This is a genomic window from Pantoea sp. YR525, assembly GCF_900116775.1.
Lineage (GTDB): Bacteria > Pseudomonadota > Gammaproteobacteria > Enterobacterales > Enterobacteriaceae > Pantoea > Pantoea symbiotica.
Window position 1 is genome coordinate 57,672 of sequence record NZ_FPBU01000012.1, and the last position, 57,671, is coordinate 115,342.

General features: G+C 53.3%; 54 protein-coding genes (1 of these 54 only partly in view). 35 read left to right on the forward strand and 19 right to left on the reverse strand.

Features of this window, described 5'->3' with window-relative positions; genetic code table 11:
• Positions 1-258, forward strand: partial view of an ADP-heptose--LPS heptosyltransferase RfaF gene (rfaF, locus tag BM323_RS21370; RefSeq protein WP_008109719.1) — the 3' portion only. The gene continues 786 nt to the left of window position 1, outside the view; 258 of the gene's 1,044 nt are visible here — the last part of the coding sequence; its start codon lies beyond the left edge, outside the window; its stop codon occupies positions 256-258.
• Positions 259-260: 2 nt separating this feature from the next.
• Entirely contained in the window at positions 261-1,229 is a 969-nt protein-coding gene (rfaC, locus tag BM323_RS21375) for a lipopolysaccharide heptosyltransferase RfaC (RefSeq protein WP_008109720.1), read from the forward strand.
• Between the two features lie 15 nt (positions 1,230-1,244).
• Here the strand turns inward: rfaC and BM323_RS21380 are convergent, their stop codons facing one another.
• A complete protein-coding gene (locus BM323_RS21380; protein WP_008109721.1) occupies positions 1,245-2,213 on the reverse strand; it encodes a polysaccharide deacetylase family protein in 969 nt (322 codons plus the stop codon).
• Between the two features lie 319 nt (positions 2,214-2,532).
• Here BM323_RS21380 and BM323_RS21385 point away from each other — a divergent pair, with 319 nt between their 5' ends.
• The 8 genes from BM323_RS21385 to coaD all read left to right on the forward strand — a co-directional run bounded on the left by BM323_RS21385 (position 2,533) and on the right by coaD (position 10,705).
• Complete coding sequence (locus BM323_RS21385) at positions 2,533-3,657, forward strand: glycosyltransferase (RefSeq protein WP_052026021.1); 1,125 nt, start codon at positions 2,533-2,535, stop codon at positions 3,655-3,657.
• Positions 3,658-3,699: 42 nt separating this feature from the next.
• The gene (locus BM323_RS21390; protein WP_036649935.1) at positions 3,700-4,809 is read left to right on the forward strand and encodes a glycosyltransferase family 9 protein; all 1,110 of its coding nucleotides are present in this window, start codon (positions 3,700-3,702) and stop codon (positions 4,807-4,809) included.
• Positions 4,806-5,807 (forward strand): glycosyltransferase, encoded by a 1,002-nt coding sequence (locus BM323_RS21395; protein ID WP_008109728.1) that lies wholly within the window; start codon positions 4,806-4,808, stop codon positions 5,805-5,807. The genes BM323_RS21390 and BM323_RS21395 overlap by 4 nt, the downstream gene beginning before the upstream one ends.
• Before the next feature lie 73 nt (positions 5,808-5,880).
• Positions 5,881-6,957 (forward strand): putative lipopolysaccharide heptosyltransferase III, encoded by a 1,077-nt coding sequence (rfaQ, locus tag BM323_RS21400; RefSeq protein ID WP_008109730.1) that lies wholly within the window; start codon positions 5,881-5,883, stop codon positions 6,955-6,957.
• Positions 6,950-8,083, forward strand: coding sequence for a glycosyltransferase family 4 protein (locus tag BM323_RS21405; protein ID WP_008109732.1), 1,134 nt, complete (start codon positions 6,950-6,952; stop codon positions 8,081-8,083). Before rfaQ ends, BM323_RS21405 begins: the two co-directional genes overlap by 8 nt.
• Before the next feature lie 85 nt (positions 8,084-8,168).
• A complete protein-coding gene (gene waaA, locus BM323_RS21410; RefSeq protein WP_008109734.1) occupies positions 8,169-9,443 on the forward strand; it encodes a lipid IV(A) 3-deoxy-D-manno-octulosonic acid transferase in 1,275 nt (424 codons plus the stop codon).
• 3 nt (positions 9,444-9,446) lie between these two features.
• Positions 9,447-10,223 (forward strand): glycosyltransferase family 2 protein, encoded by a 777-nt coding sequence (locus BM323_RS21415; RefSeq protein ID WP_008109736.1) that lies wholly within the window; start codon positions 9,447-9,449, stop codon positions 10,221-10,223.
• Positions 10,220-10,705, forward strand: coding sequence for a pantetheine-phosphate adenylyltransferase (gene coaD / locus BM323_RS21420; RefSeq protein ID WP_008109737.1), 486 nt, complete (start codon positions 10,220-10,222; stop codon positions 10,703-10,705). Before BM323_RS21415 ends, coaD begins: the two co-directional genes overlap by 4 nt.
• Before the next feature lies 1 nt (position 10,706).
• On the opposite strand, the gene mutM is transcribed toward coaD, so the two are convergent.
• The 4 genes from mutM to radC form a co-directional block, all read right to left on the reverse strand.
• Entirely contained in the window at positions 10,707-11,516 is an 810-nt protein-coding gene (gene mutM / locus BM323_RS21425) for a bifunctional DNA-formamidopyrimidine glycosylase/DNA-(apurinic or apyrimidinic site) lyase (RefSeq protein ID WP_008109739.1), read from the reverse strand.
• Positions 11,517-11,585: 69 nt separating this feature from the next.
• On the reverse strand, positions 11,586-11,753 hold the full coding sequence (gene rpmG, locus BM323_RS21430) for a 50S ribosomal protein L33 (RefSeq protein WP_001051798.1): 168 nt from the start codon (positions 11,751-11,753) through the stop codon (positions 11,586-11,588).
• 11 nt (positions 11,754-11,764) lie between these two features.
• Complete coding sequence (gene rpmB / locus BM323_RS21435; protein ID WP_007885297.1) at positions 11,765-12,001, reverse strand: 50S ribosomal protein L28; 237 nt, start codon at positions 11,999-12,001, stop codon at positions 11,765-11,767.
• Positions 12,002-12,244: 243 nt separating this feature from the next.
• Complete coding sequence (radC, locus tag BM323_RS21440; protein WP_091004304.1) at positions 12,245-12,901, reverse strand: RadC family protein; 657 nt, start codon at positions 12,899-12,901, stop codon at positions 12,245-12,247.
• A gap of 185 nt (positions 12,902-13,086) precedes the next feature.
• Here radC and coaBC point away from each other — a divergent pair, with 185 nt between their 5' ends.
• The 3 genes from coaBC (at position 13,087) to slmA (ending at position 15,456) form a co-directional block, all read left to right on the forward strand.
• Positions 13,087-14,307, forward strand: a complete 1,221-nt coding sequence (gene coaBC / locus BM323_RS21445) for a bifunctional phosphopantothenoylcysteine decarboxylase/phosphopantothenate--cysteine ligase CoaBC (protein ID WP_008109743.1) — start codon at positions 13,087-13,089, stop codon at positions 14,305-14,307.
• The gene (gene dut / locus BM323_RS21450) at positions 14,285-14,743 is read left to right on the forward strand and encodes a dUTP diphosphatase (RefSeq protein ID WP_008109745.1); all 459 of its coding nucleotides are present in this window, start codon (positions 14,285-14,287) and stop codon (positions 14,741-14,743) included. The genes coaBC and dut overlap by 23 nt, the downstream gene beginning before the upstream one ends.
• A gap of 116 nt (positions 14,744-14,859) precedes the next feature.
• Complete coding sequence (gene slmA / locus BM323_RS21455) at positions 14,860-15,456, forward strand: nucleoid occlusion factor SlmA (RefSeq protein WP_008109747.1); 597 nt, start codon at positions 14,860-14,862, stop codon at positions 15,454-15,456.
• 41 nt (positions 15,457-15,497) lie between these two features.
• Here slmA and pyrE read toward each other — a convergent pair whose 3' ends face one another.
• Together pyrE and rph are read right to left on the reverse strand one after the other, a co-directional pair.
• Positions 15,498-16,139 carry an orotate phosphoribosyltransferase gene (pyrE, locus tag BM323_RS21460; RefSeq protein ID WP_008109749.1) on the reverse strand — a complete coding sequence of 214 codons (642 nt, stop codon included), beginning with the start codon at positions 16,137-16,139 and terminating at the stop codon, positions 15,498-15,500.
• 49 nt (positions 16,140-16,188) lie between these two features.
• The gene (rph, locus tag BM323_RS21465; protein ID WP_008109750.1) at positions 16,189-16,905 is read right to left on the reverse strand and encodes a ribonuclease PH; all 717 of its coding nucleotides are present in this window, start codon (positions 16,903-16,905) and stop codon (positions 16,189-16,191) included.
• A 144-nt stretch (positions 16,906-17,049) separates the two neighbouring features.
• Between rph and BM323_RS21470 the strand changes: the two genes are divergently transcribed.
• Positions 17,050-18,234 (forward strand): NupC/NupG family nucleoside CNT transporter, encoded by a 1,185-nt coding sequence (locus tag BM323_RS21470; RefSeq protein ID WP_036649939.1) that lies wholly within the window; start codon positions 17,050-17,052, stop codon positions 18,232-18,234.
• 31 nt (positions 18,235-18,265) lie between these two features.
• On the opposite strand, the gene BM323_RS21475 is transcribed toward BM323_RS21470, so the two are convergent.
• Positions 18,266-18,709 carry a DUF3574 domain-containing protein gene (locus BM323_RS21475; RefSeq protein WP_008109754.1) on the reverse strand — a complete coding sequence of 148 codons (444 nt, stop codon included), beginning with the start codon at positions 18,707-18,709 and terminating at the stop codon, positions 18,266-18,268.
• A gap of 156 nt (positions 18,710-18,865) precedes the next feature.
• Here BM323_RS21475 and BM323_RS21480 point away from each other — a divergent pair, with 156 nt between their 5' ends.
• From BM323_RS21480 to BM323_RS21515, 8 genes are all read left to right on the forward strand, one after another.
• Positions 18,866-19,729, forward strand: a complete 864-nt coding sequence (locus tag BM323_RS21480; protein WP_008109755.1) for a YicC/YloC family endoribonuclease — start codon at positions 18,866-18,868, stop codon at positions 19,727-19,729.
• Between the two features lie 236 nt (positions 19,730-19,965).
• Positions 19,966-20,496 carry a hypothetical protein gene (locus BM323_RS21485; protein ID WP_008109756.1) on the forward strand — a complete coding sequence of 177 codons (531 nt, stop codon included), beginning with the start codon at positions 19,966-19,968 and terminating at the stop codon, positions 20,494-20,496.
• A 988-nt stretch (positions 20,497-21,484) separates the two neighbouring features.
• Positions 21,485-22,408 carry a kdo(2)-lipid IV(A) palmitoleoyltransferase gene (gene lpxP / locus BM323_RS21490; RefSeq protein ID WP_008109757.1) on the forward strand — a complete coding sequence of 308 codons (924 nt, stop codon included), beginning with the start codon at positions 21,485-21,487 and terminating at the stop codon, positions 22,406-22,408.
• Between the two features lie 138 nt (positions 22,409-22,546).
• Positions 22,547-23,986, forward strand: coding sequence for an efflux transporter outer membrane subunit (locus BM323_RS21495; protein WP_008109758.1), 1,440 nt, complete (start codon positions 22,547-22,549; stop codon positions 23,984-23,986).
• 145 nt (positions 23,987-24,131) lie between these two features.
• Entirely contained in the window at positions 24,132-25,274 is a 1,143-nt protein-coding gene (locus tag BM323_RS21500) for an alanine racemase (RefSeq protein ID WP_175501733.1), read from the forward strand.
• Positions 25,275-25,385: 111 nt separating this feature from the next.
• A complete protein-coding gene (locus BM323_RS21505) occupies positions 25,386-25,781 on the forward strand; it encodes a hypothetical protein (protein WP_008109760.1) in 396 nt (131 codons plus the stop codon).
• Between the two features lie 435 nt (positions 25,782-26,216).
• A complete protein-coding gene (locus BM323_RS21510; protein ID WP_091004307.1) occupies positions 26,217-26,483 on the forward strand; it encodes a hypothetical protein in 267 nt (88 codons plus the stop codon).
• A gap of 74 nt (positions 26,484-26,557) precedes the next feature.
• The gene (locus tag BM323_RS21515) at positions 26,558-27,202 is read left to right on the forward strand and encodes an oligosaccharide flippase family protein (RefSeq protein WP_008109762.1); all 645 of its coding nucleotides are present in this window, start codon (positions 26,558-26,560) and stop codon (positions 27,200-27,202) included.
• Between the two features lie 80 nt (positions 27,203-27,282).
• Here BM323_RS21515 and BM323_RS21520 read toward each other — a convergent pair whose 3' ends face one another.
• Entirely contained in the window at positions 27,283-27,975 is a 693-nt protein-coding gene (locus tag BM323_RS21520) for a helix-turn-helix transcriptional regulator (protein WP_008109763.1), read from the reverse strand.
• Positions 27,976-28,265: 290 nt separating this feature from the next.
• On the opposite strand from BM323_RS21520, the gene BM323_RS21525 reads away from it, so the two are divergent.
• Entirely contained in the window at positions 28,266-28,883 is a 618-nt protein-coding gene (locus BM323_RS21525) for a trimeric intracellular cation channel family protein (RefSeq protein ID WP_008109765.1), read from the forward strand.
• On the opposite strand, the gene ligB is transcribed toward BM323_RS21525, so the two are convergent.
• On the reverse strand, positions 28,821-30,566 hold the full coding sequence (ligB, locus tag BM323_RS21530) for an NAD-dependent DNA ligase LigB (RefSeq protein WP_008109767.1): 1,746 nt from the start codon (positions 30,564-30,566) through the stop codon (positions 28,821-28,823). The two genes, BM323_RS21525 and ligB, sit on opposite strands and share 63 nt — an antisense overlap.
• A gap of 240 nt (positions 30,567-30,806) precedes the next feature.
• On the opposite strand from ligB, the gene gmk reads away from it, so the two are divergent.
• Genes gmk through recG form a run of 5 tightly spaced genes read left to right on the forward strand, consistent with a single transcriptional unit; the run spans position 30,807 to position 36,669 of the window.
• Entirely contained in the window at positions 30,807-31,430 is a 624-nt protein-coding gene (gene gmk, locus BM323_RS21535; RefSeq protein ID WP_008109768.1) for a guanylate kinase, read from the forward strand.
• Positions 31,431-31,487: 57 nt separating this feature from the next.
• Entirely contained in the window at positions 31,488-31,763 is a 276-nt protein-coding gene (gene rpoZ, locus BM323_RS21540; RefSeq protein WP_007885265.1) for a DNA-directed RNA polymerase subunit omega, read from the forward strand.
• 20 nt (positions 31,764-31,783) lie between these two features.
• Positions 31,784-33,895, forward strand: coding sequence for a bifunctional GTP diphosphokinase/guanosine-3',5'-bis pyrophosphate 3'-pyrophosphohydrolase (gene spoT / locus BM323_RS21545; RefSeq protein WP_008109771.1), 2,112 nt, complete (start codon positions 31,784-31,786; stop codon positions 33,893-33,895).
• A gap of 3 nt (positions 33,896-33,898) precedes the next feature.
• Complete coding sequence (gene trmH / locus BM323_RS21550) at positions 33,899-34,594, forward strand: tRNA (guanosine(18)-2'-O)-methyltransferase TrmH (protein WP_008109772.1); 696 nt, start codon at positions 33,899-33,901, stop codon at positions 34,592-34,594.
• Positions 34,591-36,669 carry an ATP-dependent DNA helicase RecG gene (gene recG / locus BM323_RS21555; RefSeq protein WP_008109774.1) on the forward strand — a complete coding sequence of 693 codons (2,079 nt, stop codon included), beginning with the start codon at positions 34,591-34,593 and terminating at the stop codon, positions 36,667-36,669. The genes trmH and recG overlap by 4 nt, the downstream gene beginning before the upstream one ends.
• Here the strand turns inward: recG and BM323_RS21560 are convergent.
• Complete coding sequence (locus tag BM323_RS21560; RefSeq protein WP_008109777.1) at positions 36,666-37,151, reverse strand: MarR family winged helix-turn-helix transcriptional regulator; 486 nt, start codon at positions 37,149-37,151, stop codon at positions 36,666-36,668. The two genes, recG and BM323_RS21560, sit on opposite strands and share 4 nt — an antisense overlap.
• Positions 37,152-37,221: 70 nt before the next feature.
• Between BM323_RS21560 and BM323_RS21565 the strand changes: the two genes are divergently transcribed.
• From BM323_RS21565 to BM323_RS21575, 3 genes are all read left to right on the forward strand, one after another.
• On the forward strand, positions 37,222-38,157 hold the full coding sequence (locus BM323_RS21565) for a quinone oxidoreductase family protein (RefSeq protein ID WP_008109778.1): 936 nt from the start codon (positions 37,222-37,224) through the stop codon (positions 38,155-38,157).
• Positions 38,158-38,249: 92 nt separating this feature from the next.
• Positions 38,250-39,635 (forward strand): nucleobase:cation symporter-2 family protein, encoded by a 1,386-nt coding sequence (locus tag BM323_RS21570; RefSeq protein ID WP_008109781.1) that lies wholly within the window; start codon positions 38,250-38,252, stop codon positions 39,633-39,635.
• A gap of 122 nt (positions 39,636-39,757) precedes the next feature.
• Positions 39,758-41,437 carry an AsmA family protein gene (locus tag BM323_RS21575; protein WP_008109785.1) on the forward strand — a complete coding sequence of 560 codons (1,680 nt, stop codon included), beginning with the start codon at positions 39,758-39,760 and terminating at the stop codon, positions 41,435-41,437.
• Between the two features lie 51 nt (positions 41,438-41,488).
• Here BM323_RS21575 and fabY read toward each other — a convergent pair whose 3' ends face one another.
• The 5 genes from fabY to typA all read right to left on the reverse strand — a co-directional run bounded on the left by fabY (position 41,489) and on the right by typA (position 46,404).
• On the reverse strand, positions 41,489-42,436 hold the full coding sequence (fabY, locus tag BM323_RS21580) for a fatty acid biosynthesis protein FabY (RefSeq protein WP_008109787.1): 948 nt from the start codon (positions 42,434-42,436) through the stop codon (positions 41,489-41,491).
• 59 nt (positions 42,437-42,495) lie between these two features.
• Positions 42,496-42,933 (reverse strand): D-aminoacyl-tRNA deacylase, encoded by a 438-nt coding sequence (dtd, locus tag BM323_RS21585; RefSeq protein ID WP_008109788.1) that lies wholly within the window; start codon positions 42,931-42,933, stop codon positions 42,496-42,498.
• Positions 42,930-43,799 carry a virulence factor BrkB family protein gene (locus BM323_RS21590; RefSeq protein WP_154183215.1) on the reverse strand — a complete coding sequence of 290 codons (870 nt, stop codon included), beginning with the start codon at positions 43,797-43,799 and terminating at the stop codon, positions 42,930-42,932. Before BM323_RS21590 ends, dtd begins: the two co-directional genes overlap by 4 nt.
• 3 nt (positions 43,800-43,802) lie before the next feature.
• Complete coding sequence (gene yihX / locus BM323_RS21595; protein WP_008109792.1) at positions 43,803-44,399, reverse strand: glucose-1-phosphatase; 597 nt, start codon at positions 44,397-44,399, stop codon at positions 43,803-43,805.
• Between the two features lie 184 nt (positions 44,400-44,583).
• On the reverse strand, positions 44,584-46,404 hold the full coding sequence (gene typA, locus BM323_RS21600) for a ribosome-dependent GTPase TypA (RefSeq protein WP_008109794.1): 1,821 nt from the start codon (positions 46,402-46,404) through the stop codon (positions 44,584-44,586).
• Between the two features lie 439 nt (positions 46,405-46,843).
• Between typA and glnA the strand changes: the two genes are divergently transcribed.
• From glnA to glnG, 3 genes are all read left to right on the forward strand, one after another.
• Complete coding sequence (gene glnA, locus BM323_RS21605) at positions 46,844-48,253, forward strand: glutamate--ammonia ligase (protein WP_008109796.1); 1,410 nt, start codon at positions 46,844-46,846, stop codon at positions 48,251-48,253.
• 187 nt (positions 48,254-48,440) lie between these two features.
• On the forward strand, positions 48,441-49,490 hold the full coding sequence (gene glnL / locus BM323_RS21610) for a nitrogen regulation protein NR(II) (protein ID WP_008109798.1): 1,050 nt from the start codon (positions 48,441-48,443) through the stop codon (positions 49,488-49,490).
• A gap of 7 nt (positions 49,491-49,497) precedes the next feature.
• Positions 49,498-50,907, forward strand: coding sequence for a nitrogen regulation protein NR(I) (gene glnG, locus BM323_RS21615; protein WP_008109800.1), 1,410 nt, complete (start codon positions 49,498-49,500; stop codon positions 50,905-50,907).
• Positions 50,908-50,956: 49 nt separating this feature from the next.
• On the opposite strand, the gene hemN is transcribed toward glnG, so the two are convergent.
• Complete coding sequence (hemN, locus tag BM323_RS21620) at positions 50,957-52,330, reverse strand: oxygen-independent coproporphyrinogen III oxidase (RefSeq protein ID WP_008109802.1); 1,374 nt, start codon at positions 52,328-52,330, stop codon at positions 50,957-50,959.
• Positions 52,331-52,566: 236 nt separating this feature from the next.
• Positions 52,567-53,088 (reverse strand): Der GTPase-activating protein YihI, encoded by a 522-nt coding sequence (gene yihI / locus BM323_RS21625; protein ID WP_008109804.1) that lies wholly within the window; start codon positions 53,086-53,088, stop codon positions 52,567-52,569.
• A gap of 555 nt (positions 53,089-53,643) precedes the next feature.
• Here yihI and yihA point away from each other — a divergent pair.
• Positions 53,644-54,285, forward strand: a complete 642-nt coding sequence (gene yihA, locus BM323_RS21630; protein ID WP_008109805.1) for a ribosome biogenesis GTP-binding protein YihA/YsxC — start codon at positions 53,644-53,646, stop codon at positions 54,283-54,285.
• Positions 54,286-54,680: 395 nt separating this feature from the next.
• Here yihA and polA read toward each other — a convergent pair whose 3' ends face one another.
• Entirely contained in the window at positions 54,681-57,473 is a 2,793-nt protein-coding gene (polA, locus tag BM323_RS21635; RefSeq protein WP_008109806.1) for a DNA polymerase I, read from the reverse strand.
• Positions 57,474-57,671: the final 198 nt, after the last annotated feature.

Sequence of the window (57,671 nt, forward strand, 5' to 3'; positions counted from 1 at the left end):
GCGGTTGTCAGTAACGATTCCGGCCTGATGCATATCGCCGCAGCATTGAATCGTCCGTTGGTGGCGCTGTATGGCCCAAGTAGCCCGGACTTCACGCCGCCATTGTCCCAGCAAGCGCGCATTATTCGTTTGATCAGCGGCTATCACAAAGTCCGCAAAGGCGATGCCGAGCAAGGTTATCACCAGAGCCTGATTGATATTCAGCCAGCGCGCGTTCATCAGGAACTGAGCGCGCTGTTGCATCCGGTGCAGGAGTAAAGATGCACGTTTTGATTGTTAAAACTTCCTCAATGGGAGACGTGCTGCACACCTTACCGGCGCTGACAGATGCGATGCAGGCGATTCCTGGCATCAGGTTTGATTGGGTAGTTGAAGAGAACTTCGCTCAAATCCCAGCCTGGCATCCGGCGGTCGATAAAGTGCTGCCAGTGGCGATTCGCCGCTGGCGCAAGCATTGGTTCGGCAGTCAGCAGCGTGAAGAGCGTGTGCAATTTAAGCGTGAGCTGCAATCACGTCAGTATGATGTGGTGCTGGATGCGCAAGGCCTAATCAAAAGCGCCGCGCTGGTTACGCGCCTGGCAAAAGGCGAGAAGCACGGACAAGACAGCCGCAGCGCACGCGAACCTTTCGCCAGCTGGTGGTATGACAAACGCCATGAAATCAACAAGCAGCAGCATGCGGTGGAACGTACGCGCGAGCTGTTTGCCAAAAGCCTCGGCTATGAAAAGCCTGCATCGCAGGGCGACTACGCGATTGCTGGCCATTTCCAGTCAACGCAGACTGATGATGCTCAGCCTTATCTGGTGTTTCTGCACGCCACCACGCGTGATAACAAACACTGGCCCGAATCACACTGGCGTGAGCTGATTGAGTTAGTGCAGCCAACAGGTTTGCGCGTGAAGTTGCCGTGGGGCGCTGAGCATGAACATCAACGCGCACAACGTTTGGCGGAAGGCTTTGACCATGTTGAGGTGCTGCCAAAGCTAACGCTGGAGCAGGTAGCGCAGCAGTTAGCCGGCGCGCGCGCGGTGGTGTCGGTGGATACCGGTTTGAGTCATCTTACTGCAGCGCTGGACCGTCCGAATATCACACTTTACGGTCCAACCGATCCGGGGCTGATTGGCGGTTATGGTAAGAATCAGTATGTGCTGCGTCCTGCTCAAGGACACAGCATGGCGGATATTCAAGCCACAGATGTTGCAACGATGATGAAAGAAATTGCGGTATAAATTTATACCGCTTCGCTAGATAGCGCTGTTTCTCTTCCGCAGCGCATATTCCGTCAGCGTCATACCTTGAGTACGTGATTGTAGCCAACTGAAAAGCTGCTCTAAATCATCATAAAGGCGCTCAATGTCAGCTTCATTTTTAAATGTGGGGCTGCCATCTGGCATGAATTCTGATGAATGCAGCATGAACTCGACATAATCATTTCCCTGGCTAAGTGTTTGCTCAGCCACCTGCTTCATCTGCTCCACATTGCCCCCAACCGGACGTAGCCAATTAACAGAGGGACCACGTTTCTTGCCGCGCACGTCATTCCACACTTTTTTCAGCTGATTAGTGAAAGCGCCATAGCGATATTGAATGCTCATCGGCAACTCTAACAACGGGCTGTCACCCGCGCGGGAGATGTCGTTAATATCAAGGTAATAAGCATGATCGGGGAAAAGGCTGTAATCGGTGCCGCCTTTGCCTTGCGGCGCGCCAGATGAATTACGCCAATCCACGCGCGGTGTGACGGAGCAATCTACCAAATAACCGTTGTCGATCAATGCTCGGGCGTAAACTTCATCAAAAGCCCAGCGTCCGGCACGATGACTGGTCATCTTCTGCTGAAAAGCGCTTTCCAGCAAATCGGTCATGTATGCGACCTTGTCGCGCAAAATATTTTCCGGAAATTCAATCAAATAGGGCTGATAACGCCAGTCATCATCGGTCAACGCGTATTCCGGCGGGCTATACCATGCATGAAGATGCATACCGATTTCACCTTGCCCGCGCGCCAGCAGATCGCGACCAAATTCAACATAGGCAGGATCGCTCGCCATTTCGTAATTGGTTAGCCAGGTGGGTTTAAAATTGTATTTCTCACACAGAGACTGAAAACGCGGCAGAAACTGAACATTTCGCGTGGTAACCTTGCCGCTGCGATTGCGCCACAGGTTATCGCCTTCAGTATCGAGAGTGATTAAAAACGCAGGCTTATCCATAACTTATCCGATAAAATGAGCAATTCCTCGTCGTTATGGTACGCAAGCCAATGAATGAGGGCAAACATTTCATCTGCCGTGTTCGCGCAGATGTTGTTAGCAGTATAAGTGTGGTTAAACTAGAGTAAATTAGACTACACAACGGCACGAATACGCAGAATGTTCATCTTAAGATCAATGCGTAATGTCTGAAGCCAAACATACCTAATAAATTGATTTATCTTATATTCAGCTCTGTTTTATCAGGGGATGATAGCTGCATTGTCATACAAAACAGGCTGGCGATTAGGAGCAAAAGAATTTGTCGAAGCGCATTCTGATGGTGATTGATGGCCTGCCGGGCGGCGGTGCCGAAAAAGTCGTCCTGACACTGGCTGAAGGTTTTATCAGTCAGGGACATCGGGTGTCGCTTTTCTCCTTACGCAAAGTATGTGAATACCCTATTCCTGCGGGTGTGGATTATCAGACCGTGATTGATAAAAGTTCACGTCCGTGGCGCAAGCTGACTGAAACCCATCGTCGTGCACATTTGCTAGATGAAGCCGTGCTTCAAAGCGAAGCGCTGCACGGAAAATTCGATTTGGTTTTGTCTAATCTGCACAAAACCGATCGCATTGTCCGCCATGCGCGTACTCTGGATGCGAGTAAAACCTGGTATTGTTTGCACGGCGTGTTTTCAGCTTCCTATCTTGCTCGCAAATCAGGTTTCTCTTTATGGCTTAAGCGGCTGAAAATTCGTGATACTTACCACGGCAAGCAGCTTATTGGCGTCTCACAATATGTGATTGATGATGTTATCCAAAATATCGGCGTGAAGCCTGCCAAAGCGCAGGTGATCTTTAACCCGTTTGATTTCGATCTTATTTCCCGCCTGGCAGCAGAACCTTGTCCGTTAGCAGGGAGTAATTTTGTGCTTCATGTTGGCCGTTTTCATGAAACCAAGCGTCACGATCGCTTGCTGGCCGCCTATGCTCAAAGTGGCATCACGGCTCCGCTAGTGTTATTAGGTCAGGGAAGCGAAAAAATCACGGAAAGATTACGCCAGCAAGCCACTGATTTAGGCATCGCGGAGCGCGTGCGCTTTGAAGGTTTTCATAAAAATCCTTACCCGTGGATTCGCCATGCTCGCCTGTTAGTGGTCAGTTCAGACAGCGAAGGATTTGGCAATGTGCTGGTCGAAGCCTTAAGCTGTGGCACCTCGGTGGTCAGTACACGCTGCCCCGGCGCGCCATCTTCAATTATGCGCGGCGATCTGGCGCGTGGACTTGCAGAGTTGAATGTTGAGTCACTGGCGCAAAAAATGCATGAAATCTATGTTAATCCACCTGAGTTGCAACATCTGGACTTAAGCATTTATAGTCTCAACGTTATTTGTCAGCAGTATTTGCAACTGGCAGAAGTGGAAGAACCTCTATTTTCAGGCACTCAGCACGTTTCAGGTTAATAGGTCCCCATGTCGGTGTGGCCGTATCATGGGGATAGATCGTTGACGTATGTAATACTCTTTATACTTTTTTTACCGGTCAAATGGGTGATGAAAATCTTCCACGGCCGAACCGGTAAAAATCTGGTCATTCAAACAGCCAAGATCGGTGATTTCATTAATATCACCCCGCTATTAAACCATCTGGGAAAAAGCGATGCGCTATTGAGCAATAGCGTTGCCGCTCTTGCCACGCGCGATAACACGCTGGAAAACATCTGGTATATCGAAGAGCATCGTTCAGGCTTAGTAAAAAAAATGAAGTTGGTGTGGCAGATCCTCAACCGCTACGACAACATCTATCTATTACATCCAACCAATCTTAATCTGTTTATTGCCGCTTGCTGTAATGCCAGCAACAAACAGTTTCTTTCCAGCTATCGCCGCAAAGGTTATCAGGGACTGTTTTATCTCACCGCAAGCGGCGTGGTCGAGCATGAGAAAAATACCCTGACTCTGGAAAATTACTTAAAACTCGCCGATCGCTCATTTACTAAAGAGAGCTATCCGAAGCATGCCACACAACCACTTTGGCAACCCAAATCGTTGCCGGATGAAATATTCCAGCATGATGGCATTCGTATTGGCATCAGCATCACCGCAGGTAACCAGGCAAAGACTATCCCGCCGATGATTTGGCAGCGACTTTTTGACCACTTGAGCGATCTGCCCTGTCATTTTTACGCCTTTGGCGCACCGAATGAACAATCACGCTTGCAGGAGCTGTATAAAGTTGTCGGCGCGCGCGAGAACCTCATCAGCCTGGTTGGCAAGGTGCCATTAGAAGACGTGCCAGCGGCTATCGGTGAAATGGATTTCTATATCGCGTCAGATTCCGGCAATGTCTATATCGCCGATGCGCAGCAGGTGCCGATCATTTTGATTTATGGCCCATGTTGCGTCGAAGAGCAGCGCCCTCTGGGCGAAGTATTATTGATTGGCCCAAATCATATTGCGCCTTCATCCTTTGTGTTCGCGGCGCAGTACAAATTTATGCATCCCACTGAACAGCTTTTTGAACTGGATCAGCGGAAGTTAGACGACATTCACGATTTTATCAGCGCGCGTCAGCAGCAACGTTTGGCGCGACGGAAGAACATGAAAACAGCATGACCATGCAGCCTGAAAGATCATCCCCGTTACTCAGCCTCATTATTCCCATGTTCAATGCGGGCAGTGATTTTGCCGCCTGCATGCAGTCGTTGCTGGCGCAAACTCTTACCTCACTGGAAATCATCATTGTCGATGATGGCTCCACGGACGGTTCCGGCGAACGTGCCGACGCCTACGCGCAGCAGCACCCACATGTGCAAGTGATCCACCAGGCCAACGGCGGCGTATCGCGCGCGCGCAATGCCGGCTTAGCGGTAGCGCGCGGTAAGTACGTTTCGTTTCCAGATGCCGACGACACCATGGATCCGGCGATGTATCAAACGCTGGTTGAGATGGCAGAACGCGACAATCTCGATGCTGCGCAGTGCAACGCAGAATGGTTTTTCAAAGCCAGTCAGCAAGTTAAACCGCTGATTCCTCTCGATCGCCTCACCAGCACCGAAGTACTCGGCGGCCCTGAGTGGCTTAACAAGGCGCTGCAAACGCATCGCTATATGCATGTGGTTTGGCTGGGTATTTACCGCCGTGAATTGATCGAACGGCTCAAACTCTACTTTGAACCTGGCCTGCATCATCAGGACATTCCGTGGACCACCGAGTTCATGCTGAATGCCCAACGCGTGCGCTACACCGATCGAGTGCTTTACCGTTATTACATGCATGATGCCTCAATCAGTAACCGTAAACGTACTGGCCAGCGCAACGTCGAGTATCAGCGTCATTACCTGAAAATTGCGCAGTTACTGGAAGAACTCAACGCACGCTATCGCCATCAAGTGAAAATCTACCCGGCGTTTCATTATCAGATTACGCATGAGGCGCTCAGCGTCTGTCACTGTATCCGACGCGAGCCCGAAGAAAGCGCGCGCCAGGCGATGATTGCCGATCTATTCGCCACGCAAACCCATAAGCGCATGCTGCGTAATGCGCGCGGCGTACGCCAATGGTATCAACTGCTGTTGTGGCTGAGCCGGATTTATCGCTGGCGCAAGAAATAAGCGCCGAGTCTGGCTTTCACGCCTTTGGGGTTTGCCCTACAATCAGCTGACTGAATTCTGAGATCATTTGAGTATGGCAAGCCCGATTCCAGACCAATTTGCACCGAAAAATATTCTACTGATCAAGCTGCGTCATCACGGCGATATGCTGCTGACCACGCCCGCGATTAACGCGCTGCGCCAACGCTATCCTCAGGCGAATATCGACGTTCTGCTGTACAAAGAAACCCGTCCAATGCTGGAAGCGCATCCGGCTATTCGCCAGTTACACATCATCGATCGTAACTGGAAGAAGGAAGGCGGCTGGCAGAAATTCCGGCATGAAATGGCCCTGCTTTCAGCGGTGCGCGCTTGCCATTATGACCTTGTGATTAACCTCGCCGATCAGTGGCGCAGCGCTATCATCACGGGGCTTTCTGGTGCACCGGTGCGTATCGGTTTCGCTTTCCATAAACGTCAAACTGCCTTTTGGCGCTGGATACACAATCATCTGGTCAGTACGGCTGATCATAATCAGCTGCATACGGTCGAACAGAATATGGCCGCGCTGAAACCGCTGGGTATCAACGCAGCAGGCGCAAAAGCCTCAATGCATTTCAGCGCAGCCGATCAACAGATAGTGCAGGATGTGCTGGCGCAGCACGCGGTGAAATTGCCGTTTGTGGTGGTGCAACCCACTTCACGCTGGCTGTTCAAATGCTGGGAAGATGAAAAAGTCGCACAGCTGATCGATGCGCTGGTCGCCGAAGGCCGCACCGTGGTACTGACTGCGGCGCCGGACCAGAAAGAAATGGCGATGATCGCCAATATTCAGTCGCTGTGCCATAGCCACAACGTGGTGTCGCTAGCCGGTGAATTATCCTTGCCGCAGCTGGCGGCGCTGATCGATGCGGCGCAGCTGTTTATCGGTGTGGACTCTGCGCCGATGCATATGGCCGCCGCGCTGGAAACGCCTTGTTTGGCGCTGTTTGGCCCCACCAAGCTGCAACACTGGCGTCCGTGGGGCGATCACAACCGCGTGATTTGGGCCGGCGATTATGGTCCGCTGCCCTCGCCAGACGCTATCGATACCAACACGCAACAGCGCTATCTTTCTGCCATTCCCGTTGAGGATGTGGTGGCTGCCGCCCGGAGTTTTTTGCATGAGTAAGTTACGCCTGGCGATCGTCCGGCAGAAATACCGCCCAGACGGCGGCGCAGAACGTTTTATTTCGCGGGCGCTGGAAGCGCTGGATAGCGAGCAGCTTGATCTCAATATCATCACCCGCAGCTGGCAGGGCACGCCGAATCCGGCCTGGCATCTGCACATCTGCAATCCCGCAAAATTCGGTCGCATTTCGCGCGAGCGCGGTTTTGCGCGTGCCGCACGTGAATGTTGGGAACGCGAGAAGTTCGATATTGTGCAGAGCCACGAACGCATCGCCGGTTGCGATATCTTTCGTGCCGGTGATGGCGTGCATCGCGTTTGGCTGGAGCAGCGCGCGCGCATCGTGTCGCCGTGGCAGCGCTTAAGTGCCCGCCTCAGCCCTTATCATCGTTATGTGTTGCAGGCGGAAGCCGAAATGTTCAACGCGCCGTCATTGAAAGCGGTCATCTGTAATTCAGAGATGGTGAAGCAGGATATTTTGCGGCACTTCACGCTTGATGCCAGCAACATCCATGTGATTCATAACGCCATTGATAGCCACCGCTTCCAGCCAGCCAGCGAAGCACTGCGCCATGCGGCACGCCAGCAGCTCAAACTGCCGCAAGATGCCACGGTAATGATTTACGTAGGTTCGGGCTTTGAGCGCAAAGGGCTGAAAGCCGCAATTGAAGCGGTGGCGAAAAGCGATCGTTATCTGGTGGTAGTCGGCCAGGATAAGCAGCTGTCGCGCTATCAGCAGTTGGCAAATCAGCTCAATTGCCTTGATCGCTTACGCTTTGTTGGCGTGCAGCAGGACGTGCAACCGTTCTACCATGCAGCCGATGCGCTGCTGCTGCCCACGCTTTATGATCCCTTCCCGAATGTGGTGCTGGAAGCGATGGCCTGCGGTTTAGCGGTGATCACCAGCACCGGCTGCGGCGGCGCGGAGTTTATCACGGCGGGCCAGGAAGGTTTTGTGTGCGATGCATTAGATATCAATGCGTTAAACGAAGCCGTAAAAGCAACTCCGGCGCTTTCACACAATTCTGCCATGGGCGAAGCCGCACGTCGCAGAATTGAACCTTATGGCCCGCAGCGGCTGGCGCAAGCGCTGACCTCGCTGTATCAGCAAGTGCTGCAGACCAGCTGACGAAGTGGTATGAGCAGGCGGTTAATTTCTGATAACATGCCGCCTTTCATCTGTTTTTTGACGCGATTCTGTCGTAACGGTAACTATGACGACTCTATACACAGCCTTGCTCTATCTGATTCAGCCACTAATCTGGCTGCGCCTGTGGCTGCGCGGTCGAAAAGCACCGGCCTATCGTAAACGTTGGGCAGAACGCTACGGCTATTGCACTGGAAAAGTGCTGCCGCATGGCATTGTGCTGCACTCGGTTTCCGTCGGCGAGACGCTGGCGGCAGTGCCGCTGGTGCGCGCGCTGCGTCACCGCTATCCTACGCTACCGATTACCGTCACCACCATGACGCCAACCGGCTCCGAACGTGCGCAGTCAGCGTTTGGCAAAGATGTGCACCACGTTTACCTGCCTTACGATCTGCCCGGTTCCATCAACCGTTTCCTTGATACCGTCGATCCGCGACTGGTGATCATCATGGAAACCGAGCTGTGGCCAAACATTATCCGCATTCTTCATCAGCGTAAGATTCCGCTGGTGATTGCCAATGCGCGCCTGTCTGAGCGCTCGGCCAAAGGTTACAAAAAACTCGGCGGCTTTATGCGTGACTTGCTGCAGCGCATCACGCTGATTGCCGCGCAAAACGCCGAAGATGGCGACCGTTTCCTCAGCCTTGGCCTGAAGCGTTCGCATCTCACCGTTACCGGCAGCCTCAAATTTGATATCTCCGTGACGCCAGAGCTGGCGGCAAAAGCGGTCACGCTGCGTCGTCAGTGGGCATCGCGTCGTCCGGTGTGGATCGCCACCAGCACCCACGAAGGCGAAGAAGCGATTGTGCTCGATGCGCATCGTCGTCTGCTGCAACAGTTCCCCGATCTGCTACTGATTTTGGTGCCACGCCATCCTGAACGTTTCAAAGATGCCTGCGACCTGACGCAAAAACGTGGCTTCAGCTTTACCCTGCGCAGCAGCGGCGAAATTCCTTCAAGCTCCACGCAAGTGGTGATTGGCGACACCATGGGCGAGTTGATGATGCTGTACGGCATCGCCGATCTCGCTTTTGTGGGCGGCAGTTTGGTTGAGCGCGGCGGTCACAACCCGCTGGAACCGGCAGCGCATGCCATTCCGGTGCTGATGGGCCCGCACATCTGGAACTTCAAAGATATCTGCGCCAAGCTGCAGCAGGCCGAAGGGCTGATTACCGTCACTGACGTGGTATCGCTGCAGAAAGAGGTCGCAAACCTGCTGCAGGATGACGATTATCGCCGCTATTACGGCCGTCATGCTGTGGAAGTGCTGCATCAAAATCAGGGCGCATTACAGCGTCTGCTACAGTTACTCGAACCTCACTTACCGCCGCGAGCTCACTAATTCATGTCACAACGCCAACGTCTCTCCGTGGTGATGATCGCCAAAAACGAAGCTGAACTGCTGCCGGAGGCGCTGGCTTCTGTCAGTTGGGCTGATGAGATTGTGGTGCTGGATTCCGGCAGCAGCGACAACACGGTGCAGGTGGCGCGCGAACAGGGCGCGCAGGTGTTCAAGGCTGAAGGCTGGCAGGGATTTGGCAAGCAGCGCCAGCGCGCGCAGGCCCATGCGCAAGGCGAGATGATTATGATGATCGATGCCGACGAGCGCGTCACACCCGAACTGCGTCGCGCTATCGAGCAGGTTCTCGCGCAGCCCGCATCGGACAACGTTTACAGCCTTGGCCGCAGCAATCTGTTTCTCGGTCGCTTTATGCGCCACAGCGGCTGGTATCCCGACCGCGTCATGCGTCTTTATCCGCGCAAGCTCAATTACAACGACAATCTGGTACACGAATCACTGGAGACGCAAGGTGCGCCGGTGGTGAAGCTGGCGGGCGATCTGCAACATCTCACCTGTCGCGACCTGATTGCGTTTCAGCGTAAGCAGATGAACTATGCCGAAGCCTGGGCAAATGAGCGTTTCCAGCGCGGCAAACGCTGCGGCTTGTTCTCGATCTTTAGCCACACGCTCGGCGCATTCGTTAAAACGCTGCTGCTGCGCGCCGGTTTTCTTGATGGCAAACAGGGCTGGATTCTGGCGGTGGTTAACGCGCAATACACTTTCAACAAATACTCGGCGCTCTGGGCGCTGCATCACACCTCAACACAAGGCCGCGTATGAGTACCAAAGCGATTTATCCCGGCACCTTTGATCCCTTTACCTTGGGCCATCTGGATATTGTGACGCGCGCAGCGAAGATGTTTGACCGCATCGTCGTGGCGATTGCCGCCAGCCCGAGTAAAAAGCCGCTGTTCACTCTGGATGAGCGCGTGGATATGGCGCGTCAGGTGACGGCACATCTGCCGAATGTCGAAGTAATCGGGTTTAGTGACTTGATGGCGAACTTTGCCCAGGCGCAGAATGCCAATGTGCTGGTACGTGGATTGCGTGCGGTGTCGGATTTCGAATATGAGCTGCAGCTGGCGCAGATGAATCGTCATCTGTTGCCCACGCTAGAAAGCGTGTTTCTGATGCCGTCAGAAGGTTTCTCGTTCGTCTCTTCTTCACTGGTCAAAGAAGTGGCGCGCCACGCCGGTGATGTGCAGGCATTTTTGCCTGCCGTGGTGCATAAGGCGTTACTGGCGCGACTGGCGCAGCCTTAACTCAGTGCTGGCAGCGTGGACACCAGAAGGTGCTGCGCTGACCATGCTTGCCGCTGACAATCGGCGTACCGCAGGCGCGACAAGGTTCACCGGCGCGACCATAAACCTGCAGCTCTTGCGCAAAGTAGCCTGGCTTACCGTCAGTTTGCAGGAAATCACGCAGCGTGGTGCCGCCCTGCTCAATCGAGCGTAGTAACACCGCTTTGATGGTGTTAACCAGCAGTTCCGCCTCTTCCTGACTTAAACTCATCGCCGAACGATCGGGCAAGATCCCGGCGGTAAACAGCGATTCGCTGGCGTAGATGTTCCCGACGCCCACCACCACTTTGTTATCCATCAGCCACTGTTTAATCACGGTGCGTTTGCCGCGTGACTTTTCAAACAGATAAGCGCCATCAAATTCGCTGCTGAGCGGCTCCGGACCAAGGTGCGCCAGCACGCTGCTGCCTGCAAGGTCATTGCTCCACAACCAGGCTCCAAAGCGACGTGGATCGGTGTAGCGCAGCACTTTGCCGTTGCTCATCACCAAATCGACGTGGTCATGTTTAGCGGCCGGTTGTTCGCCGGGTAGCACACGCAGGCTGCCGGACATGCCGAGGTGAATGATGATCCAGCCATGCGGCAGTTCGAGCAGCAGATATTTAGCGCGGCGCTGCACGCTCAATACCGGTTGATCGCTCAGCGCGTGGATTTCATGCGAGACCGGCCAGCGCAAACGTGGATTGCGCACCACTGCATGCAGAATCGTGGCACCCACCATATGGGGTTCGATACCGCGACGACTGGTTTCTACCTCAGGTAATTCAGGCATCTCATCTCCTCAACGAATCGCAGAAACAAAAAACCCGGCCGAAGCCGGGTTTTTCACAGAACACTAAAATTACTTAATTTTAGCTTCTTTGTAGATCACGTGCTGACGTACAACCGGATCGAACTTTTTCAGTTCTAATTTCTCTGGTTTAGTACGCTTGTTTTTCGTGGTGGTATAGAAGTGACCTGTACCAGCAGAGGAAACCAGCTTGATCTTCTCACGAATACCTTTAGCCATGATTCAGTTCCTTAGTACTTCTCACCACGGGCGCGGATTTCGGTCAGAACCGTATCGATGCCCTTTTTATCAATAACACGCATACCTTTAGCAGATACACGCAGAGTAACGAAGCGCTTTTCGCTCTCAACCCAGAAACGGTGAGAGTGCAGGTTCGGCAGGAAACGGCGTTTCGTCGCGTTCATTGCGTGGGAACGGTTGTTACCCGTTACCGGACGCTTTCCAGTTACCTGGCAGACTCGTGACATTTCTATTCTCCAAAAATCAAATCAGCTCGAGCTTTAAAAACTAGGTTTTGGCCGCCTCGTCAGGCCTTAGCCCGCCCAGGCGAGTTCCATGTGAACCCGCTAAGCTGGCCCAAACGCCAAACCCGAGATTCTCAAAGGTGGCGTAGTATACGCCGCTCAGCCCGAGTGCTCAAGTCCCGAACAGATAAAGATCCCTCTGGATCGCGCAAAAATGACTCATTTCTGTTCAGTTGAATCGATGAATTACAACCAACCGCGCTCGGCGAAAGAGGTAAACTCGCCGTGACCGATCACCAAATGATCAAGTAAACGGATATTGAGCAGCGCGCAGGCTTGTCCTACTTTTCCGGTAATCTCGCGATCGGCTCGGCTGGGTTCAGCGATGCCCGACGGGTGATTGTGTGCCAGAATCACCGCTGCCGCGTTGAGTTTCAGCGCTTCGCGCACGATTTCGCGCGGATGAACTTCCACGCTGGCAATCGAGCCGGAAAACATCTTCTGCGCCTGCAACACGCGGTGCTGGTTATCAAGGAACAGCGCCATAAACACTTCGCGCTCCTGATGCGCCAGCACGCTTTGCAGGTAATGGCGTGTCACCTGTGGATTCTCCATCACGTTCTCCCGCGCCAGTTGGCTGGCAAAAAACCGTCTTCCCAATTCGGCTATGGCATACAGCTGCGTCATTTTGGCGCTGCCCACACCTTTAATCTGCCCGAGCTCCTCTTTGCTGGCCGTCATAATGCGATAGAGCGAACCAAACTCGTTCAGCATCTGATGTGCCAACAGCAGCACGCTGGTGCCGCTGATGCCGGTGCGCAAAAAAATCGCCAGCAGCTCAGCATCACTCAGCACTTCTGCGCCCATTAACATCAGTTTTTCCCGTGGTGCCAGTTCCGTCATGACCATCTCCTCCCTGCGTTGCGGCGATTCTGCGCGTCAGCCACATTCAGCGCCAGCACGCATTGAACGATTTCAGAGCCGGCTCGCAAAGGCCGCAGGCAGTGAAAAGGCGCGTTGCGGATTTTGTGATAAAGTTGCCTGCATCTGCCGCCCCTGACGCGGCAATCTGCTTTGAGGCGAACAACATGACGGGATTAGCCGGAAAGAAAATTCTGCTGGGCGTGAGCGGCGGCATTGCTGCGTATAAAGCGCCGGAGCTGGTGCGTCGGCTGCGCGATCGCGGCGCTGATGTGCGCGTAATGATGACCGAAGCGGCCAAAGCTTTTATTACCCCGCTGAGCCTGCAGGCGGTTTCCGGTTATCCGGTATTTGATGATTTGCTCGACCCGGCGGCGGAAGCGGCGATGGGCCATATTGAATTGGCGAAATGGGCCGATTTAATTGTGCTGGCACCGGCAACCGCCGATCTGATTGCCCGCGTAACTGCGGGTATGGCGAATGATTTGGTCACCACCGCATGCCTGGCAACCGCAGCGCCAGTTGCCATCGTCCCGGCCATGAATCAGCAGATGTACCGCGCGGCGATCACGCAAGAGAACCTGCAACGTCTGCATCAGCGCGGCATGCTGATTTGGGGGCCCGACAGCGGCAGCCAGGCGTGCGGCGATATTGGTCCGGGCCGCATGCTCGACCCGCTGGCGATTGTGGCGCACGCACTTGAATGGGCTGCGCCCGTCAACGATCTGCAACATCTCAACATTATGATCACCGCCGGTCCAACACGTGAAGCGCTGGACCCGGTGCGTTATATCAGCAATCACAGCTCGGGCAAGATGGGCTTTGCGATTGCGGCTGCGGCAGCAAAACGCGGTGCGAAGGTGACGCTGGTTGCCGGTCCGGTGGCGCTGCCAACGCCAGCCGGCGTGCAACGCGTGGACGTCGACAGCGCGCTGGAGATGGAAGCGGCGGTGATGGCGCAAATCCAGCAACAACATATTTTCATTGCCAGCGCAGCCGTGGCAGACTACCGGGCGGCTAACATTGCCGCAGAGAAAATCAAAAAACAGGGTGGCGACGATAGCGTCACGCTGCAGTTGGTGAAGAACCCCGATATTGTCGCAGGCGTGGCAGCGCTGAAGAAAAATCGCCCTTACGTTGTGGGATTTGCTGCCGAAACCCAGAATGTGGAAGAATACGCGCGGCAAAAACGGGTGCGAAAAAACCTGGATCTGATTTGTGCCAACGATGTGGCGCAGGCGGGTCAGGGCTTCAATAGCGACACCAATGCTCTTCACCTTTTTTGGCAGGAAGGAGAAAAAGTCTTACCGCTCAGTGATAAGACGCTCCTTGGCCAACAATTAATAGACGAGATTGTCAGCCGTTATGATGAAAAAAATCGACGTTAAAATTCTTGATGCACGTGTGGGCAACGAATTCCCGCTGCCGACTTATGCAACCTCTGGTTCCGCAGGTCTCGATTTACGCGCCTGCCTGGATGATGCACTGGAAATCGCACCAGGCATGACCACACTGGTTCCCACCGGTTTGGCGATTCACATTGGCGATCCAGGTCTGGCAGCCGTGATTCTGCCGCGCTCCGGCCTTGGCCATAAACATGGCATCGTGCTGGGCAACCTGGTCGGTTTGATCGACTCCGATTATCAGGGACAGCTGATGGTTTCTGTCTGGAACCGTGGTCAGGACAGCTTCACGCTGCAGCCAGGCGACCGTTTGGCACAGCTGGTCTTCGTGCCGGTCGTGCAGGCCGAATTTAACCTGGTGGAAGATTTTGACACCAGCGATCGCGGCGCAGGCGGCTTCGGTCACTCAGGCCGTCAGTAACACGCGACACTTTTCGCTAAGCCATCTTTTTATTTCTTGTCGCCACAGGCCGCTATGTCTGTGGCAGATGAGGCAGTATTGCCTGTTTTTGGTGAATTTCAGGGGTGTTGAAGGTCATGGCAGAAAAAAAAGTCGCGAAACGGAATCGTCGCGAAGAGATTTTGCAGGCGCTGGCGCAAATGCTGGAGTCGGGCGATGGCAGTCAGCGCATCACCACCGCGAAGCTGGCCGCGAATGTCGGCGTGTCGGAAGCGGCGCTTTATCGCCACTTTCCCAGCAAAACGCGCATGTTTGACAGCCTGATCGAATTTATTGAAGACAGTCTGATTACCCGCATCAATCTGATCCTGAAAGATGAAAAAGAGACGCTGACGCGACTGCGTTTAATCGTGCAGCTGATTCTGGGATTTGGTGAGCGTAATCCGGGGCTGACGCGTATTTTGACCGGCCACGCGCTGATGTTTGAACAGGATCGCCTGCAAGGGCGTATCAACCAGCTGTTCGAACGTATTGAAGTGCAGCTGCGTCAGGTGATGCGCGAGAAAAAAATGCGTGATGGTGAAGGTTTCCAGAACGACGAAACGCTGCTGGCGAGCCAGTTGCTGGCGTTTTGTGAAGGGCTGTTGTCGCGCTATGTGCGCTCGGAGTTTCGTTTTCGTCCGACCGCCGATTTCGAGAGCCGCTGGCCGCTGATGGCTGCGCAGTTGGTTTAAAAGACCAGGTCGGCATTTATGCCGACCTCATTACCGAATAATTAAATCCCGTACTCTTTGCGATATGCGCGCACTTTCGCCAGATGATCAGCCATCTCCGGCTTCTCTTCCAGATAATCAATCAATTCAGCCAGCGTAATAATCGCGGTGACTTTGCATTTATAGTCGCGTTCCACTTCCTGAATCGCCGAAATATCGCTGCGGCCGCGTTCCTGACGATCCAGCGAAATCAGCACGCCCGCTAACGTCGCGTTATGCGCACTAATGATATCCATTGATTCACGAATCGCGGTGCCGGCGGTGATCACATCATCCACCAGCATCACTTTGCCTTGCAGCGGGCTGCCCACCAGCAAACCGCCTTCGCCGTGATCTTTAGCTTCTTTACGGTTAAAGCAGTAAGGCACGTCACGCTCATGATGATCGGCCAGCGCTACCGCAGTAGTGGTGGCAATCGGAATGCCTTTATATGCCGGGCCAAACAGCAGGTCGAAATCGACGCCGCCATCGACGAGCGCCTGCGCGTAGAAACGACCTAACAGCGCTAAATCGCGACCGGTGTTAAACAGACCGGCATTGAAGAAATAGGGGCTTTTACGTCCCGATTTCAGGGTGAACTCACCAAACTTCAGCACCCCTTTGTTCAGGGCGAATTCAATAAACTGACGCTGCCAGGCTTTCATTTCTCACTCCTCAAATAAAGAAAAGGCGACTCTATGGTCGCCTGTTACATCAATTAGTTAGCGCCGCTTTCTGCGCCTGAATCAACTGCTCAATGCCGCCTCGCGCCAGCGCCAGCAGCTGCAGTAACTCGTCGTGGCTGAAGGGCTCACCTTCTGCGGTGCCCTGCACTTCAATCATGCGACCGTCTTCGGTCATCACCACGTTCATGTCAGTTTCTGCGGCGGAATCTTCCACATACTCCAGATCGCACAGCGCTTCACCGCCGACGATACCCACAGAAATCGCCGCCACCATGCCTTTCAGCGGACTGGCTTTCAGCTTGCCAGCAGCAACCAGCGCTTTCAACGCATCGGCCAGCGCCACGCAGGCACCGGTAATGGATGCGGTACGCGTGCCGCCATCGGCCTGAATCACATCGCAATCCAGCGTGATGGTGAATTCGCCCAGCGCTTCCAAATCCACTGCCGCGCGCAGTGAACGGGCGATCAGACGCTGAATCTCCAGCGTACGGCCGCCCTGTTTGCCTTTGGCCGCTTCACGCGCCATGCGGCTGTGGGTAGAACGCGGCAGCATGCCATATTCTGCGGTAATCCAGCCTTGACCTTTGCCTTTGAGGAAACGCGGCACGCTCTCTTCGACGGTTGCGGTGCACAGCACTTTGGTTTCGCCGAACTCAACGAGCACAGAGCCTTCTGCATGTTTGGTGTAGTGACGAGTGAGTGTGACGGGACGTGTTTCAGATGCACTACGGCCTGCTGGACGCATGGTTTCTCTCCGGCTTGCTTAGGTTTGGCTGCGCATTATACGGACTTCGGCTGCGGCTGTCCTGCCCGCGATCGCCACAATCCTGGATGAAATTCTGTGGTGGCTGTGGCTAAATGCGCGTTTCCTCCCTAAAAAAGATAAATGATGATCGCGATACTCCATTTCCTGCTGGCGCTGGTGGTGATCTTTGCCCTTGCGCTGTTGGTCAGCCACGACCGCAAACGCATTCGTCCCCGCTTTATTATTCAGCTGCTGATTGTTGAAGCCGCGCTGGGCTGGTTCTTCCTGCATTCGGCGGGCGGCCAATCGGTGGTCACTGCGGTGGGCGGCTTCTTTGAAACCTTATTAACCTACGCCGCGCAAGGGACCAACTTTGTCTTCGGTAATATGGCGAATCAGGGATTAGCCTTTATTTTCCTCGGCGTGCTCTGCCCGATTGTGTTTATTTCCGCACTGATCGGCATTTTGCAGCACTGGCGCATTCTGCCGCTGCTGATTCGCGCGGTTGGTACTCTGTTGTCGAAAGTGAATGGCATGGGCAAGCTGGAGTCGTTTAACGCTGTCAGCACCTTGATTCTCGGCCAATCGGAGAACTTCATCGCTTATAAAGGCATTCTCGCCGATATCTCCGCTCCGCGTATGTACACCATGGCGGCGACGGCGATGTCGACGGTTTCGCTGTCGATTGTTGGCGCGTATATGTCGATGATTGATGCCAAATATGTGGTCGCGGCGCTGCTGCTCAATATGTTCAGCACCTTTATTATCCTCTCGATCATCAATCCAACCCGCCCGGAAAACGAAGAGCAGATTGCGCTAGATAAGATGCACGAAGATCAGAGCTTCTTTGAGATGCTGGGCGAATACATCCTCGCCGGTTTTAAAGTGGCGATGATCATCATGGCGATGCTGATTGGTTTTATCGCACTGATTGCAGCGATCAATGCGCTGTTTTCTGCGGTATTTGGCTACAGCTTCCAGCAGCTACTCGGCTACGTTTTCTATCCGTTTGCGTGGCTGGTTGGCATTCCCTCCGCTGATGCCTTGCAGGCGGCGAGTATTATGGCCACCAAACTGGTGGCGAATGAATTTGTCGCGATGATCGAGCTGAAGAAAGTGGCGGCTGAGATGACGCCGCGCGGACTGGGGATTCTGTCGGTGTTCCTGGTTTCGTTCGCTAACTTCGCCTCAATCGGCATCGTTGCCGGTGCGATTAAAGGCCTGAACGAGAAACAGGGCAATGTGGTTTCACGCTTTGGCTGGAAGCTGGTGTATGGCTCCACGCTGGTGAGCTTGCTCTCGGCTGCGTTCGCCGGGCTGTTTATCTGATAACGCATGGCGGCTACATGGCCGCCATTTTTTAAAACGCCACGCACACCAGTGAATCAACCCGCATCACCGATTCCTGCTCAAAGCGCTTTTTATACACGTCACGCAGCTTATTGATGCTCTCAGAACTCGCTAAATCCGGATTGTGAATCAGCATCAGCGCTTTGCTGTTTTCCCGCGCCAGCTTGCCGTTCTCGCCCAGCCACTGCCCTTTTGCGTCATATACCGATAAACCGTCTTTGAAACGCGGCGTCACATCGTTATCAACAAACTGCTGCCATTCGCTGCTGCTGACGATGCCACCTTTCGGTTTGTTCATGCCAAACCACAGCGTGGTTTGCATCATCACGTCACCCGAACCGCATACCGCGACCGGCGCAGTGTTGGGCGGGATCTGTTGCGTTGTGGTCGACGGTGCCTGACAGCCAGCGAGCAGTAAGGTTAATAAAGCAGGAAGAGCCAGAGAGCGGAACATCACTTCATCCTTTTAAGCGAACCAGCGCTAAGCATAAGTGTCTGTCGGCAAAAGGGGTAATTTTTTGTTATTCAAGCTTAAGTGCGCTTATGCCTGTTAGCGTTGAGGCTGCCTCGCTATACTTCACCCAACATTTCTGAAAAAGAGAAGACGACTATGATCCGCAGTATGACCGCTTACGCCCGCCGCGAAGCCAAAGGCCACTGGGGCAGCGCCGCATGGGAAATCCGTTCGGTTAACCAGCGCTATCTGGAAACCTATATCCGTCTGCCGGAGCAATTTCGTGGTCTGGAGCCGGTAATCCGCGAGCGCATCCGCAATCGTCTGACGCGCGGTAAAATCGAGTGCAACCTGCGTTATGACGCCGATGCCAGCGCGCAAGGCGAACTGCAGCTGAATGAATCGTTAGCCAAGCAGCTGGTGCAGGCCGCCAACTGGGTGAAGATGCAGAGTGATGAAGGCGCGATTAATCCGCTGGATATTCTGCGCTGGCCGGGCGTGATGTCCGCGCAAGAGCAGGATCTCGATGCTATTAATGCTGAGCTGCTGGTGGCGCTGGATGGCGCGTTAGATGACTTTATCGAAGCGCGTGAAAGCGAAGGTACCGCGCTGAAAGCGATGATTGAACAGCGTCTGGAAGGCGTATCGAACGAAGTCAGCAAAGTGCGCGCGCAGATGCCGGAAGTGATTAAATGGCAGCGCGAGCGTCTGGTGACCAAGCTGGAAGAAGCCGAAGTGCAGCTGGAAAATAATCGCCTCGAGCAAGAGCTGGTAATGATGGCGCAGCGCACCGATGTTTCAGAAGAGCTGGATCGTCTGGATGCGCACGTTAAAGAGACCTACAACATCCTGAAAAAGAAAGAAGCCGTTGGCCGCCGCCTCGACTTTATGATGCAGGAGTTCAACCGCGAATCGAACACGCTGGCTTCGAAATCGATTAATGCCGAGATCACTACTTCAGCGATTGAGCTGAAAGTGTTGATTGAGCAGATGCGTGAGCAGATTCAGAATATCGAATAGTTTTTGCTGATGGTCACGGTTGATAATAAAGCCCGCATCGCGGGTTTTATTATTTTGTGAAAGAGACAGGTAAGAAAATGTTTTAAAACAGTAACAATAAAGACTCACAACTTTGAGAACCGTCTCAAATACTCACAACATCCCCACATTAAAATATTGTTTACTTTTAATCGAAAGCAACCTTCCTATAATCGACACATCTTAGCGCCTACTTTATAAAACCAAGACCATTAACAATGATGCAACGAATGAAAAAATGTGCAGTTACAATGCTTATGATATTTTTTTCGACTTTTTTAGCTACTCTTGTAACGATCGGAATAGCTGAAACAGATATCCTATTTAACTTAATCGAGAAAAATATACCTTATGAAGTAGCCGATAAACTTACTCAATCATTCTGGGGAGCCAGACCAGAACATGCGTATAGTAGAATCCATACCATAATTTGTTTATTTATCTTATTTACCACCAGCGGATTAATCTACTCAACATTAAAAACATGCATCAAAAGATACCGATACAAGGAGATAATTCGCGTTAAGACATTTGCTTTTGAAAGCTTAGTGATTATGATTAAACCTGTATATTTCTTCTTCCTGATGTATCTTTATTTTTACTTTTTACCGCAGAGAATTTTCGATGGTTATATCGATCATGCTTTATTAGGGTTTCTGATAACATCGCTCTTTGCAGTAGCCATCCCTATTGCCATTTACTCGATCACAAAAGTATTCTTAAAATCTCATGTTTTGCAAAAAAATTAACTCATTAAAAATAGATTTTCTAGCTCGCTCTACTTTAATTTAAAACACCTCCACTTAAAAAAGCATTTTTTATTTGATCGTCCTGCTGGACTAATCCGTAGCGACGCTGGTCAATCTGATACTGCTACAACTGTGGGTATTTGATGATGCCGCGCTAGCGGTGAAATCCAGTGTGAGCTGCTGGCTCAAGGCGAGGCTAAGTGGTGTTGCATTGAGCAACTGGCCACGGCTGTTTTTGGTAGGGATTATGTTGGCATTTGAGAAGCGGTAATGCCTTGCAAGGTTTCAACACTACAAAGATTACCCCTCAATAAAACGCGCTGGTTTTGGTGGCAGACAGAGAATCGCCCGATCGTTGTCGGCGTGGCCGATTAAACAAGGTGAATCGCCATCAATAATCGGTCCATGAAAGGTTACACGTCCGCTATCATCGGCGGCCATGACTGATGCATTAAGAGTGAGAATCCGATAATAAAAGTTGAAGTCTAGATGATGATTTTCATCGTGCGATCCTTGTTGTCCTCATCAATAATCAAATAAAGTTATGATTTAATTTAACTTTTTTATAACCCTGTTTTTCTGTGCGGTAAAGATAACCTAGATAAACCATTAACGAATGCATGGATTGTCTTAAAGAGTTTAAGCTAGCGTGATTGAGACAAATTTTTAGCCATTAGCGTAAAAATAGTGTCAGCAATGATATAAAAACATTTCTGCCGCGCATTTAAGCGCGCAAACAGTATGAGAAAACTGCACTAAACACTGTGATTAAATCTTTGTTAGAATTGAAAAATATCCATCAGATAGCCATTAACCTGCTAATAGTCGCCTCATCAATGATTTCCTTTAATCTTAAAGATTGTGGAGATCGCGTTTCTTTGACGGCACTATTTGTTAATCTACTGGTCGTAATTAGAACAGTTGTACCGCCAGGAACTCATGGACTCTCTTCTTAGTGCGATACATTTTCTCCCGACATGAAGGCGTTATGACGAAATCCAGGCAGTTCCGCTCCAAACTTCTGCATCCCCGCTATTGGTTTACCTGGTTTGGGCTAGGTGTGCTGTGGCTGCTGGTGCAACTTCCTTACCCCATTTTGATCCGGCTTGGCGCGGGCGCTGGCAAATTGTCGCGTCACTTCCTCAAGCGTCGCGAACGTATCACTCGCCGCAATATCGAGCTGTGCTTCCCCAATATTGATGAAGAGAAGAAAGAAGCGATGATCGCCGGCAACTTCGAATCACTGGGAATGGCGCTGGCAGAAACCGGCATTGCCTGGTTCTGGTCCGATGCACGCGTGCGTCGCTACTTCAAAGTCAGCGGACTCGAAAATTTGCAGCACGCGCAAAGCCACCAGCGCGGCGTGATGGTTATTGGTGTGCACTTCATGTCGCTGGAGCTGGGCGGCCGTATTACCGGTTTATGCCAGCCAATGATGGCGATGTATCGTCCGCACAACAATCAGGCGATGGAGTGGGCACAGACCAAAGGTCGCATGCGCTCAAATAAGGCGATGATCGACCGCCGCGATTTGCGCGGCATGGTGCAGGCGCTGAAAAAAGGCGAAGCTGTCTGGTTCGCACCGGATCAGGATTACGGCCCGAAAGGCAGCGTGTTTGCCCCGCTGTTTGCGGTTAAACAAGCGGCGACTACCAATGGCACCTTTGTGCTTTCTCGTTTGGCGAAACCGGCGATGTTAACCATCGTGCTGATTCGCAATCAGGACAAGAGCGGTTATCAGCTGATCATTCAGCCAGAACTGGAAAATTATCCGTATGAAGATGAGGCCGCCGCCGCTGCTTACATGAATCGCGTTATCGAGAAAGAAATTCTGCGTGCACCCGATCAATATCTGTGGCTGCACCGTCGCTTTAAAACCCGCCCGCCGGGTGAAGCATCTCTCTATATCTAATCTCTTGATGCAGCAGGTTTTCGCCTGCTGCTCATTTTCCCAGCTCACATTTAACAACCATTCTTAACGAAAAACAGGTTTGTCAAAATCTGTCCTGCCTCTTGTAATGGTCGCCTCCTCCTCTCTTTGACCAGAACCATGACACAGCACTTTCATTGCAAATTTCTCGCGCTGGCCGTTGCCACTGCGCTGCTGGCCAGTTGTGCCAATTCACACGGCTTACACACCAAAAACACGCTACTCGATGCCAACACTCTGCAAGCCAATCAATCCCTAAAAGATGCGCACTTCAGCGCCGCGAATTGGCCGAAGAGCGAATGGTGGCAAAGTTTTAACGATGCTCAACTCAATCGACTGATTAATGATGCGATGGCTTCCAGCCCGGATTTGCAGGTGGTCAACGCGCAGGCGGATAAAGCCAATGCACAGGTGATTGCCGCCGATGCCGAACGCTATCCGGATGTCGATCTCAACGCCGGCATTACGCGCTCGCGCGTGGCAAAAGTGGATGATCCGCTGCTGGAGGGCAAAAGCTACAGCACGCTGCGCACCGCCAACGTTGGATTGAGCTACACCTTTGATTTGTGGGGCGGCAAAAAAGATGCCGCTGAAGCCGCGTTGGGGCAAGCACGCGCCAGCGAGTTGGATCGTCAGGCCAGCCAGTTAACCTTAGCCGCGAACGTGACGCGAGCGTGGAACAACCTTAATCTCGCCTGGAATAATGCCGAACTGGCACAGCAGAATCTCGAACGTGCTGTGGGTATCGCCAACATTCAGCAGCAATATGTCAGCGCCGGACTCACTTCCGATTACCAATATAAGCAGGCGCTGTCGCAGCAAAAAACGGCGCAAGCCGGAGTGACTGAAGCCAAACAAGATGTCACCGATGCCGGTATTCAGCTTTCGACATTGATTGGTAAAGGCCCGGATTACTGGCACCAGTTAAAACCGGCGCAGATGAATGTGCCGGTCGCCGCCATGCTGCCAAACGCCATTCCGGCTGGACTGCTGGGACGTCGTCCTGATGTGGTGGCCGCGCGTTGGCGCGTTGAAGCGGCATCGAAACAGATTGCCGCCAGCAAAACCGAGTTCTATCCCAACATCAATCTGGTGGCTGAAGCCGGCACCAAATCACTGCTCGGCGATGCCTTCCTCGGCGCGCCAAGTCGTTTCTTTAATGTGGGCCCGAGCCTGTCGTTGCCGATCTTTGACGCGGGCAAACGTCGCGCTGATTTAGCCGAAAGCGATGCCAACTGGGATCTGGCGGTGGCGCATTACAATAAGCTGCTGATCGGTTCATTAGGTAATATCAGCGATACCATCACGCAGCTGCAGTCGATTCAGGATCAGCTGGCGCAGCAGGAAAGCGCCAACCAGCTGATTCACAGTGCGTGGGATGATTTGCATCGCGAATACGCGGCGGGCCTGCGTCCGTATCTGGATGTGCTGACAATCCAGAATCAGCTGATCGAATCCGACCAAAAATTGGTGGCGCTGAAGGCACAGCAGATTAACCTTGCGGTGGTGTTGATTGAGGATTTAGGCGGCGGATTCCAGAGCGGCGGCTCTAAAATTTGAAAAGGTCGCCATGAATGGCGACCCTACAGTTGTTTGGAAAGGTTTTTGTAGAGTGCACATGAATGTGCAGATTTTGCCGGCTGGCATTCTGCCGTGCGTTGATGAATCATAGTCCGCACTGTGTAATCACCTGCGGACTATTATGATGGAACAGAATATTGAGGCTGGCTGGTTGCGGCCTCTGATTGCCGATCGACTGACGCCTTACCTCGAAATTGACGCCGCGCGCCTGCAGCATAACCTGCAACAGATGCAGCAAAAAGCCGATGCCGCTGGCGTCGCGCTGCGCCCTCATATCAAAACCCATAAAAGTGTCTGGATTGCTGAGCAACAGCGCATGCTCGGTGCGCGTGGTATTACCGTATCTAAACCGAGTGAAGGCACCGCTTTTATTTTGGGTGGAGAACGCGATCTGCTGCTGGCTTATCCGATTGTGCATGCCGGGACGCTGAAAGAACTTTTGGCGGTGGCCGCACAACATCAGGCGCGCATTACCTGCATTGCTGATTGCGCCAATGGCGTGGCGGCAATAGCGGCTGCACATCAGCGCCAGCCCGATTGTCAGCTGGCTTTAGCCATCAAAGTGGATGTGGGATTACATCGCATCGGCGTTGATCCGCACAGCGATGCTGCCATTACGCTGGCGCAGCAGATTCAGGATGCGGGCCTCACTTTTGCCGGACTAGTTTCACATGCTGGTCACGCGTATGGCGCAGGTAACGCCACGGCGATTGCAGAAGTAGCCTTGCAGGAAATTGCACTGATGCAGGATCTTCAACAGCGCCTGATTGCCGCCGGTTTTGCGCACTGCCCGATTTCGGTCGGTTCAACGCCAACGGCATTGGCAGCGCCCGTCGCGCAGGGCAGCGATGAAATCCGTCCCGGCAATTACGCATTGCTCGATCTCACCGCATGGCGTTTGGGTCTCTGCACGCCAGATGCATTGGCGCTGAGCGTGGTGACGCGTGTGGTAGCCGTCAATCCGCACTTCGCCATTATTGATGCCGGTTCCAAAATGCTTAGCTCTGACAAAGGCCCGCATGGCACCAATGCCAGCGGATTTGGTATCGCCGTGGATGAGCAAGGCAATAACTATGAAGTGTTGAAGCTGTCGGAAGAGCATGGCTTCCTGCAATACGCTGAACAGGCACCAGCCGTTGGTGCGCTGCTGCGCATCTTCCCTAACCACAGCTGCGCGGTGGTTGCGCAGTCCGATCGCTTCGTGCTGCGCCATGCTGATGGTGCGGGTGAAGAGCAGAATATTCAGGGGCGCGGCAAGTTTATCTGATTACAGCGTTTTCACGGAAACCGCTGCTGTCCCACACTTCCATGACCGGGCCGTTTGCAGCCCGGTATCAGCGTGCTTTAATGACTTCTTGTTTGCTCATTAGGAGGTTCCATGCTGCCATCTCAGACAGTCACACTCACGGTTCCACGCAACTGGTTAGATTTGTATGAAACCATCTGGAAACCTGAATGCTTTGCCAAATGGGCGAGCGGGCTGAGCGCAAGTACGCTGACGCAGGAAGGGAACATCTGGAAAGCCAAAGGCCCCGAGGGAACGGTGAAGATTCGCTTTACCCCACATAATCCGTTTGGCGTGATGGATCACTGGATTGATACCGGAAACGGTAAAGAGATTTATATGCCGATGCGGGTGATTGCTAACGAGCAAGGTGCGGAAGTGGTGATGGTGGTTTACCGTCAACCGTTCATGTCTGACGAGAAGTTTGCGGGTGACGTGGCATGGGTAAAACGCGACCTGGAACAGCTTCTCCATCTGTTAACTCATTAGAATCAATGGATTATGCAGCGCTCGCCTCTTTAACGCATGCTGGAATCAATCAATAAAAATCGGTTACTTTTTTGCTCAGTAGCGTTTAACTGTTTCACTCAAACCTTCTCGTGTTTATCTGTTATTCACCAGCCTAGCTTAAGCATCCTCAGCAGGAAAATTCCTGGTGAGGATGCGCATGAAAATGCTGAGTCACTCTGATTTATCGAAGTTTTTTCAAATTGCCTCGAACACTTCTTGATTAATCAGCCTGGAATGAAGAAAAGCACTAATAAATAGTAAATCACTCGCCTTATATATTCTGATGCAAATTCTGAAACCATTTATTCCTGCGGTCTATTTATAGGAGTTTTCTGATGGTGTTAATTTAATTAAAACACGGTATAACTCATTCACACACAGCAGTAACCATAATAACAACAGCAGGGAAATAACATGGATCGCTCAACCTATCCTTTGTTATCAGAAAAAGAATTCGTTGAGATTGCCAGGCGGATGCAGGCCGGGGAATATATAAACGCAAAGGGATTTTATAATGATCTTACGGATTTCCTCCGCACAGGAGGAGATACCATTAAGACAACAACACCATTAAGCGCCAGGGGCATCTTAATAAATTCAGAACATCATTTAATTGAAAGCATCTTTACGTGGCAAAACCTGAAAGGTATATCAGGGCTGCGTCAGGAAACGCTGCATTAATGTGAGCTGTGCTTTGGCCTGCGGCCAGGGTAAACCCTTAATTGCACTGGTACATGTACCATAATGAGCAGAGTATGGCGATAAGAGAAAAAAATCTGGCTAACACTAAATGGTCAATTTTGTCATCGATTAAAATCGTCGGCATTGGTGTTTTACAACTTTCACTTCTGGCACAAATACTCCAGGCGAACGAGTTAGATCTACTCGCCATTGCTATTGTGATGTTATTAATTATTGATACGCTGGCCGATCGCGGATTTGGCAATAGAATTATTAGAAGTAAAAACCTGAATAACAGCGATCTCTCAATATTGTATTGGGGGAATGTATTAAGCGGGCTTGTAATTTTTGCCGCACTGTTTATTGGCAGCGATATTTCCAGTCGTATAATGAATCAGCCCGAAATGGCAATCATGCTGGAGATGATGTCGGTCATATTCATCATTATTCCGCAGGGACAACATTATCGCGCCATATTACAGCGGGAAAACCAATTTTCGCGCATCGCTTTTGCGGAAATAGCATCTGTACTTGTGGGATTAGGCATCACACTGTTTACCGTGTGGCTGACACCTTCAGTGCTGTGCGCCATCTGGGGCTACCTCGCGATGGTATCCATCAGAATGCTGATCTACTGCTACTACGGTCGCTCCTGGTTCCAGCCAGAATACCGTTTTAGCCTGAAAAGTTTCGCTAACGTGCGAGCAAGAAACGGATAATAAAAACAAGTCTGTATGGTGGGCTCTGGGCATCTGAAAAGATGCGTTCGCGTGCTGGTTGCCAGCACGCTTTTTTCTTTTTAGGCTTCCAGTAACTCTTCAAGCGAGTAAAAGTTAAGCTCACTTAACTTACCGTTACCCTGCAAGCGCAGCCAACTCACCAACATGCGCAATTCATCAATCACCATAAACAGATCGGCCATATCATTCTTGCTTTTGATCTGCAGCCGCGTCAGTGCATTGAGCTTGTGTGCATTAACCGTTTTATGACTAATTCCTAAGCGAATGCCGATGTGTTCCATGCTGTACCCCCACGCCATCATCAGGAGCACCCGCAATTGCCGGTCGGGCAGAATAATATCCGCGCCTTCTAATAACTGTACCTGGGCATGGGTATTGATGCTGGTAAGCAGGCGGCTGGAAAGCATTTGGCGCGAGGATTTTAAATCCAAAACAGTGAGCGAAGGCAGATAACGACTGAGCGCATGCATCAGCGGTAACAAGCGTCGCGTAAGCACCAGCATTTGCATCGCGGGGAATTGCTGCTGTAAGGCGTAGAGCACCTTTAAAGTCCCTGCGAGGGGCATGTTTTCATGAAAGATACATACCAGTAATCGCGGTTTGAGTTTTTCACACTGAGCTATAACAGTGCTAAGAGACCACAATTCATGTATCTGTCCCGCGCAAGGTAACGTGGACAAAAGACTCTCCAGCCCAAGCGCCGCCAGTTTGTCAGAAGAAAAATAGAGAATGTCTTCGTTACGCGTTTTCATGCCTGTCCAATAGTTGCTTCGTCTGATGCCAATGAGTGATAAGCCCGGTTGAGCAGGCAGTAATCACTTACGACACAAAAAGAATGGAACTTAAGAAGACAGTTTCAGGCCCATTCGCATCATTTATACTCATGCGAAATTATCATTAAAAGCGGATGTATCCCGCCAAATAAGCCTGTTAGCATGCACGCCATCAAAAAGGCTAATCCGACGACACCTTATTGAGAAAATCTCAGTGGTCTACACTCTGGGAAATCTTTAGCCTTGCCGCCAATTTATTGGAGTGCTCTATGTTATTAACCGTTCTCTATATTATTGGTATTACAGCCGAAGCCATGACCGGCGCGTTGGCGGCAGGACGTCGTAAAATGGACCTGTTTGGCGTGATTATCATCGCCTCGGTCACCGCCATTGGCGGCGGTTCGGTGCGTGACATTCTGCTGGGCCACTATCCGCTCAGCTGGGTTAAGAACCCGGAATACATCATGATCGTTGCTGCGGCTGCGGTGGTGACCACCTTTGTTGCGCCGCTGATGACGCACCTGCGCAAAGTGTTTCTGGTGCTGGATGCGCTGGGTTTGGTGGTGTTCTCGATTATTGGTGCCCAGGTCGCGCTGGATAGCGGACACGCTTCCATCATCGCCGCCATCGCCGCCGTGATCACTGGCGTGTTTGGCGGCGTGCTGCGCGATATGTTCTGCAACCGCATTCCGCTGGTGTTCCAGAAAGAGCTGTATGCCGGGATCGCTTTCGCCTCAGGTTGGATGTACATCCTGCTGCTAAAAACGCCGCTGGCGCATGAAGCGGTGGTGATCATCACGCTACTGTTCGGCTTCTTCGCCCGCTTACTGGCGCTGCGCTTCCGCCTCGGCTTGCCGATCTTCAACTATCCCCATCCTGAACATTGAGTCAGTGGCAGGGATCTCCTGCTGCTGTAGATAGTGAATCAACTGCTGCAGGTGCGCATCCTGCAGCATCATAACAATGCGCTGCGCCAGCACGCTTCCGATGCCGGGCAACTGCTGCCAGCCTTCCACCGTTCGCGTCAGCAACTGCGACCACTGCGCATCCGGTAAAGCCTGTAACGCTGCGCGCGGCAACGGCAAGCCAAGCGCACTCACCCAGCGCCGCAGCGGCTGCTGGCGCGTCAGGTTAAAGCGGTGCCAGATAAGTTGCGCGCGAACTGGTGTGATGCCATTAGCCTGCGCAATCTGCTCCGGCGTCAGCGTCAGCCAGGAAAAGAGATGAGTGATAGCACCGCTATCCAGCAGGCGCTGCCAGCTGCTGCGCTGTACGCCCGCAATATCGAGTACCGATTTCTGGCTTAGCCAGCTAAGGCGAGACAAAAACTGCGCCCGGCAATCGGCGCTAAATTGCAAACAGGTTAAGCCGTTGAATTCGCCATCCAGTGGCGACGCAGGATAATCGCGCTGCGCCACGCGCCAAATCACCCGCTCCAGTCGCGGAATGCCTAATCCCGCCAGTGTGAGCGTCACCTCATCACCTGCGATCACATCCAGTTCACGCCAGCGTCGCAGTGAACCAATGTTTACCCGGCGTACCGTTTTGTCCTCCAGTTGCACTGGTATTAGATTCAGCACCACGGCGATCTTGCCCGTGCGCCCCACATTGAAATCCACTGACAGCACTTCACTGCTGACTTCCGCCGGTTGATATTTCCATGCCGCTGACCAACTGCCCTGACCAGGCTGCCAGTCGCGCCCTGCGCTGAGCGGTGACTGATGGATCACCACACCATCGGTGACAAACGGCAATGATTCATGGAACCAGCGATCGCGCCACACCGCGACTTCCTCTTCATTACTCACCTGACGGCTCCAGCTCTGCGCCAGTCCAAATCCCCATTGTGTGAGTTGCGCCAGACGATCGGGCATCGAATTTGGCCCATCCGGCCACGCCCAGATAAAGATGCCAAGTCGCGCAAGCAGCGGGCTATTGTCGTGACGCATCATCGCCCCCGCCACCTGAGCACGCGCGTTCTTACCGCCGTCTCGCGCCTGTTGATGATCGGTCATTTGCAGAAACAGCTCACCTTGCAGCACCACTTCCTCACGCAAAGTATCCAGCCGCTGCGGAATGGAGGGAATATGTGCGGATTTGGCCAGCCACTCTTCGCCACGCAAACCATCGCCGCGGCTGATCAATGACACTAACTGGCCTTGCCGATACACCAAGGTGACGGCGACGCCATCGACTTTCGGCTGCAGCCATAGCGCAGATTTATCCTGCATCCAGTACGCCACAGCCAGCTTGTCGCGCAGTTTGCGCACGCCGGTATGCGCCACCGGATGATGCGTGCTGCCATCGGTGGAGAGTTGTGCATCGTAGGTGGCTTGCGCCGGGGTGAAACAGCGCTGCCACTGCTGTAATCGCTGTTGCAAACTGTCGTAATCGGCATCGGTCACCAGATTGGTGCCCTGCCGGTAGTACGCGTCATCCCATTGTCGTAACTGGGTTTGCAATTGTGCGATTTCCTGCCCCGCACGCACCGGCGACCAGTTCGGGCAGAGCGCTTCGGCCCAGCAACCGATGCTGAATAAGCAGCATATTAAACTCAGACATCCTTTCATCTTCGCTCTCCTTTTTCGCTATTGGAGAGCGCAGCGCAGCCATTTACCAGCCATGAAAATCGCGCGCTGGAGGCAGATTCCAGAGATTAATTCGCTGTTGCAGCTTGCTACATCAGCCTCTGGCGCGGCTTCACAGAAAAAAGAATTGCCTCAGCCAAGCGGCAAACGCTGCGTGACCACCCCAAGCCGTGTATACTGTGCAGGAAATCGACTCCGCTCTTTACTCAATTCAAGATAACCATGGCTCAAGGCACGCTTTATATAGTTTCCGCCCCCAGCGGCGCGGGTAAATCCAGCCTGATTCAGGCGCTGTTAAAGACACAACCGCTGTACGATACGCAGGTGTCTATTTCTCATACCACCCGTGGCGTGCGTCCCGGTGAAGCTCATGGTGAGCACTACTTTTTCGTCTCTAAGTCCGAATTCGAGACCATGATTGCCACAGACGACTTCCTCGAACATGCGGAAGTGTTTGGCAATTATTACGGTACGTCACGCGCGGCGATTGAGCAGGTGCTGGCGACCGGCGTGGACGTATTCCTGGATATCGACTGGCAAGGTGCGCAGCAAATTCGCCAGAAAATGCCTGCCGCACGCAGTATCTTTGTGCTGCCGCCTTCTACCGAAGAGTTGGATCGTCGCCTGCGTGGCCGCGGTCAGGACAGCGAAGAGGTGATTGCCCGTCGTATGCAACAGGCTGTGGCAGAAATGAGCCACTACGCCGAGTATGACTATTTAATTGTTAATGATGATTTCGATCTGGCGCTGTCAGATCTGAAAACCATTATTCGCGCAGAACGTCTGCGTATGGGTCGCCAAAAATCGCGACATGATGCTTTAATCAGCAAACTATTGGCAGTCTGAATTCACTTTCAGTATTATGCCCAGTCATTTCTTCATCATCTGTGGAGTAGCACACCTATGGCACGCGTAACCGTTCAGGACGCAGTAGAGAAAGTTGGTAACCGTTTTGACCTGGTGTTGGTCGCTGCACGTCGTGCACGTCAGATGCAGGTAGGCGGTAAAGATGCGCTGGTTCCGGAAGAGAACGATAAGCCAACCGTTATCGCCCTGCGCGAAATCGAAGAAGGTCTGATCACTACCCAGATTCTGGATGTCCGTGATCGTCAGGAACAGCATGAGCAGGAAGCCGCTGAGTTACAAGCCGTTACCGCTATCGCTGAAGGTCGTCGTTAACAGCACTTCGCAGGTCGCCCTTGTATCTGTTTGAAAGCCTCAATCAACTGATTGAAAAATACTTGCCTGAGGAGCAAATCAAGCGCCTCAAGCAAGCTTATCTAGTCGCGCGTGATGCCCACGAGGGTCAAACACGCTCCAGCGGCGAGCCTTATATCACCCATCCTGTTGCTGTCGCCTGCATTCTGGCCGAGATGAAACTCGACCATGAAACGCTAATGGCGGCGCTGCTGCATGACGTGATTGAAGATACGCCCGCCACTTACCAGGATATGGAACAGCTGTTTGGTAAAAGCGTTGCCGAACTGGTGGAAGGTGTATCCAAGCTCGATAAGCTGAAGTTCCGCGACAAGAAAGAAGCGCAGGCTGAAAACTTCCGCAAAATGATCATGGCGATGGTGCAGGATATCCGCGTCATCTTGATCAAACTGGCTGACCGCACGCACAACATGCGCACGCTCGGCGCGTTACGTCCGGATAAAAAACGCCGTATCGCGCTGGAAACGCTGGAGATTTACAGTCCTCTGGCGCACCGCCTTGGTATTCATCACCTGAAAACAGAACTGGAAGAGCTCGGCTTTGAAGCGCTCTACCCGAACCGTTTCCGCGTGATTAAAGAGGTGGTGAAAGCGGCGCGCGGTAACCGTAAAGAGATGATTCAGAAGATCCTTGCTGAAATCGACGGTCGCTTACAGGAAGCAGGCATTCCCTGCCGCGTAAGTGGACGCGAAAAACATCTCTATTCGATCTACCGCAAAATGCACCTGAAAGAGCAGCGTTTCCACTCGATCATGGATATCTATGCTTTCCGCGTCATCGTGAAAGATCTGGATACCTGTTATCGCGTGCTCGGACAGATGCACAGCTTGTACAAACCGCGTCCCGGACGCGTGAAAGATTACATCGCCATTCCCAAGGCTAACGGCTATCAATCGCTGCATACTTCAATGATTGGCCCGCACGGCGTGCCGGTTGAAGTGCAGATCCGTACCGAAGATATGGATCAGATGGCAGAAATGGGTGTGGCAGCACACTGGGCGTATAAAGAGAGCGGCGAAGTCAGCGGCACCACCGCGCAGATTCGTGCTCAACGCTGGCTGCAAAGCCTGCTGGAGCTGCAACAAAGCGCCGGTAGCTCATTTGAATTTATCGAAAGCGTGAAATCCGATCTCTTCCCGGACGAGATCTACGTGTTCACGCCGGAAGGCCGCATCGTCGAATTACCTGCTGGCGCCACACCAGTCGATTTCGCCTATGCAGTGCATACCGATATCGGTCATGCCTGCGTCGGTGCACGCGTCGATCGCCAGCCTTACCCGCTGTCACAATCGCTGACCAGCGGTCAAACCATTGAAATCATTACCGCGCCGGGCGCTCGCCCGAACGCTGCCTGGCTCAATTTTGTCGTCAGCTCGAAAGCGCGCGCCAAAATCCGTCAGCTGCTGAAAAACCTCAAGCGTGAAGACTCCGTCAACCTGGGTCGTCGTCTGTTGAGCCACGCGCTCGGCGGCAGCAAGAAGCTGGCAGAGATTCCAGTTGAGAACATTCAGCACGAACTTGAGCGCATGAAGCTGACGGCCATTGATGATTTGCTGGCAGAAATCGGCTTAGGCAACGCCATGAGCGTGGTGGTGGCGAAAAACTTGCTGCAGTCCGGCAATGAAGAGCCGCAGAGCAATAGCAAACGTAAAAAGCTGCCGATCAAAGGCGCGGATGGCGTGCTGATTACCTTCGCCAAATGCTGCCGTCCAATTCCTGGCGATCCGATTGTGGCGCACGTCAGTCCCGGCAAAGGTTTGGTGGTGCATCACGAATCCTGCCGTAACATTCGCGGCTACCAAAAAGAACCTGAAAAGTTCATGCCGGTTGAATGGGATAAAGTGACCGATCAGGAATTTGTCGCTGAGATTAAAGTCGACATGTTCAATCATCAGGGCGCACTGGCGAATCTGACTGCGGCAATCAACACAGCCGGTTCCAATATTCAGAGCCTGAATACCGAAGAGCGTGATGGTCGCGTGTATAGCGCCTTTATCCGCCTCACCGCGAACGATCGCGTCCATCTGGCGAATATTATGCGCAAAATCCGCGTAATGCCGGACGTGATCAAAGTTCACCGCAACCGTAATTAGTCGATGAACGCTCAACGCTTTGCCCGAATTCAGGAGATGCTGGCCCTGCGCCAGCACGATCTCACCGTCTGCATGGAACAGGTGCACAAACCGCATAACGTCTCGGCGGTGATTCGTACCGCCGATGCGGTGGGCATTCATGAAGTGCACGCTGTCTGGCCAAGCGTGCGAATGCGCACCATGGTTGCTGCTTCGGCAGGCAGTAACAGTTGGGTGAAGGTTAAAACGCATCAGCATATTGCAGATGCGGTGCGTCATCTGAAGGATGAAGGCATGCAGGTGCTGGCGACCAATCTGTCGGCCAAAGCGGTAGATTTTCGCGAGATCGATTACACCAAACCGACCTGCATTCTGATGGGTCAGGAAAAAACCGGGATTACTTCTGAAGCGCTGGCGCTGGCCGATCAGGACATCATTGTGCCGATGGTCGGCATGGTGCAGTCGCTCAATGTCTCGGTGGCTTCCGCGCTGATTCTGTATGAAGCGCAACGTCAGCGACAGAATGCCGGCATGTATCAACGCACCTACAGCCTGCTGGATGAAGATGAGCAGCAGCGTTTGCTGTTTGAAGGCGGTTATCCGGTGCTGGCGCGCGTCGCCAAACAAAAAAATCTGCCTTATCCGTACATCAATGGCCAGGGCGAAGTGGAAGCCGACGCCGCTTGGTGGGCCACCATGCAATCGACAGGTAGAAAATGAAAGGCCGTCTGCTGGATGCCATCCCGCTCAGTACCCTGACCGGCGTCGGCGCCAGTCAGGCGGGCAAGCTGGCCAAACTTGGCCTGTTTACCATTCAGGATTTACTGCTGCATCTGCCACTGCGCTACGAAGACCGTACCCAACTGTATAAAATCAATGACCTGCTGCCGGGCGTTTATGCCACGGTGGAAGGTGAAGTGCTGAGCAGCGAAATCACTTTTGGTCGCCGCCGCATGTTGGTGTGCCAGATCAGCGATGGCAGCGGCATGCTGACCATGCGTTTCTTCAATTTCAATGCCGGGATGAAAAACAGCCTGTCGCCGGGCCGTCGCGTTACCGCCTATGGCGAGATTAAACGCGGTCAGCGCGGTGCTGAAATCATTCACCCCGAGTATCGCGTGCAGGGCGAACAAGGCGGCGTTGAGCTGCAGGAAACCCTGACGCCGGTCTATCCCACCACCGAAGGCATTCGCCAGGCGACACTGCGCAATCTCACCGACCAGGCGTTGACGCTGCTGGAGAGTTGCCCGATTGCCGAGCTGCTGCCCTCTGAACTAAGCGGCGGGCTGATTAGCCTGCCGGATGCACTGCGCACGCTGCATCGTCCGCCGCCGGATTTGCGTCTGAGCGAGCTGGAAACCGGCCGCCATCCGGCACAAAAACGTTTAATTCTGGAAGAGCTGCTGGCACATAACCTCAGCATGCTGGCGGTACGCGCCGGTGCGCAGCGCCATCATGCGTTGCCGATGACGGCGCGCCACGAGCTGGTTGATCAGCTGCTGGCGGCGCTGCCCTTCTCGCCAACCGGTGCGCAAAAGCGTGTGGTGGCAGAAATCGAAAAAGATCTGGCCAACGATTTTCCGATGATGCGTTTGGTGCAGGGCGATGTCGGCTCCGGTAAAACGCTGGTGGCCGCTCTGGCGGCACTGAACGTCATCGCGCACGGCAAACAGGTGGCGCTGATGGCGCCGACTGAACTGCTGGCCGAGCAGCATGCCAACAATTTCCGCCAGTGGTTTGCTCCGCTCGGAATCGAAGTGGGCTGGCTGGCGGGCAAGCAGAAAGGCAAAGCGCGTGAAGCTCAGCAGGAAGCCATCGCCAGCGGCCAGGTCGCGATGGTGGTTGGCACCCATGCGCTGTTCCAGGAGCAGGTAAAATTCAACGGCATGGCGCTGGTGATCATCGACGAACAGCACCGCTTTGGCGTACATCAGCGCTTAGCATTGTGGGAAAAAGGCGAGGAACAAGGCTTCCATCCGCATCAGCTGATCATGACCGCCACGCCGATTCCGCGCACGCTGGCAATGACCGCTTACGCCGATCTTGATACCTCCACCATCGACGAATTACCGCCAGGCCGTACGCCGGTCACCACGGTGGCGATTCCCGACAGCCGCCGCAATGAGATCATCACGCGCGTGCAAAGCGCCTGTCACGAAGGGCGTCAGGCTTATTGGGTGTGTACGCTGATTGAAGAGTCGGAAGTGCTGGAAGCGCAGGCGGCGGAAGCAACCTGGGAAGAGCTTAAAGTGGCGCTGCCCGATTTGCAGGTTGGTCTGGTACACGGCCGCATGAAGCCCGCCGAAAAACAGGCGGTGATGGCGGCGTTTAAGGCCAATGAAATCCAGCTGCTGATCGCCACCACGGTTATCGAAGTGGGCGTGGATGTGCCGAATGCCAGCCTGATGATTATCGAAAACCCGGAACGTCTCGGTTTGGCCCAGCTGCATCAGCTGCGCGGCCGCGTGGGCCGTGGTGCTGTCGCCTCACACTGCGTGTTGTTGTATAAAGCGCCGCTCAGCAAAACCGCGCAGAAGCGTTTGCAGGTACTGCGCGATAGCAACGACGGCTTCGTAATTGCTCAGCACGATCTGGAGATTCGCGGTCCGGGTGAGATGCTCGGCACACGTCAAACCGGCAACGCCGAGTTTAAAGTGGCTGATTTGCTGCGCGATCAGGGCATGATTCCCGAAGTTCAGCGCGTGGCGCGTCATATCCACCAGCATTATCCAGAGCAGGCGCAGGCGCTGATTGAGCGCTGGCTGCCGGAAACCGAGCGCTACAGCAACGCTTAATCCGCCGTTTTGGTTTTATCGATGGCAATAAAATCCCCGACAAACTTCTGCAGCAGACGCGCCAGCTCGGCGCGCTCTTCATCCGGCCAGCTGGCAAACAGGTTCTGATAGATCTGCGTACGCGCCGCATCGATCTTGTCGGTCATCGCTTTACCTGCTGCCGTGATCACCGCTTCATTCACCCGTTTGTCTTTGGCATTTTTCTGCCGCTGCGCCAACCCTAACTCCTCCAGTTTCGCCACCTGACGACTCACCGTGGTGTAATCGCGCCCGGCACGCTCCGCCAGTTCGACCACGCCAATCGGGCCGAAGCGACCGATCTGAATCAGCAGCGGAAAAAGCGCGCGATCGAGCTGAATATTCGACTCTTTTATCAGTAATTCATCACGTTGCGGACGGTTGAAGGTTCCAACAATCATCAGCAGCGCATTGTGCAGATCATCGAATGCTGCACTATTATGTGTATTTTGCACACTTTTCATTGACGTTATCCCGAGGCAAGCCTAATGTGTGCATATTACACATAGTTTCCACTTAACTGAAGGTGAAAGCATGAAAGCAGCGATTGTTTCCGCGGCAGGTGAACTGCCGGTTTACGGTGATTTCCCTGAACCGCAGGCTGATGAAAGCCATGTGGTGGTGACAGTAAAAGCCGCCGCCGTCAGCCAGTTGGCAAAAGCACGCGCCGCCGGTACGCATTACAGCGCGGCCGCGCACTATCCCTTTATTACCGGCATTGATGGTACCGGCACGCTGAGCAATGGCGATCCGGTTTACTTCCTCGCCTTTAATGCGCCGTGGGGCAGCATGGCGGAAAGAACCTTAGTGCCCGCCGCAAGCATCATTTCGTTGCCGGCCACACTGGATCCGGTGCTGGCCGCCGCGCTGGCGAATCCGGGTATGTCATCCTGGGCGGCACTAACCCGACGCGCTCAGCTGCGCGCCGGTGAAACCGTGCTGATCAATGGCGCAACTGGCACGTCGGGCGGTTTAGCAGTACGTATCGCGCAGCATCTGGGTGCAGGAAAAATCATCGCTACCGGCCGTAATCGCACCGCGCTGGAGCAACTGCGCGCGCAGGGCGCTGACCTCACTTTAACGCTGGATGAATTACCGGGCGCATTACCGGCATTGATGAAAGAAGGCATTGATGTAGTGCTGGATTATCTCTGGGGTCAGAGCGCGCTTGATATCATGCAGGCCGCCGTGGCAGGCGGTGAGAAAACGGTGCGCTTTGTGCAAATCGGTTCGTTGAGCGGACAGGAGATTACCCTGCACAGCAAACTGCTGCGCTCCTCCGGGCTGACATTAATGGGCAGCGGGCTCGGCAGCGTGTCGGATAAAGAGTTGATCGCCTGCATCGGAGAAATGCTAGCGGCCGCTGCCGAGAGCGATTTTTCCATCGCCTTCCAGATGCGCCCGCTGAGTGACGTCGCGCTGGCGTGGCAGGAAGATGACAGCCGCTGCCGCACGGTGTTTACGCTCTAGATCAACGGAAGTAAAAAGGGGCATTGCAAACGATTGCTTTCACAGCGCAACCGTTTAAAATCGCCCCTTTGTTGTAATTGAGAACGTCCACCATGTCCGTCAACACCGCTGAAACTCGCCAGCCTGCCAGCGCTGCAAGCCCGAAAAGTGAACTGATTTATCGCCTCGAAGACCGTCCACCGTTACCACAAACCTTGTTTGCTGCCTGTCAGCATTTGCTGGCGATGTTTGTCGCGGTGATTACGCCCGCGCTATTAATTTGCCAGGCGCTGGGTTTACCGGCGCAGGATACGCAGCACATCATCAGCATGTCGCTGTTTGCCTCGGGCGTGGCATCGATTCTGCAAATCAAAACCTGGGGACCGGTGGGTTCCGGACTGTTGTCGATCCAGGGCACCAGCTTTAACTTCGTCACGCCGCTGATCATGGGCGGAATGGCGCTGAAAAACGGTGGCGTCGATGTACCAACCATGATGGCGGCGCTGTTTGGCACGCTGATGGTGGCGTCTTGTACCGAAATGGTGCTTTCACGCGTGTTGCACCTGGCGCGCCGCATCATTACGCCGCTGGTTTCCGGCATTGTGGTGATGATTATTGGCCTGTCGCTGATTCAGGTCGGTTTGACCTCTATCGGCGGCGGCTTTGCTGCGATGAGCGATCACACGTTCGGTGCCCCGAAAAACTTATTGCTGGCGGCTTCGGTATTGGTGGTGATTATCCTGCTCAATCGTCAGCGTAATGCTTATCTGCGCGTGGCTTCGCTGGTAATCGCAATGGCGGTAGGTTATGCGCTGGCCTGGGCGCTGGACATGCTGCCCGCCACCAGCACGCCAGCCGATCAGCCGCTGATTGCCGTGCCATCGCCGCTCTATTACGGCCTGGGCTTTGACTGGAATCTGCTGATCCCGCTGATGTTAGTGTTTATGGTGACTTCGCTGGAAACCATTGGCGACATCACCGCGACCTCTGATGTTTCCGAACAGCCGGTGAGTGGTCCGCTATATATGAAGCGTCTGAAAGGCGGCGTGTTGGCAAACGGGCTTAACTCCTTTGTCTCGGCTCTGTTTAATACCTTCCCGAACTCCTGTTTTGGCCAAAACAATGGCGTGATTCAGCTTACCGGCGTTGCCAGCCGCTATGTGGGGTTTGTCGTGGCGCTGATGCTGATCGTGCTTGGCCTGTTCCCGGCTGTAAGCGGTTTTGTGCAGCACATTCCAGAACCTGTGTTGGGCGGCGCGACCATTGTGATGTTCGGTACCATCGCTGCATCTGGCGTGCGCATTGTTTCACGCGAGCCGCTGAATCGTCGTGCCATCATGATTATCGCGCTGTCGCTGGCGGTAGGTTTGGGCGTTTCTCAGCAGCCGCTGATTCTGCAATTTGCCCCGGACTGGCTGAAAACCCTGCTTTCATCTGGTATTGCGGCCGGTGGTATTACCGCCATCGTGCTGAACCTGATCTTCCCGCAAGAAAAGTAATCCAGACGGCAGGCTTCGGCCTGCCTGATATTTATCCGCATTTACATCCAGGCTGTTGAGCTGTAACGGTAATTCAGGCATAACAACCACTCACCGGATAAATATCGGGATGGATGAGTGCGATGAAATTTTTAGGCAAGTTTTTCCTTACCTTACTGCTGCTAATTCTGCTGGCGCTGGTAGTGCTGTATGTGTTGCTGCAAACACAATGGGGCGCAGGTTGGTTTAGCCGCTGGGTAAGCGATAAAACCGCCTGGCATCTCTCTCTCAGCAAGATTGAGCACGACTTCTCCTCCCCTTCGCACATCATTCTCGATGACTTCAGCTTTGGCCATGATGGCCAGCCCGCCGTGTTGGTGGCGAAACGCGTTGATCTCGGACTTGCGCTGGTTCAGTTCAGCGATCCGCTGCACTTCAACAGCATCGAAATACGCGACGGTGAAATCAATCTGGCTAATCAAGCGCCCGATACCACGCTGCCCATTCAGGCCAATCGCCTGCAGCTGAATAATGTGCGTATTGAGAATCCGCATAGCGCTTTGCCGATGACCGCTCAGCGCGTCAACGGCGGTCTTCTGCCGTGGAAACCGCTGCCTAACGACGTGCTGGGCAGCGACGCGCAGTTCCAGATCAGCGCCGGCACTCTGACGCTGGATGGCGTGCCGGGCAACAACGTGTTGCTGCAGGGCAGCATTAAGCAACGTCGTCTGGTGCTGAGCAATATCGGCGCCGATCTGGCGCGTGGTTCGATGACCGGCAACGCCGAGCGCGATGCGCAGGGTAACTGGAAGATCGACCAACTGCGCCTCAACGATATCCGCCTGCAAACCCATCAAAGCCTGAGCGACTTCCTCAATCCGCTGCGCGATGTGCCTTCAGTCAGCATCAACCGTCTGGATATGACCGATGCGCGCCTGCAAGGACCGGATTGGGCGGTGACCGATCTTGATTTAACCCTGAAAAATGTCACCCTGCGCGGCGATGACTGGGAAAGCGATGGCGGTTCACTCTCCATGAACGCCGGGAATTTTATTAACGGTGGCTTTGAGCTCAACGATCCTATCGTCAATGCCGACCTTTCGCCGCAAGGCATAGCGCTGACACAGTTCAGTTCGCGTTGGGTGAATGGCGTGGTGCGCGCCAGCGGCAACTGGACGCGCAGCGATAAACGTCTGACGCTGGATGAACTGGCCGTCGCCGGGCTGGAATATACCTTGCCGCAAAACTGGCGTGAACGCTGGCAGCAAACCTTACCGGATTGGCTGGATAGCGTGCTGATAACGCGCGCCACCGCTAACCGTAATCTGATTATTGATATCAATCCAGCGTTCCCGTTCCAGATGACGTCACTGGATGGCAGTGCAGATAACCTGCTGCTGGCGCGTCAACATCAATGGGGAATCTGGGCCGGTAAAGCGAGCTTCAACGCGGCTGAAGCCACCTTCAATCGTACCGATCTGCGTCATCCATCCATTGCGCTGAATGCCAATGACCAGCAGATTCAGGTAACGGAGTTGAGCGCCTTTAACGGCAGCGGTTTACTGGAAGGTTCAGCAACGGTTGGGCAGGATGCGCAACGTCCGCTGACGCTGAATCTGAAAGGCCAGGCTGTGCCGGCAAACGTGCTGGGAAATTGGGGTTGGCCAACGCTGCAGTTGGGCGGGAACAGTAATTTGCAGCTGCAGGTGAAAGGTTCGTTGAACGCCAGCGCGCCACTGCGCCCAAGCGTGGATGGTACGTTGTCGGTGACTACCGATGCGCAGTCATTGCAACAGACGATGCGGGGCGGGCAGGTTCAGTAAGGGTTCAGTGAGTTTAAATAACAAGGTCGCCATGAATGGCGACCCTACATGCTAGTTGATACGGGCGCCGGAACCGCCCTCTTCCAGCGCCCCGTCCGAATCGGCGGGCAGCACGATATACACGCCTTCGAATACCGCGCCCAGCTCATCATCACCAAACAGCTCCACTTCCATTTGCACGCGCGCTTTGCGGCCACGTGCCAAACGGTCAAGATCGCCGCTCAGCGAGCCGAGATCGGCAATCGCGCCCGGACGGCCGCTAATCGGTTTGCTGTAGCGAATATGCGCATCCGCCAGAATAATAGTGCCGCCGAGATGACGCTCGCGCAGCAATAGCCAAATCAAACCCCAGCCGGTTAGCGTGGCGAGCGAGAACAAGCTGCCCGCAAATAAGGTGTGATGAGGATTTTGGTTGCCCGCTTCAGGCATGGTGGTAACGAATTTCTGCCCGGTATATTGCAGAATGCGCACGCCCATTTTTTCACTCAGCGGGATGTGTTCGTACCAGGCCTGTTGCAGCTGCCCGCACCAGTCGGCGCGATGCAGAATATCGTCGAGCGTCACGACTGGTTTGATCATCAGGAAGTGACGCACCGGCGTGGTTTGCGGCGCAGTGATTTCACCCTGATTGACGTAGCCAAGTTTGGCAAAGAATTCGACGGCGTCTTCACGCGCGCTACAGGTGACGCGTTTCGCCCCTTCCTGACGCGCAACCGATTCCAGCGTCATCGCCACCAGCGTGCCAAGACCTTTGCCCTGCACGGAAGGGTGCACGGCGAGGAAGCGAATCGCCGCTTCGTTCTCGGCGTTGATGTAAAGACGGCCGATCGCCACTGGTTTGCCCTGCTCATCCACCACCATTTGATGATGTGCCAGCGCATCCCAGGCATCACGCTCAGAACCCTGCGGCTGACGCAGCGGCTTTCGTAACATTTCCCAGCGGAACTGGTAATACATATCCAGCTCTTCCGCCGTTTGCGGTACGCGAAGATGATACATAAAGTGATTCTCTCGTTCGGAGCTTGCGTGGCTAAGTCCTTGCCGCTCGGCTGAAAACCTCACACCTGTAACCAGAAGGTCACCGGACCATCGTTTACTAACGAAACCTGCATGTTGGCGGCGAAGCGCCCGTTTGCGGTGGTCACGCCCTGTGCTCGGCAGCAATCGCTAAAGTATTCATAGAGGCGCTCGGCTTCCGCCGGTTCTGCGCCGCCAGAGAAAGAGGGACGCATCCCTTTATTGGTATCCGCGGCGAGGGTGAATTGCGACACCACCAGCACGCTGCCACCCGCCTGCTGCACATTGAGATTCATTTTGTCATTCTCATCCGCAAAGATGCGGTAGCCCAACACGCGCTCGGTTAGACGCTGCGCTTTTTGTTCGTCGTCACCCTTTTCCACACCCAATAACACCAATAACCCATTGCCAATTTCGCCCACTGTCACGTCGTCAACGCTAACACTGGCGCGGCTGACGCGCTGAATCAAAGCAATCATGTTTCCTCACGTTCTTTTTCGCGTTCCTGCTGTTTTAGCTGGCGATAGTCATCCAGCGTGACGGTGATTTCCGCGCCTAACAACACAATACACCACGACCAATAGACCCAAAGAAACAGAATTGGGATGACCGCCAGAACGCCGTAAATTAACTGATACGAAGGGAACATCGTAACATAGAGCGCAAAGCCTTTTTTGCCCAGCTCGAACAGCAATCCGGCAACGATGGCGCCGATCAGTGCATCGCGCGTGGGCACGCGCCGCGTCGGCACAATGCTATACAGCAGCCAGAAAGCGAGGATGGAGAGGCACAGCGGGAAAATACGGAGCAGCTGATCAACCAGACTGGTTACGCCTGTCACACTCAACCAGCGCAGCGACAACAGATAGGAGCTGAGCGCTAAGCTTGCGCCGGCCAGCAGTGGCCCGAGCGTTAAGATCATCCAGTAAACGGCAAACGAATAGACCATCGGACGCGGCTTATCGCTGCGCCAGATGGCGTTCAATGCGCTATCCACGGAATGCATCAGAAGCAGCGCGGTGACGATCAACCCCACAATACCGATCGCCGTCATCTTATTGACGTTAGCGACGAACTGGTCGAGATAACGCTGAATCACGTCGCCCGTTGCCGGGATGAAGTTGGTAAAGATGAAGTTCTTCAACTGCACGCTGATATCCGAGAACATCGGAAAAGCAGCAAACAGTGCGAACACCACGGCAATCAGCGGCACCAATGCCAGCAATGAAACGTAGGCGAGATTACCCGCCTGCGTCGTCATGTTGTCATCGTCAATGCGTCGCCACAGCAGTTTTACCCACAAATAAAAGGCATGCGCCGAGTGGCGCAGATGTCGTTGGTTCAGCACTCAGAGACGACCCGCAAACCAGTCCGGCACGGTTTTATCATCAACCACCAGCACGCTTTCAATGCCAAGCGCGCGCGCAGCGTCGATATTGGCCTGGTTATCATCGAAAAACACCGCCTGATTGGCCTGATAACCTTCGTGCTGCAGCACATAGTTATAGATGCGCGCTTCCGGCTTACGCATGCCAATATCCTGCGACATATAAAGATGATCGGCCGCCTGTTGAACATCGGGATATTGGGTTGGCCAGAACTCAAAGTGCAGCTGATTGGTATTCGACAGGATCACTACGCGCTCGCCGTTGGCACGCAGTTTGTTCATGATCGCCAGCGTTTCCGGACGCACGCCGACAAAGACCGCCTGCCAGCCAGCGGTGAATTGCGGATAGCTCAGCGCGATATCCAGCTGGTCGCAGATACGTGCAGCAAATTCAGGATCGCTGATTTCGCCGCGTTCGTGTTGCTCAAAAGCCTCATCCATGCGGAAACGACTTTGCAGCGTGGATAACGGCACGCGCCCCAAATCGCTCCAGACGCCGAGCACACGATTGAAATCGATATCAACAATCACATTGCCTAAATCAAAGATGTACAGCATGACGCCTCTCCTTTTCGTTCCCTGGATCATTCACTTTAGCGGCAAAAGTGGGAGCTGAACAGGGACGAAAGGCGGGAAATCAGTAATCTGGAAGCGGAGCCAAACTTCATTAAGCGAGCGTTGCAGCGGGTTGCAGCCATAAAAAAGCCCCGCAAGTGCGGGGCTCAATATCAGACTGTTTCGCTTACTCTTTGCTGCCGCGAGAAGAACGCTTACGATCGTTCTCGGTCAGGTGACGTTTACGAATACGGACTGACAACGGAGTCACTTCTACCAGTTCGTCATCATCGATGAACTCGATAGCCTGTTCCAGCGTCATTTTCTGCGGTGGAACCAGAGTGGTGGCTTCGTCAGTACCTGACGCACGCATGTTGGTCAGTTTCTTACCGGTCAGGCAGTTTACTGTCAGGTCGTTAGAACGGCTGTGAATACCGATGATCTGGCCTTCATATACTTCCGCACCGTGACCCAGGAACAGCTTACCGCGATCCTGCAGACCGAACAGGGCGAACGCGACCGCTTTACCCTGACCGTTTGAGATCAGCACGCCGTTCTGACGCTGGCCCACTTCGCCTGGACGAACGTCGTCGTAGTGGCTGAAGGTGGAGTACAGCAGACCGGTACCTGAAGTCATGGTCATGAATTCGTTACGGAAGCCGATCAGACCACGGCTTGGGATCATGTAGTCAAGACGTACACGGCCTTTGCCATCTGGATCCATGTTTTTCAGGTCGCCTTTACGCTCACCCATCGCTTGCATCACAGAACCCTGATGGGTTTCTTCGATGTCGAGGGTCACGTTTTCGAATGGCTCCTGCTTGCGGCCTTCGTGCTCACGGAAGATTACTTTCGGACGGGATACCGCCAGCTCGAAACCTTCACGACGCATGTTCTCGATCAGAACCGACAAGTGCAGCTCACCACGACCAGAAACGCGGAACGCATCCGAATCTTCGGTTTCTTCAACGCGAAGTGCCACGTTGTGTACCAGCTCTTTGTTCAAACGCTCCAGAATCTGGCGCGAAGTCACGAACTTACCTTCTTTACCGCAGAACGGTGAGGTGTTCACGTTGAAGAACATGGTTACAGTTGGTTCGTCGACGCTCAGGGCTGGCAACGCTTCCACATTCTGCGTGTCGCAGATGGTGTCAGAGATGTTCAGCTCGCCCAGACCGGTGATCGCGATGATGTCGCCCGCTTCCGCCAGGGTGCTTTCGATACGCTCCAGACCAAGGTGGCCCAACACTTTACCGACTTTACCGTTACGGGTTTTGCCTTCGCTATCAATGATAGTGACTTGCTGGTTCGGCTTCACGGTACCGCGCTTGATGCGGCCGATGCCGATCACGCCCAGATAGTTGTTGTAGTCCAGCTGCGAGATTTGCATCTGCAGTGGCGCTTCAACTTCAACCTGAGGTGGAGAAACGTGGTCAACGATCGCCTGATACAGCGGGGTCATGTCGTCAGCCATGTCGGTGTGTTCCAGACCCGCGATACCATTCAACGCCGAAGCGAAGATGATCGGGAAGTCCAGCTGCTCGTCAGTCGCATCCAGGTTAACGAACAGGTCAAATACCTGATCAACAACCCAATCAGGACGCGCGCCCGGACGGTCAACTTTGTTGATAACCACAATCGGCTTCAAACCATGAGCAAATGCTTTCTTGGTTACGAAGCGGGTTTGCGGCATAGGGCCATCCATCGCATCTACAACCAGCAGCACCGAATCCACCATGGACATGACGCGCTCCACTTCACCACCGAAGTCGGCGTGTCCTGGGGTATCAACGATGTTGATACGGTAGTCATTCCATTTGATGGCGGTGTTTTTTGCGAGGATGGTAATCCCACGCTCTTTCTCCAAATCGTTGGAGTCCATTACGCGCTCAGTCGCTTCGGTACGAGCATCAAAAGTACCGGACTGTTGGAGCAGCTTGTCAACCAGGGTGGTCTTACCATGGTCAACGTGCGCGATGATGGCGATGTTACGCAAATTTTCGATCACAGCTTTGCCTCAGGCATTATAGAAATAACGCGGTATTGTACACGGATTAAGCGGAAGACTGAACATGATCACAGATTTCGCCGAAAGTTTCTCGTAGCGCTGGTTTTTAGCACCGTTTACGGTGCATTAATCTGCACTGCGATGGCAATTTGCACCAAATTAGTGCTTAACTTGACCTGAGGTGCACCATTACGATGCATGCAATCCATCCTGGTGCAGCCTTCGACTCACGAAAGGGCGCATTGTAGCGCCATTTTCGCCATTGTCATAAAGTTGGCACAGAATTCGCTTTATATATTTTAAGCGAAAACGACAGTTATAAAACGGTTGATAGAGCTTGCCGAGATCTTTGGTTAGGAATGGTCAGCAGTCGTGACACATTCCCGGCAACGAAGTTCTCTCACCATGACGATAATGACCATTTCCAGGAGAGTTGAGTATGTCCGCTGAACACGTTCTCTCGATGATGAACGAGCATGAAGTTAAGTTTGTTGACCTGCGTTTTACCGATACCAAAGGTAAAGAACAGCACGTTACTATCCCTGCTCACCAGGTTAACGCTGACTTCTTCGAAGAAGGCAAAATGTTCGATGGCTCCTCCATCGGTGGCTGGAAAGGCATTAACGAATCAGACATGGTGCTGATGCCGGATGCAACCACTGCAGTAATGGATCCGTTCTTCGAAGACTCGACCCTGATCATCCGTTGCGACATCCTTGAGCCAGGCACACTGCAGGGCTACGACCGTGACCCACGCTCCATTGCTAAGCGTGCAGAAGAGTTCCTGCGTTCTTCAGGCATCGCGGATACCGTGCTGTTTGGACCAGAGCCAGAGTTCTTCCTGTTCGATGACATCCGTTTCGGTTCTTCTACTTCAGGTTCACACGTTGCTATCGACGATATCGAAGCAGCATGGAACACCGGTAAAGAGTACGAAGGCGGTAACAAAGGTCACCGTCCAGGTCTGAAAGGCGGTTACTTCCCAGTGCCACCGGTTGACTCAGCACAGGACATCCGTTCTGCCATGTGTCTGACCATGGAGCAGATGGGTCTGGTGGTTGAAGCACATCACCACGAAGTAGCCACTGCTGGTCAGAACGAAGTGGCGACCCGCTTCAACACCATGACCAAAAAAGCTGACGAAATTCAGATCTACAAATACGTGGTGCACAACGTTGCTCACGCGTACGGCAAAACTGCAACCTTCATGCCTAAGCCAATGTTCGGCGATAACGGTTCAGGTATGCACTGCCACATGTCTCTGTCAAAAGGCGGCGTGAACCTGTTCTCTGGCGACAAGTACGGCGGCCTGTCCGAAACTGCTCTGTTCTACATCGGCGGTATCATCAAGCACGCTAAAGCGATCAACGCCCTGGCGAACCCAACCACCAACTCATACAAGCGTCTGGTCCCAGGCTACGAAGCACCCGTTATGCTGGCTTACTCTGCCCGTAACCGTTCTGCTTCTATCCGTATTCCAGTGGTTGCTAGCCCGAAAGCACGTCGTATCGAAGCACGCTTCCCGGATCCAGCGGCTAACCCATACCTGGCATTCACCGCGCTGCTGATGGCCGGTCTTGATGGTGTTATCAACAAGATCCACCCTGGCGATGCGATGGACAAAAACCTGTATGACCTGCCTCCGGAAGAAGAAGCTGAGATTCCAAAAGTTGCAGGTTCTCTGGAAGAAGCACTGAACGCACTGAACGAAGACCGCGAGTTCCTGACTCGTGGCGGCGTGTTCACTGATGACGCTATCGATGCATACATCGAACTGCGTAAGCCAGACGTTGACCGCGTGCGTATGACTCCGCACCCAGTTGAGTTCGAACTGTACTACAGCGTTTAATTTAAAAATTTCAGCTCACTGTTCACGCTCTCTTTTAAAACGTGAACAGCCTGAAAGATTTTTATATTGCCGTGGAAACTTTAGCCCATCTCCGGATGGGCTTTTTTCTCCGCGCATTCATGGTTCGAAGCACAGATTTCCGTCCTGAAAGGCTATAATGCACTAAATTAGTGCAGAGGAACGCTGTATGGCAACTGGCACGCTGCCCGACGCGGGGCAGATTCTCAACTCCCTGATCAACAGTATTTTGCTGGTCGATAACGATTTAGTTATCCATTACGCCAATCCGGCGGCTCAGCAATTACTGGCGCAAAGCTCACGTAAATTGTTCGGCACGCCATTACCGGAATTAACCGGCTATTTTTCGCTGAATATTGAGGTGATGAGCGAGAGTCTCGGAGCTGGCCAGGGCTTTACCGATAGCGAAGTCACGTTGGTGGTCGATGGTCGCGCGCACATTATGTCGCTCACGGCACAGCGCTTACCGGATGGCTTTATTCTGCTGGAAATGGCGCCGATGGATAATCAACGTCGTCTCAGCCAGGAACAAATTCAGCATGCTCAGCAGGTCGCTGCCCGCGATTTAGTGCGCGGTCTGGCGCATGAAATCAAAAACCCGCTGGGAGGATTACGTGGCGCCGCGCAGTTGCTGACTCGCGCGTTACCCGATCCTTCCCTGCATGAATATACGCGCATCATTATTGAGCAAGCCGACCGCCTGCGTAATCTGGTTGATCGTCTGCTCGGCCCGCAACAGCCGGGCTTGCACGTGACGCAAAGCATTCATCAGGTCGCCGAGCGCGTGGTGAATCTGGTGTCGATGGAGTTGCCGGATAACGTCTCGCTGGTGCGTGATTACGATCCAAGCCTGCCAGAATTGCCGCACGATCCCGACCAGATTGAACAAGTGCTGTTGAATGTGGTGCGTAACGCCCTGCAAGCTTTAGGCGATGAAGGCGGCACCATTGTGATTCGCACGCGTACTGCCTTCCAGCTCACGCTGCACGGCACGCGTTACCGTTTAGTTGCACGTATTGATATTGAAGATGATGGCCCAGGGATTCCGGCCCAGCTACAAGACACCCTGTTCTATCCGATGGTTAGCGGACGCGAAGGCGGCACCGGTTTAGGTCTGTCCATCGCCCGTAGCCTGATCGATCAGCATTCAGGGAAAATAGAATTTAACAGTTGGCCAGGACACACCGAATTCTCGGTTTACCTGCCTATTCGCCAGTGAGGTTTCTATGCAACGAGGGATAGTCTGGATCGTCGATGACGATAGCTCCATCCGCTGGGTGCTTGAAAGGGCACTCACTGGAGCCGGTTTGAGCTGTGCAACCTTTGACAGCGCTAACGAGGTATTGGACGCGCTCGCAAGCAAAACCCCAGACGTATTATTGTCAGACATTCGTATGCCTGGCATGGATGGACTTGCGCTGCTGAAACAGATTAAGCAGCGCCATCCGATGCTGCCGGTCATCATTATGACCGCGCACTCCGATCTGGATGCCGCCGTCAGCGCTTATCAGCAAGGTGCGTTTGATTACCTGCCAAAGCCGTTTGATATTGATGAAGCGGTCGCGCTGGTTGAGCGTGCGATTAGCCATTATCAGGAACAGCAGCAGCCGCGTAATCAGCCCGTCAGCGGCCCAACCACCGACATTATCGGCGAAGCGCCGGCCATGCAGGATGTGTTCCGCATCATTGGTCGTCTTTCACGCTCCTCAATTAGCGTGCTGATCAACGGTGAATCCGGTACAGGTAAAGAGTTGGTGGCACATGCGCTGCATCGTCATAGTCCGCGTGCGAAGTCCCCTTTTATCGCGCTGAACATGGCGGCGATACCCAAAGATTTGATTGAATCAGAGCTGTTTGGTCACGAGAAAGGCGCATTTACCGGTGCTAACCAGATTCGTCAGGGACGTTTTGAGCAAGCCGATGGCGGCACGCTGTTCCTCGATGAAATTGGTGACATGCCGCTTGATGTGCAAACCCGCTTATTGCGCGTTTTGGCCGATGGCCAGTTTTATCGCGTTGGCGGCTATGCGCCGGTGAAAGTGGATGTGCGTATCATCGCGGCAACCCACCAAAATCTTGAGCTGCGCGTGCAGGAAGGCAAATTCCGTGAAGACTTGTTCCATCGTCTTAACGTGATTCGCGTTCATCTGCCGCCGCTGCGTGAACGCCGCGAAGATATTCCGCGCCTGGCGCGTTACTTCCTGCAGGTCGCTGCGCGTGAGTTAGGCGTGGAAGCGAAGATTCTGCATCCGGAAACCGAAACCGCGCTGACGCGTCTGCATTGGTCCGGTAACGTGCGCCAGCTGGAAAATACCTGTCGCTGGTTGACGGTGATGGCAGCTGGCCAGGAAGTGTTGATTCAGGATCTGCCGCCTGAACTGTTTGAATCCAGCACGCCAGACAATCCGGTACAGTCGTTGCCGGACAGCTGGGCCACGCTGCTGGCGCAGTGGGCAGATCGCGCCTTGCGTTCCGGTCATCAAAACCTGTTGTCGGAAGCACAGCCGGAGATGGAGCGCACGCTGCTCACCACCGCGCTGCGTCACACGCAAGGGCACAAACAGGAAGCGGCACGCTTGCTCGGCTGGGGACGTAATACCTTGACGCGTAAGCTGAAAGAGCTGGGAATGGAATAACGCGCACGTTGTGCGTGTTGATACTGGGGAGCGAATGGGCTCCCCTTTTTTATATCACTCGCGAGAACTGCTGCATGCGCATCTTTTGGCGCATATACACATCGAAGCACATACAGATGTTTCGAATCAGCAAACGGCCAACGCCAGTAACGTGCAGGCTGCGACCGCGCTGTTCCACTAATCCATCCGCCACCAGCGGCGCTAACAGCGCTAAATCCTCGGAAAAATAACGTTCAAAATCAATCGGGTATTGCGCTTCTATCGCAGCAAAATCCAGTGCGAAATTGCAGATTAAGGCTTTAATCACATCGCGGCGCAAACAATCATCGTCACTCAACGTGAGCCCGCGCCACAGCGCATTGCCGCGCTGCTCAACATCTGCGTAATAGGCTTTCAACTCTTTGTGATTTTGCGCATAGCTGTCGCCCAGCATACTGATGGCCGACACGCCCAAACCGAGCAGATCGGTTTCGCCCTGCGTGGTGTAGCCCTGAAAATTACGATGCAGTTCGCCGGCGCGTTGTGCCACCGCCAGTTCATCATCCGGACGCGCGAAGTGATCCATGCCGATAAACTGGTAACCTTCTCCGGTTAAGGTGGCGATGGTTTCCTGCAAGATTTGCAGTTTCTGTGCGGCGCCTGGCAGCTCGTCATCTTTAATCTTACGCTGCGCAGCGAATAGCGTAGGCATGTGCGCATAGTTGAAGACGCTGAGGCGATCGGGATTGAGTGCATTAACGCGCTGTAAAGTGAAGGCGAAGCTTTCCGGCGTTTGCAGCGGCAAGCCATAAATCAGATCGAGACTAACCGAACGGAAGCCCCGCTCACGCGCACGCTGCACCAGCGCAAAGATGGTTTCTTCGTCCTGCACGCGATTCACGCGTTCCTGCACCGCTTTATTAAAGTCCTGCACGCCCATGCTCAGACGATTGAAACCTTCCGCGCGCAGATGATCGATCATCTCCAGTTCGATTTCACGCGGATCAACCTCGATCGACATTTCAACATCATCGGCAATGGTAAAATGATCGCGTAGCAGCGCCACCAGCCGGCTCACCTGCTGCTGGTTGAGGAATGTCGGCGTACCGCCGCCCCAGTGCAGCTGAGTGACGCAGCGCCCCGCAAACAAGGGCGCACGCTGGCGGATTTCCTGCTCCAGCACATCGAGGTAGCGATCGGCTTTATGCAGCTGGCGCGTCACGATTTTATTGCAGCCACAGAAGTAGCAAAGACGATGGCAAAACGGAATATGCACATACAGCGATAACGGACGATCGGGATAGCGCTGCACGGCGTGCTGAAAATCTGCCTCGCCAAAGTTCTCACTGAACTCAAGCGCGGTGGGATAAGAGGTATAGCGCGGGCCAGCGTAATTGTATTTTTCGATGAGGTGCTGATCCCAATCAATCTGCTGCGATGACATGCTCACTCCTTACGGTGACGTCGTCTGAGAGAGGGTCGCGTAGCAGAAGAGTGGACGAAGCGATGGGCTGAACGCCGACGTAAACGCGACTTCAGACGCGACAGGCGGCGTAGTTTAAACAATAACCAGAGCAGATAACATGTCAGTAGCAGCGCGAAAATTGATCCAGGCCAAAACATAGGTGAATACCTGTTTAGCGCGGCATGCGCGAAAACGCATGCCGATCAAGATTGGCCTTAATTGCCTTTGAGCAGGCGCATCATATCTTCTTCCGCCTGCTCATCTTCCGCTTCGTCATCCAACGCGATGCCCAGCGTTTCCATTAGCTCGTCAATGCGGTCTAAGGTTTGATCCAGCCAGGCCTGATCCTCGCCACTCAGGGTTTCACCGTTTTCCAGGCGATCCAGCAGCGTATCCAAACGTTCGTCATTTTCCAGCTTCGCCAGCTCTTCTTGCGGCGTCAGGCGAACTTTTTCCGCTTTTGGCTTTGGTTTCGCTTCAGGCTTTTTCGCCGGCTGGGTTTTACCATCAGCGACTAATGCGATCGGCGTTTTACTTCCCAGGCGTGGATCCTGAGCTTTTTTACCCTGACCTTTGCCAGCGGTTTGCGTTTCCGGATTGGCACGGCTGCCAGATTTATGGCCGCTATGCTTTTTATCGCGTTTGCGATCGCGCGCTTCCTGATTAAGGTCTTCACGCGATTTGCGTTTGGCTTTCGCAGCAGGTTTGCCACGCGGGGCTGATGCAGGTTGCTTCATGGTGTCCGGTCTCGGCGGTGCTTTGTGAGTTCAGTATAGAATTGCGGCGAAATCTAGCAGAAAGTAAGCAAAGAAAAAAGGCGATAGCCTATGCTATCGCCTTTTATCGCACCTTCATACGAAGGAAACACTGAATAAATCCTTTACGGCTCACAACGTCCCGGTTGCTCCATCGCCACATCGCTCCTGCGATTATTCCCTGTCCTTGTCCGATTCCTGCCTGAATCGCTTCCCGCCATGCTCTTGGTCATCCCCGACACTCCTGAGCTCATCATCCTGATGGGTGCTGCCGTGCACTGATAACAAATGTAGACTAATAGGTAAAATGAACAAGTGAGACTTGTCTCTATTTTAGAGTGGCATTTCCTACAAACATCTCAAACCATTGAAATTAAATGCATAAAATGATTGTTAATATTCCATGAAGCGGTAATCACTGGCAGTAAAAATCATAGATCTCTTACAAAATGACGCGTTTAGACGCTATCGGGCACTTTTGCGCCATTACAGGTATAATCAGCCCAATTGCCCGATTCATTTTGCTGGAGTTTCACTTTGTCTGCTTTGAACTATCACATGACCCATTTCATGCTCAGCGCCCCGGATATTCGCCATTTACCGGCGGATGTGGGTATTGAAGTTGCTTTTGCCGGGCGCTCGAATGCAGGCAAATCCAGCGCGCTGAACACCATCACCAACCAAAAGGGTCTGGCACGTACCAGTAAAACGCCAGGTCGTACTCAGCTGATCAACCTGTTTGAAGTGGTTGAAGGTAAATGTCTGGTCGATTTACCCGGTTATGGCTATGCCCAGGTTCCGGAAGAGATGAAGCGCAAATGGCAAAAGTCTCTGGCGGAATATTTACAGAAACGCCAGGCATTGAAAGGCTTGGTGGTATTGATGGATATTCGCCATCCGCTGAAAGACCTCGATCAGAACATGATTGAATGGGCTGTACAGAGCCAGATTCCCGTGCTGGTCTTGCTGACCAAAGCCGACAAGCTGGCATCAGGCGCGCGTAAAGCACAACTGACGATGGTACGCGAAGCATCGCTGGCCTTTAACGGTGATGTGCAGGTAGAAATGTTCTCGTCATTGAAGAAGATGGGCGTTGATATTGTGCGTAAGAAGCTGGACAGCTGGTTTAGCGAACTGGAGCCTGCGCAAGAAGGCGACGGCGAAGAAACAGCAGAGTAATTTTGTTGCGGCTTTTGCGAAAAAGCCCAATAAAAAACGCCCCAGTCATAAATGACTGGGGCGGCTAAATATTCAGCCAAATCCGATTACGTGAAGTAAAAGGTCTGAAAGATAGAACATCTTACCTCTGTACCCTACGCGACAAACTCTACCTGATTTTCCGCGCCCTACAAAGGGTTTTTTGTTGTTAAGTTTCAGGATTTGACATCTTTTTTACTAAGCTCATCACACTTTCACGTGTGCGATGTAGTTTAATTACTAAAAAAATGCTTAGCCGATAAGCAGTTACAAAACGCGCATTTAATAGACCGCTTTGTGGAGTTGCTGAACCGATTAAGTAAACTTTTTTCTTATGATGATGTCAGCGACACGCAAGTGCCGCTGAATGCGCGTAATCAGTGCGCCTCATCCCAGTTATCGCCGGTTCCGACTTCAACCTGCAATGGCACATCCAGCTTCATGCTGTTCTCCATCAGGTCACGAATGGTCTTAATTGAGCTATCTACTGCGTCGCTGCGGATCTCAAACACCAGTTCATCGTGTACCTGCATAATCATGCGCACAGCATCGTCTTTTTGCTCTAACAGCCAGCCATCCACCGCAATCATCGCGCGTTTGATGATGTCTGCCGCCGTGCCTTGCATTGGGGCGTTGATCGCCGCACGCTCCGCCGCTTTACGGCGAATGGCATTGCTGGAGGTGATATCAGGTAGCCACAAGCGACGACCATCAAGCGTTTCTACATAGCCTTTCTCTGCCGCCTTCGCGCGCGTCTCTTCCATATAACGCAACACGCCCGGATAACGTTCAAAGTAGAGATCCATATACTTCTTCGCCTCACCCGCGCCGATATTCAGCTGGCGGGAGAGACCAAATGCGCTCATTCCGTAGATCAGGCCAAAGTTGATCGCCTTAGCACTGCGGCGCTGCTCACCAGAAACTTTGCTCAACGCCACACCAAACACCTCTGACGCGGTGGCGCGGTGGATATCTTCGCCCTGGGCAAACGCATCCAGCAGGCCTTTGTCTTGCGACAGATGCGCCATGATGCGCAGTTCAATCTGTGAGTAGTCCGCAGCAACAATACGATTGCCCGACCCGGCGATAAACGCCTGGCGAATTCGGCGCCCTTCTTCATTGCGCACCGGGATATTCTGCAGATTAGGATCGGTTGACGAGAGTCGTCCTGTCGCGGTTACCGCCTGATGATAGGAAGTATGCACGCGGCCGGTAACCGGATTGATCATCAGTGGCAGCTTATCGGTGTAAGTTGATTTCAACTTCGATAAACCACGATGTTCAAGAATCACTTTCGGCAGTGGATAATCGAGCGCCAGCTCAGCCAACACCTCTTCGCTGGTCGACGGTGCGCCACCCGGCGTTTTCTTGGTTGGCTTGATTCCCTGCTTTTCAAACAGAATGGTTTGCAGCTGTTTAGGTGACGAGAGATTGAACGGTTCGCCCGCCAGCTCGTGCGCTTTCAGCTCCAGCTCTGCCACCCGCGTGGTCAGCTCCTGCGAGTGTTTCGCCAGGATATTCTGGTCAATCAGCACACCGTTGCGCTCAATACGCGATATCACCTTCAACAACGGCATTTCGATCTCTTCAAATACCTGTTTCGGCCCCGCTTCTGGCTCCAGCTTCTCCCACATTTTCAGATGCAATTGCAGCGTGACATCGGCATCTTCCGCCGCATAGTGGCCGGCTTGCTCGATAGCAATTTGGTTAAAAGTGAGCTGGCTTTTGCCTTTGCCCGCGATCTCTTCGAAAGTCACCGTTTTATGGTTCAGCCAGCGCGCGGCGAGGCTATCCATATCGTGTTTTCCACCCACGCTGTTCAGGCAATAGGATTCCAGCATGGTGTCGAATTTGATGCCGTTCAGTTCAATGTCGTAGTTCTTCAGCACGCCGCGATCGTATTTGAGATTCTGGCCAACCTTCGCCGCTTTGCCATCTTCCAGCAGCGGTTTTAGCTGCTTCATTACTTCGCTACGATCCAGCTGATCTGGCGCATCCAGATAATCGTGGGCGACCGGCAGATAAGCCGCTTCACCCGGCGCGACGGCAAACCCAATACCGACAATATTGGCGCTTAAGGTATCCAACGAGTCGGTCTCAAGATCGAAAGCGAAGAGCTCGGCGCTTTTCAGCTTTTTCAGCCATTCAGCAAATGTCGCTTCATCGAGGATAGTGACGTAGCCATCCGCAGAGAGCACGCTGGTCGCTTCGGCAGCGGGCGCAGCAGGTTCGCTGAGCTGCGCTTTCTTAGTCTGCGCGTTGCTCTTTTTACCTTGTTGCAGCCATGAGCCATCCTGCAAATCGGTGATCCAGCGCTTAAATTCATAGCGGCTAAACAAGGTTTGCAGTGCTTCTACATTGGGTTCATTGACGACAAGCTGATCGCACGTCAGATCCAACTCAACGTCGGTTTTGATGGTTGCCAGCTGATAAGACAGGAAAGCGACATCGCGATTTTGCTCCAGCTTCGCCGCCATGGTTTTCGCGCCGCGGAACGAGAGATCGGCCACTTTATCGAGATTGTCATAGATTGACTGCATACCGCCCAAGCCTTGCAGCAGCGCCTGTGCGGTTTTCTCACCAACGCCCGGCACGCCCGGAATGTTGTCCGAGCTGTCGCCCATCATGGCAAGGAAATCGATAATCAACGCTGGTGGCACGCCATATTTCTGCTCGACCTCTTCCGGACCAAGCACGGTATTGGTCATGGTGTTGATCAAGGTGATCGCAGGCGTCACCAACTGCGCCATATCTTTATCGCCGGTGCTGATCAACACCGGGCGCCCGAGTTTTTCCGCCTCTAGCGCCAGCGTACCGATGACATCATCCGCCTCAACGCCAGAGACCGCCAACAGCGGCAGGCCCATCGCTTTGACCATTTCATGTAGCGGCTCAATCTGCGCTCGCAGATCGTCTGGCATCGGCGGACGGTGCGATTTGTAGTGCTCAAAGAGCTCATCGCGGAAAGTTTTGCCTTTCGCATCGAAGACCACAGCCACATGGCTTGGCTGATACTGCATCAACAGGCTTTTCAGCATGTTGAGCACACCATACATGGCGCCAGTTGGCTCGCCTGCACTGTTCGTTAGCGGCGGAAAGGCATGATATGCACGGTACAGATAAGATGAGCCGTCGACCAGAATCAGGGGATTTTCTGCAATTTGCGCCATAGGTTCGTATTTTCTTCGTTGCGATAATGAGGGCTATAAGGATGCCACAACCGGAGGAGAATGTTGAATGCACTCGGGGAAGTCAGGATCTTTTTCGTCGTTACGCGGCACGGATCGCAAGGATCAATCTGTGGATAAGTTTGTGCGTAAAAATCATAACGTATTGTTATTTACGTTAATTGTAATCACTTTAATATT

Excerpts from the sequence above, each read along its gene's own strand:
- BM323_RS21575 (WP_008109785.1), top strand. The coding sequence starts at position 39,758 with ATGAAATTTTTAGGCAAGTTTTTCCTTACCTTACTGCTGCTAATTCTG.
- ligB (WP_008109767.1), bottom strand. The coding sequence starts at position 30,566 with ATGAAAGGATGTCTGAGTTTAATATGCTGCTTATTCAGCATCGGTTGC.
- BM323_RS21475 (WP_008109754.1), bottom strand. The coding sequence starts at position 18,709 with ATGTTCCGCTCTCTGGCTCTTCCTGCTTTATTAACCTTACTGCTCGCT.
- mutM (WP_008109739.1), bottom strand. The coding sequence starts at position 11,516 with ATGCCTGAATTACCTGAGGTAGAAACCAGTCGTCGCGGTATCGAACCC.
- rfaC (WP_008109720.1), top strand. The coding sequence starts at position 261 with ATGCACGTTTTGATTGTTAAAACTTCCTCAATGGGAGACGTGCTGCAC.
- BM323_RS21505 (WP_008109760.1), top strand. The coding sequence starts at position 25,386 with ATGCTGCCATCTCAGACAGTCACACTCACGGTTCCACGCAACTGGTTA.
- BM323_RS21560 (WP_008109777.1), bottom strand. The coding sequence starts at position 37,151 with ATGAAAAGTGTGCAAAATACACATAATAGTGCAGCATTCGATGATCTG.
- rph (WP_008109750.1), bottom strand. The coding sequence starts at position 16,905 with ATGCGTCCAGCAGGCCGTAGTGCATCTGAAACACGTCCCGTCACACTC.
- trmH (WP_008109772.1), top strand. The coding sequence starts at position 33,899 with ATGAACGCTCAACGCTTTGCCCGAATTCAGGAGATGCTGGCCCTGCGC.
- BM323_RS21565 (WP_008109778.1), top strand. The coding sequence starts at position 37,222 with ATGAAAGCAGCGATTGTTTCCGCGGCAGGTGAACTGCCGGTTTACGGT.
- fabY (WP_008109787.1), bottom strand. The coding sequence starts at position 42,436 with ATGTATCATCTTCGCGTACCGCAAACGGCGGAAGAGCTGGATATGTAT.
- BM323_RS21520 (WP_008109763.1), bottom strand. The coding sequence starts at position 27,975 with ATGAAAACGCGTAACGAAGACATTCTCTATTTTTCTTCTGACAAACTG.
- rfaQ (WP_008109730.1), top strand. The coding sequence starts at position 5,881 with ATGGCAAGCCCGATTCCAGACCAATTTGCACCGAAAAATATTCTACTG.
- BM323_RS21470 (WP_036649939.1), top strand. The coding sequence starts at position 17,050 with ATGATCGCGATACTCCATTTCCTGCTGGCGCTGGTGGTGATCTTTGCC.
- BM323_RS21510 (WP_091004307.1), top strand. The coding sequence starts at position 26,217 with ATGGATCGCTCAACCTATCCTTTGTTATCAGAAAAAGAATTCGTTGAG.
- BM323_RS21415 (WP_008109736.1), top strand. The coding sequence starts at position 9,447 with ATGTCACAACGCCAACGTCTCTCCGTGGTGATGATCGCCAAAAACGAA.
- coaD (WP_008109737.1), top strand. The coding sequence starts at position 10,220 with ATGAGTACCAAAGCGATTTATCCCGGCACCTTTGATCCCTTTACCTTG.
- rpoZ (WP_007885265.1), top strand. The coding sequence starts at position 31,488 with ATGGCACGCGTAACCGTTCAGGACGCAGTAGAGAAAGTTGGTAACCGT.
- pyrE (WP_008109749.1), bottom strand. The coding sequence starts at position 16,139 with ATGAAAGCCTGGCAGCGTCAGTTTATTGAATTCGCCCTGAACAAAGGG.
- coaBC (WP_008109743.1), top strand. The coding sequence starts at position 13,087 with ATGACGGGATTAGCCGGAAAGAAAATTCTGCTGGGCGTGAGCGGCGGC.
- BM323_RS21405 (WP_008109732.1), top strand. The coding sequence starts at position 6,950 with ATGAGTAAGTTACGCCTGGCGATCGTCCGGCAGAAATACCGCCCAGAC.
- polA (WP_008109806.1), bottom strand. The coding sequence starts at position 57,473 with ATGGCGCAAATTGCAGAAAATCCCCTGATTCTGGTCGACGGCTCATCT.
- BM323_RS21500 (WP_175501733.1), top strand. The coding sequence starts at position 24,132 with ATGGAACAGAATATTGAGGCTGGCTGGTTGCGGCCTCTGATTGCCGAT.
- dtd (WP_008109788.1), bottom strand. The coding sequence starts at position 42,933 with ATGATTGCTTTGATTCAGCGCGTCAGCCGCGCCAGTGTTAGCGTTGAC.
- BM323_RS21480 (WP_008109755.1), top strand. The coding sequence starts at position 18,866 with ATGATCCGCAGTATGACCGCTTACGCCCGCCGCGAAGCCAAAGGCCAC.
- lpxP (WP_008109757.1), top strand. The coding sequence starts at position 21,485 with ATGACGAAATCCAGGCAGTTCCGCTCCAAACTTCTGCATCCCCGCTAT.
- BM323_RS21515 (WP_008109762.1), top strand. The coding sequence starts at position 26,558 with ATGGCGATAAGAGAAAAAAATCTGGCTAACACTAAATGGTCAATTTTG.
- recG (WP_008109774.1), top strand. The coding sequence starts at position 34,591 with ATGAAAGGCCGTCTGCTGGATGCCATCCCGCTCAGTACCCTGACCGGC.
- BM323_RS21385 (WP_052026021.1), top strand. The coding sequence starts at position 2,533 with ATGGTGATTGATGGCCTGCCGGGCGGCGGTGCCGAAAAAGTCGTCCTG.
- slmA (WP_008109747.1), top strand. The coding sequence starts at position 14,860 with ATGGCAGAAAAAAAAGTCGCGAAACGGAATCGTCGCGAAGAGATTTTG.
- BM323_RS21570 (WP_008109781.1), top strand. The coding sequence starts at position 38,250 with ATGTCCGTCAACACCGCTGAAACTCGCCAGCCTGCCAGCGCTGCAAGC.
- glnG (WP_008109800.1), top strand. The coding sequence starts at position 49,498 with ATGCAACGAGGGATAGTCTGGATCGTCGATGACGATAGCTCCATCCGC.
- dut (WP_008109745.1), top strand. The coding sequence starts at position 14,285 with ATGATGAAAAAAATCGACGTTAAAATTCTTGATGCACGTGTGGGCAAC.
- BM323_RS21380 (WP_008109721.1), bottom strand. The coding sequence starts at position 2,213 with ATGGATAAGCCTGCGTTTTTAATCACTCTCGATACTGAAGGCGATAAC.
- radC (WP_091004304.1), bottom strand. The coding sequence starts at position 12,901 with ATGACGGAACTGGCACCACGGGAAAAACTGATGTTAATGGGCGCAGAA.
- BM323_RS21495 (WP_008109758.1), top strand. The coding sequence starts at position 22,547 with ATGACACAGCACTTTCATTGCAAATTTCTCGCGCTGGCCGTTGCCACT.
- BM323_RS21395 (WP_008109728.1), top strand. The coding sequence starts at position 4,806 with ATGACCATGCAGCCTGAAAGATCATCCCCGTTACTCAGCCTCATTATT.
- rpmB (WP_007885297.1), bottom strand. The coding sequence starts at position 12,001 with ATGTCACGAGTCTGCCAGGTAACTGGAAAGCGTCCGGTAACGGGTAAC.
- glnA (WP_008109796.1), top strand. The coding sequence starts at position 46,844 with ATGTCCGCTGAACACGTTCTCTCGATGATGAACGAGCATGAAGTTAAG.
- waaA (WP_008109734.1), top strand. The coding sequence starts at position 8,169 with ATGACGACTCTATACACAGCCTTGCTCTATCTGATTCAGCCACTAATC.
- yihI (WP_008109804.1), bottom strand. The coding sequence starts at position 53,088 with ATGAAGCAACCTGCATCAGCCCCGCGTGGCAAACCTGCTGCGAAAGCC.
- gmk (WP_008109768.1), top strand. The coding sequence starts at position 30,807 with ATGGCTCAAGGCACGCTTTATATAGTTTCCGCCCCCAGCGGCGCGGGT.
- yihX (WP_008109792.1), bottom strand. The coding sequence starts at position 44,399 with ATGCTGTACATCTTTGATTTAGGCAATGTGATTGTTGATATCGATTTC.
- BM323_RS21525 (WP_008109765.1), top strand. The coding sequence starts at position 28,266 with ATGTTATTAACCGTTCTCTATATTATTGGTATTACAGCCGAAGCCATG.
- glnL (WP_008109798.1), top strand. The coding sequence starts at position 48,441 with ATGGCAACTGGCACGCTGCCCGACGCGGGGCAGATTCTCAACTCCCTG.
- BM323_RS21485 (WP_008109756.1), top strand. The coding sequence starts at position 19,966 with ATGATGCAACGAATGAAAAAATGTGCAGTTACAATGCTTATGATATTT.
- rpmG (WP_001051798.1), bottom strand. The coding sequence starts at position 11,753 with ATGGCTAAAGGTATTCGTGAGAAGATCAAGCTGGTTTCCTCTGCTGGT.
- hemN (WP_008109802.1), bottom strand. The coding sequence starts at position 52,330 with ATGTCATCGCAGCAGATTGATTGGGATCAGCACCTCATCGAAAAATAC.